This window comes from Paenibacillus sp. J31R34 (assembly GCF_059383715.1).
This window is the reverse complement of record NZ_JBXENU010000008.1, coordinates 288358-346028: the sequence shown is the minus strand read 5'-3', so window position 1 is coordinate 346028 and position 57671 is coordinate 288358. Positions and strand designations below refer to the sequence as shown.

Genomic DNA, 57671 nt, shown 5'->3' with positions numbered 1-57671 from the left:
AAGGCCGCGCTATCGTTCCATCCGGCGCATCCACTGGCGCATACGAAGCTGTTGAGCTTCGTGATGGCGACAAAGGCCGTTACCTTGGTAAAGGCGTAGAAAAAGCAGTAGATAACGTTAACACGATTATCGCTCCTGAAATCATTGGTCTGGACGCTCTTGATCAAGTAGCTATCGACCGCAAAATGATCGAGCTTGACGGTACGCCGAACAAAGCTAAGCTGGGCGCTAATGCGATTCTTGCTGTATCGATGGCTGTAGCTCGCGCTGCTGCTGATGCACTGAACGTATCCCTGTACACTTACCTGGGCGGATTCAACGCTAAAGTTTTGCCAGTTCCAATGATGAACATCATCAATGGCGGCGAGCACGCGGACAACAACATCGACGTACAAGAGTTCATGGTTCTGCCAGTTGGCGCTCCAACATTTAAAGAAGCTCTTCGTATCGGCGCTGAAATTTTCCACAGCCTGAAATCGGTTCTGAAAAACAAAGGCCTGAACACAGCTGTAGGCGACGAAGGCGGCTTTGCTCCTAACCTTGGTTCGAACGAAGAAGCAATCACTACAATCATCTCCGCTATCGAGAGCGCAGGCTACAAGCCAGGCGTTGATGTATTCCTTGGTATGGACGTAGCTTCGACTGAATTCTTCAAAGATGGCAAATACCACCTGGAAGGCGAAGGAAAATCCTTCACGCCTGCTGAATTCGTTGATCTGCTTGCTTCATGGGTTGATAAATACCCAATCATCACAATCGAAGACGGCTGCTCCGAAGACGATTGGGATGGCTGGAAATTGCTTACTGAAAAATTGGGCGGCAAAGTTCAACTTGTTGGTGACGATCTGTTCGTTACAAACACTGAGCGTCTGTCTGATGGTATTGAAAAAGGCGTGGGCAACTCGATCCTGGTTAAAGTTAACCAAATCGGTTCCCTTACTGAAACTTTCGATGCAATTGAAATGGCGAAACGCGCTGGTTACACAGCGGTTATCTCCCACCGTTCCGGCGAAAGCGAAGACAGCACAATCGCTGACATCGCAGTTGCAACAAACGCTGGTCAAATCAAAACAGGTGCTCCATCCCGTACGGACCGCGTAGCGAAGTACAACCAATTGCTTCGTATCGAAGACCAACTTGGTGCTACAGCTCAATACGCTGGTAAATCCGCATTCTACAACCTTAAAAACTTCAAATAAGCCTAAACCAATGACTACTTGCTCATGGTGATCAGCCAGTACTCTGATTCTGACCTTTTCAAGGTGAGCAAGTATCAATGCAAATAAGCTTTATTGTACTTAAAAACCCCTGCCCACAAATATTGTGGAGCAGGGGTTTTTGGTATGTAAAAGGGTGAAAGGCTGCTGAAAAGGCAAGCGGAGTAAAAGGGTTGGGGTGGAGAAGCGCAGCGTTCGCATTTGTCTTTGGAAATCTACCGCTAAAGCAGTTATTGTTCAGCGATTTCCAAGGGCAACAGCGATCGAACCCCAACCCTTTTACGCAGCGCAGATCCTTTTCAGCAGCCTTCCACCTATCGCTGCGCCGTTTTGCGTCCAACAGCCAACTCCACACGATGCACAACAATGTAGACAACCAGCAAGCCAATAGCAAGCAATAACGAACCTTCCGAATACTGCTGAAACAGCCGAACCGACCAGCCATTATCCCCTATAATCCAATAAGCAATAAAATTAGAAACCGCAATACCGTCCTCAAATGTGGGAACCAGACTGTACAAATAATTTTGTGAAAGACCTATTGCAGCTATGAGCGTAAGGATGACGGAAATGAAGACACCTTTGGAGTAAATGTATAAGGCACCCGCTTTTTTGAGAACAATCATGGTTAGGATAATCCCGGCTAAACAAATGATAATAAACATAGCAGTATCCCCCTCTGCATAAGTAATGTGCGAATCCAAACACGTTTTTTGAAATATAGGAAAGGATATGATTTCGCCATCCTTTCTCTATATTTCCCGGACTGAAACGCGCTGTGCCGCCAGAGGACGGCGACAGCCGTTTCACCTTGGTTACCTCTAATGACGAGCCTGTTTTATAAATGGTTGCTGGATTTGAGCAGAAAAGGAGGTGTTATTTTATGGAAAAACAAGTGCTAAGCCTGCAAATGTACTCATTGCGGGATATTACAGAAAGCGATCTATTGGGATCGCTGGACAAGGTAGCTGAGATCGGCTATAAGGCGGTCGAATTCGGGGGTTATTTTCACGCACCGGCAAGAAGGCTGAAAGAACGTTTGGATTCACTGGGGCTTGTGGCTCCGTCCGCCCATGTTCCGCTTAATTTTGAAAATTCGAAAAAAATCCCTTCAGATTTCGAGAAGCAGGTTGAATATGCGAATGAGCTGGGGCTCAAATATATGGTCGTGCCATGGGTTCCTGTGCCAGAAGTGCCGAAAATGGACGATATAAAATATTTGGCAGAGATTTTGGAGCGATGTGCTTGGCAAACGAAGCAGCAGGGCATTAAGCTATGCCTGCATAACCACGATGCGGATTGGAAAAAGGTTGAAGGCAAGCCGCTATATGTCCACCTGCTGGAGCTTGTGCCCGAAGACCTAATGGAAGCAGAGCTGGATTTAGGCTGGATTTACATGGCGGGTTATGATCCTGCTGAATACGTGAGGTATTATTCGGATCGGCTGCCGCTTGTCCATTTTAAAGATTTTCAGGTGGGGCGCAAGGATACGGAGCTTGGGAGAGGGGATGTGGGCTACTCCGAGCTGTATGAGGTGGTTAAGCAATCGGGAGTAAAATATATCATTATCGAGCAGCAGCAGTTTACGGAAACGTCGCTGAAAAGCGCAGAGATGAGCTTTCATTTTATGCAAAGGCTTATTCAAGGTCCGCAGCCAGCAAAAGGGTAGCCGTTAACAGGAAATGTAAGGGTTAAACAGCAAAGTATTGTTTTCAGCAAATCGCTGTGATACAATCATTTTATATGTTTTAATGGAGCTCCTATGCTGGAGGTGGATTGAATGGATATAGCTTTGAAAATACTACTGGTTATTTTTTCGGTTGGCCTAATTGCTGTCGTATTGCTGCAAAAAGGTAAAAGCGCGGGATTGTCCGGAGCCATCAGTGGTGGCGCTGAGCATTTGTTCGGCAAACAGAAAGCGCGTGGTTTGGACTTGTTCCTGCAGCGTTTGACGATTGCACTGGCTGTTGGATTTTTCGTCCTGTCGCTCGTTGTTGCTTACGTCGTACAACAGTAATATTCTGTCTTGCATGCGAAAAGTGGGGGAGTTTCCTCCACTTTTTTTGTTGTTTCGCGGATGCGATTGGGTAATTTCGTGTATACTAAATGATATATAATAATCTATCAACCGGTTGCAAGTGCTGATAGAATGGCCTCCGGTATATGAGGTGACGAGGAAACTAATGATACAAGAGCAGGAATTGCTTGATTTTATGCGGGAGACCGCTTATAAACCGATGACTTATCAGGAGCTGGAGCAGCATTTCGGCGTGATGGAGGCTGTTGATTTTAAAGCTTTTTTGCAGCTGCTTACCCAACTGGAGGATAGCGGTAAAATCCTTCGTACGAGCAATGACCGTTACGGCGTTCCGGAACGGATGAATTTGCTGCGCGGAAAATTGCAGGTCCATGCGAAAGGCTTTGCGTTCTTGCTTCCTGATGACAAAGAGCATCCTGACATTTACATTCATGCCAATGATCAGCTCAGCGCGATGAATGGCGACATTGTTCTTGCGCGTGTGACGTCCAAGAGCCAAGCGGGTGGCCGTTTGGAGGGCGAGGTTGTCCGTATTGTGCAGAGAGCGGTTACACAGGTAGTCGGCACTTTTGAAAGCCATGAAGTGTATGCCTTTGTTGTACCGGATGACAAGCGAATTAACCGTGATATTTTCATCGCCAAAAATGAATTTAAAGGTGCCGTATCCGGACAAAAGGTTGTCGTGCGCATCGTAACCTATCCGGAAGGCCGTTCAGCGGCGCAAGGGGAAATTATTGAAATTCTCGGTCATAAGGATGATCCGGGCATTGATATTTTGTCGATTATTCGCAAGCATCAGCTGCCGGAAGGCTTTCCGGAAGAGGTAGATGCAGAAGCGGAAGCAGCGCCAGATTCCATAACGGAGGAAGAAATTATTCAGCAGGGACGTCGTGACCTGAGGGATGAGGTCATCGTGACGATTGATGGCGAGGATGCCAAGGATCTCGATGATGCCGTACATGTGAAGGTGCTGGATAACGGCAATTATTTGTTGGGCGTCCATATTGCGGATGTGGGCTATTATGTGCGTGAAAACTCCGAGCTGGATCAGGAAGCTTTCCGCAGAGGCTGCAGCGTTTATTTGGTTGACCGCGTTATTCCAATGCTGCCGCATCGCTTGTCGAACGGCATTTGCTCGCTCAATCCACAGGTGGATCGGCTGACGTTATCCTGCGAGATGGAGTTTGATGCCAAAACGCTGAAACGCGTGCGCCATGATGTGTTTACGAGTGTTATTCGTACGAAGGAGCGCATGACGTATACGAATGTGCGCAAGCTGCTCACTGCAAACGAAGAGGAGCCGCAGACCGAGCTTAAGGAGCGCTACGCCGATTTGTTGGATATGTTCACGCTCATGGAGCAGCTGGCGATGAAGCTTCGCAAGCAGCGGATGAAGCGGGGCGCGATTGATTTTGATTTTCAGGAATCCAAAGTTATCGTCGATGAGCAGGGCAAGGCTGTCGATATTGTGAAAAGGGATCGTTCCGTCGCAGAGCAGATCATTGAGGAATTTATGCTTGTGGCGAACGAGACGGTTGCCGAGCATTTCCACTGGCTGCGTGTTCCTTTCCTATATCGAATTCATGAAGATCCGGATCAGGAGAAGCTGATGCATTTCATGCAGTTTGCCGCGAACTTCGGTTATGTTGTGAAGGGCAAAGGCAACTCGGTTCATCCGCGTGCACTGCAAATGCTGCTGGAGGAAATTAAAGGCGCGAAGGAAGAAACGGTTATTTCCACTGTGATGCTTCGCTCGATGAAGCAGGCGAAATATGATGCGCAAAGCTTGGGACATTTCGGGCTGGCTGCGGAATTTTATTCGCATTTCACTTCGCCTATTCGCAGGTATCCGGATTTGGTGATCCACCGCGTCATTCGTGAGGTGCTGGAAGGCGGCGGAGCGCTCAGCGAGAAGCGCAATGAGGCGCTGACTGCCCGCATGCCGGATATTGCGCAGCATTCGTCTGAGCGCGAGCGGGTAGCTGCTGATGCTGAGCGTGACACCGAGCAGATGAAAAAATGCGAATTCATGCTGGATAAAATCGGCGAGGAATTCGATGGCATCATCAGCAGTGTTACGAGCTTTGGGATGTTTGTCGAGCTGGATAATACAGTGGAGGGGCTTATTCGTCTGAGCGATCTGACGGATGATTATTACCACTTCCAAGAGCAGCATATGGTGCTCATCGGCGAACGTACCTCCAAGGTATACCGAATTGGCGATGAGGTGAAAATCCGCATTGGCAATGTGAATATGAATGACCATACGATTGATTTTGAAATGGTCGATATGAAGCCTCGCGGCGGTTTTAAAGGCATCGCTGATGCCGGGTTCGGCGCTTCGCGCGGCGGGCGCGGGCGCAGCGGCGGCTTTAACAAAGGCGGACGCAGCAGCGGTGGCGGTGCGGGCACCGGCACTAGTGCGAAGGGCGATAGTACCGGTGCTGGCGGCAAAGGCGCAAATGGCGGCTACGGTGGCTTTAAAGGCAAGGGCGGCAAAAGCGCCAAAGCGGGCAATGGAGCGCAAGGCTCTGGAGCAGGCAACGGAGTGAGAGGCGCTAGAGCGGGGAATGAAGGGCAAGGCAGAGCAGGAAAAAGTGGAAGAGCAGCGAACAGCGGCAGAGCGAGAGATGGCGGCCAGCAAAGCAGCGCTCAAGCCGGAAATGGGCAGAATCCGTGGCAGCGGCGCGATGTTGAAGGCGCCGGGCCGGGGTTGTCGGACGCGCTAAGTCGTCCGGCAGGAGAGAGCCAGCGCCAGGATGGCGGCGCTGGTGAGGAGCAGCTGTGGTGGAACTCAGCTGCTCAGGCCGGCGGAGCCGGCCAAGGCGCGAAGCGCCAGCGCAAGGGCGCTGGGCGCGGAGCTGCGCCAGGCGCAAGCGGCGGCGGGAACGCGCCGCGCCGCGGGCGCAAGGGCGACGCTGGCGGCAGCTTTGCGCCGGCGGAGCAGACGCAGCGGATCGTGCGGGCGGAGCCGCAGGATCGAGGCGAAGGGCGCGGCGGCGAAGGCGCGCCGCGCACGGATATGTGGGGGCTGCCGATTAGAGGAGGCAGCCGTCGCAGCGATGGCGGCGAGCGAAGCGACGGAGCTGGCCGTGGCTTTGAAGGCGGCAAGCGTCGCCAGGCGGCGCAGCCAGGCTCAGCGCCAAGCGGCGCGAATCCTAGTGGGCAGGCTTCCCCAGACGCTGCTGGAGCAGGCGGAGACGCGGCTAAGAGGAAGCGCAAGAAGAAAAACGGAGGCGGCAATTCAACGGCTGCTTTTGTTAGAAAAAAACGTAAATAAAACAAAATAGTTGTAAAGTCCCTTGCATCGGCGCTGCCCCTCATACAGAGGGACAGCAGCGCTGGTACAGCGGGCCAAGCTTTAGAAATTATTTAAGCTTGTCGCTTGCTTTTTGAATATGGGTATAGTACACTCAAAGCAATTGATGATATGGACCTGAATTCACATATTGAAAAGGGTGTCATTACAGTCATGGACCTTTTTCAATGTGTGAATTTTTTGTTTCTCAAAACGAAACAGGCGCATATTAATTTTATTTTTGGAGGTTTTACAAATGCAACAAGGTACAGTTAAATGGTTTAACGCTGAGAAAGGCTTTGGCTTCATCGAAGTTGAAGGCGGCAACGATGTATTCGTACATTTCAGCGCAATCACTGGCGAAGGCTTCAAAACGCTGGAAGAAGGACAACGCGTAGAATTTAACGTTGTTCAAGGCAACCGCGGACCACAAGCTGAAAACGTAGTAAAACTGTAGTAGTTTAATCAACTGCGAAATTTAGCCGCTTTCGACCGTAAGGTCGGAGCGGCTTTTTATGGTTTTGACGATCAAACCATATTTTACAATATGGCAGCTGCTTTCTTGCTTTCATTTTCAAAAATTGCTACAATATATATCTAGCGGCTTTTTCAAGTTTCTGGAGCTAATTATGATGTCGAGGTGATAAGAATGGGCAAGAAAAACGACGGCAAGCAGCTTGCACAAAATAAAAAAGCTTCCCATGATTATTTCATCGAAGACACGTATGAGGCGGGAATGGTGCTAATGGGGACGGAAATTAAATCGCTCCGCAACGGACGAGCCAATATAAGCGACGCATTTGCGACGATACGTAACGGCGAAATTTTCATCCACAATTTGCATATCAGTCCTTTCGAGCAGGGGAATCGTCACAATCCAACGGATCCGACACGTGCCCGCAAGCTGCTGCTTCATAAAGTTCAGATTCACAAGCTGCTCGGCCAATCCAAGCAGGAAGGCTACTCCATTGTGCCGCTCAAGATTTATGTGCGCAATGGCTATGCGAAGCTTCTTATTGGGTTAGGTAAAGGTAAGAAGCAGTTCGATAAACGCGATTCCGCGGCAAAACGCGATGCCCAGCGTGATATTCAGCGGGTGCTGCGCGAGAAGCAGAAGATTATACGTTAAGCGCGAGATTGTGCGAGTAAGCGCAAGTCAGAACGTCTGTATATTTTCAAGGAAAGCGTGTTGAATTTTACTAGCAGTTCCAATAACATTTTAGGGATTGTTCCTTGAATCGTGTTATACTAAGCAAGTAGCAAAGCAATATCTTAAGCTAAATGGTGATCAGGTTGAGCTTCTTTCGGAGCCGGCAGTGATACGTCATTTATGCCAACTCGGGGGCGTTCTTGGATTCGACGGGGATAGGACGAGCGCGGGTTGCGGGTAGTGGGGACGCGTCCACTTTATCAACGCTAAAGCCTATTAAATGGCAAACAACAAACAAACTACGCTTTCGCAGCCTAAGAAACTGTGAGCGTGCTCCTACCTAGCATCGCCCATGTGACTAGACTAGGGGCTAACAAGTAGTGGGATACGCTGTCTCATCTCCGCCTGGGGTGAGCTGAAGAAGACAATCAGGCTGACCTTGGAAGAAGCTGGTTACGAGGCGTCCTCCTGGGTGACATCAAATTCGTGACTACACCCGTAGATGCCTGTGTGGCGTGATCTTCGGACAGGGGTTCGACTCCCCTCGCCTCCACCATGTAAATCCACAACCGCATGAGGTTGTGGTTTTTGCTTTTCCTCCATCTCTAATTTCAAAATAAGCTCTACATGCTCCTTATAAACAATCACCTTCTCTACATAACTATCGACGAACTTCTTGATTTCGGGCAGATCCCGGTTGGCTACGTGATCCTTGAACTTGGATAGCAGTTGCCGCAGAACATCTTCTGTGACGGCTACGTTTTTCTTTCTCGCACCGTGTTCGACGATGTGCTGCTCCAGTTTCAGTTTTTTCGCTTCGAGTTCATCCAGCTTGCCTAGCAGGGCAGCGTTGGAGACGCCGCTGGCGATGGCGGTGACGATGTTGTCGATCTGCTTGCCTGTCTCGCGAAGGTTTTTTTCTAGCCTAGATGCCTCGGCTAGAATAGCTTCGTCCTTTTTGACTTGGTATTCGGAGAGCTGCCGCGCCAGCGTCGGGATGGCGTCATCGTTGAAGATTTTCTTTTGAAGCTCGTTGATGACGTAACTCTCCACGTACTCTCGGCGAAGCTCGGGATTGCGGCAGGCCTTGCACTGATCGCGATTACCGCAGCGGTAGGTGACGTATTTGAGCTTGCTGCGTCCGCTGTACTTTGTGTTACCGATCATAGCGTACTCATAGCCTAGATTTTTGAGGCACTCTCCGCAAACGATTAATCCGCTCAGAAGATAAAGTTCCTTAGCTCTTTGCCTTCCAGGTTTTTGCTTGTTGGCATCCATCTTGGTCTGAACTTGTTGGAACAGATCCTTCGTGATGATCGCGGGCATGCCGCCTTCGATCCGAATCACATCCTCGCTGTCCTTTTTCCGGTGGCTGTTCCGTTTGCCGAGCGCGTCCTTGCCATCCGTCATATTGAAAATGTAGACGCCCGTGTATTTCTCGTTGCGGAGAATGTCGTGCAAGACGTTCTTGGCGATTGGCCTGCCGTAGCGGGAACGGTATCCTTTCTCTTGCAGCGCGGCGACAATCTTGTTGTAACCGAAGCCGTCATGGAACATAGAAAAGATTGTTTCGACGATGCCCCGTTCGTGTTCATTAATGATGTATTTTTTCGTAACCGGATCGACTGCGTAGCCGATTGGCGGGAGGCCACCAGTATGCTTGCATTGATGTGCCGTTTCCTTCATTCCTTTCATAACTTCCCTTGCTAAGTTTTTACTATAGTATTCGGCCATACCCTCTAACAAAGATTCTAAAATGACGCTCTCCGGCGAGCCGTCCAGGTTTTCGGTGACACTCAGAAGCTTAACACCGTTCGCTTTCAGCTTGCGCTTGTACTTTGCACTATCGTATTTATCACGACTGAAGCGATCGAGCTTATGGACAATGACGGCATCGAAGAGCTTCCTTTCGCTGTCGGCGATCATCTGTTGGAACTGGGGTCTACGGTCGGAAGTCGCCGTTTTAGCACGGTCGGCGTAGACATTCGTGAGAGTGTACCCATTCTTTTTGCAATAGTCCTCGATAGCGCGGACTTGCGCGTCGATAGACTCGTCTCGTTGATTGTCACTGGAGTACCGTGAATATGCGACTACTGTTCTAATGGTCATGGTTGTTTCCCCTCTCAATTTTATGGAAGGCCCCCTGCTGAGGGCAGAGAGCCTTGTTCGGGTTACTAAATGGCGCGGGAGCGGCGCTCGATAGCGTCGAGCGCTTCGACGGCAGGTTGAAAATACTGCTCCGGCGTTTCGCGGACTTGTCCAACAATCTCCCAAGTTGAAGCGTCTGGGTCGTAGTGTGCCTTCTTGAGCTTATCCCGTGAGATACGTGTTCGGTAGTTTGCGATTTTCATTCCGGTTTCCCCCTTGATGTTGAGTTTTCAGTATTCGTCCGGCAGGAGCATCGTGCAATGTGCGCCGTCGTCGATGATCCACACTGTTAGGTTTGAGGCTGGCGTTCCGAAGCTTTTCAGAACGTGCAAACGATTCCGTTTTGGCTGCTCCTGACGGTAACGGATGCACTGGACGGACTTTCCATCGACGCGGGCAGTGAACAGTTCGAACACCTGAAGGTAATCTAGTGGCTTACAATCTTCGAGGTTGTGGTCGAGAATCTGCCAGAGTGCGTTTTGGAGCTGCTCCGTTAGGGCTTCATCTACATCGCGAGTCTTGTATCTGTCATGTTGCGGGAACATTTCACATCAGCCCCCGTTCCTTAATGCTAACGAAATTACCATCACCAAGTATGATATGATCTAAAAGGTCAATGCCGAGCAGGCTACCACTGTCTCTAAGGCGTTCCGTCAGCTCCACATCCTCCGGACTTGGATCGGGCTGCCCGGATGGGTGATTGTGGCAGGCAATGATTGCAGCTGAATTTGCCAAAATTGCCAATTTGAAAGTCTCGCGCGGGTGAACCAAGGAAGCATTCAAAGTGCCGGTAGATACTTTGTGTAGGGCCGTTGGTTCATTCTTCGTGTTCAGACAAAGGATGCAGAAGGATTCCCTGTCGCAGTCGCCAATGAACTGCCGAAACAATTCGGCGGCATCTTTAGGAGATCGAATTACCCGGCCAGGGTAGAGAATGGAAGTTGATTCACGGACCATTCGAAGGCCTATTACTTGAACGCGCTTAGCGGGCTGATTTGACTCTGATGTTTTAGTATTCATAGATGACCGCCGCCTTCCACAAACCCGTGCAACCACTTCTCTACATACTCGGTCTGCGTGCCTGCCACAGAGAAAAGGAAGGTGAAAGATTCGTTGTCTTCCATCAGGCAGATTTTGATCAACACAGAGTCGCCAAGAAAAATTCGTTCAGCGTAATCAACGCTGCAAAACCACACTTCCAATTGGCAATCAGTTAGGTGCTCCTCTGGCATTAGAACGAACAGCTTGTAACCGTGATTCGACAACCGGAATGACGCGCTCTCTTGATCGAGCGATTGGCGAAGTTGGTTGAAAATTTTATCGATAAGGCTGACGGCGGATTCGTGAAGAATGTCTATTAGCTTTCTTACATCAATTAGATCTTGTAGTCCATTAATTTGAAGCATCTTTGCTCTCGCCTCCATGATTAATTTCCATATCATGGTTATATTAAATGAACGAAAAGTGGACAAAGACGTTTTTTCATAAAAAGTAAATTATCCAAACTGGGGGCTTAGGAATTTGCCGCCCCTTCGCTGCCCCTCCAGCGTGCCGACGGAATCCCTTGCGACCCGAGGTGCTTCGCGTCGAGCCCCCGCTGCCCCCGTTTTTTTCGGGGGAGAGAGGCGTTTTTTTATTGTCAGGGGGGATTCATTTTTCTTTTTTCTTTTTCTTTATTGGGGGCAATGGGGGCGTCAGACCCGGAAGTCCTTGTCCCGCATGGGCTTTGCCACGCCCCCGAGCCTTCTGTTTCCTGGGGCATGGCCCCCGTTTTGGGGGCGAAGAAATTTACGGTTCCCCCAAAAGGTCAAGCTCGTCACAATCATCGGTCCCCGAGCGCAGTTCTTTTCGAGCTTTGTTTTTAGTCTCTTTCTCAACTTTTTCGTGCAGCGCGTCTCTTTTCACCCAGAGCAGCCTTGGGCGCTCGCTTTTGATGGTTTTTTTCGCGAGCGTGTGCCGTCTTTCTCTACCGTTCTTCTGTTTGGAGACTTCGGGGCGACTCAGACCTGTGTCAGCCAGTTCCTTCCACAGCGTCTCAGATGAGACGGGAAACTGCTCTCCTCGTTTGGACAGGAATTGGCTCAATTCGTTGTAGATCAGTTCAGGCAGGAAGTAGTAGTAATTGTCATCATGCCATCCGACATGAGTACTACCCTTCGGAACAGTCTCCGGAATAGGTTCCCGGTTGACACTATTGCAGTGAATACTTTTATTAGCCAGCAATTGGGAGACGATCGTTACGAATCGAGTGGATGGTTTAACTTCCGCTACCTTGTCTCCTTGCTCGCTAGCCGCATTTAGAAACACACGCCAAGCTTTTTCGAGTAGTTGAACTTTCTGATCTGGTGTTATTGCCCCGACGCTTTCGGCGTACTCCAGTCCGGAGAGAAGACCAATGTACAGCAAAGCTGACGCGTCTACCAGTCTTCCGTGAACGCCAAGGCTTGCCGCTTCGTTTCTTTTCTCAAAGAAGAGGTCCTTCAGTCGGCTGCTGAGAGGCGCATTCATGGCTTGTCCGACCCATTCCAAGTAGCCTGACATCGCTTCACTTAGCTTACCGGCTTCTCGCTGCGCCTTCGTCAGTTTGTCGAGGTCGACGTCGTCCTTTAGAAGCTCGGAAGAAACTAATCGGGCCGCGCTGGAGCCGCCACTCACCATGTCTTCGGCAGTGGCTAATCCCGTGCCGCGCGGAATGAAGTCTTTTCGGAGTGATGTATCCTGTCTCATTCGACCCCGCGCAATTCTGTCGCCGTAGCCCCTCAACATCTTCTGAGCGACTTGTTCCATGTCTCTCTTATCTTTTGGTGAGGCTGTGGGGTGGAAGTCGTCGATCAGAAGGAGCGAGTCTTTTGTGTCAAACACACGCTTCTCAACCGAATTGGCGGTGTCTTTGAAACTTGCGGGCGGGTGTTGCAGAAGGTCTCCAAAATGACTGAGGAACAGCATCGCCAGCGATGTTTTGCGAGTGCCGGTGTGTCCACTGAGCCAGACCAGAAATTTCGGCTCCAATTGCATCTGTCGCAGCATTTCGCATAGCGGTGTGAGGTACACCAGACTCCAAAGCACGAGGGTTACTCGAAGCGGAGCCACACCCAACAGATTGAGACTCGATTTCATTGCTTCCTTAGGATTAACGGGGAAACTCGGAAGCACGTAGCTTTTCAGTCGCTCATCCAGTTCCACCTTTATGTTGGAGAGGCCCAAAGCGCCTCCGGCATGAAGGTACCTCCAAATCCCGTCGATTTTAACCCAGCCAAGATGGGCGAAGATTCGCTCACTCGGTGCTCCCGCCGCCGTCGATTGAATGGCGTGCCGAACGGTGTCTTTAATCTGATTTCCCGGCAGGATATTCGGCTCCGGCCCCCACATGGATACCCATTTCATGCTTTCAAAATCATTGGCGAGAACTTGAATGGCAGGCAACTTTCTCTCGGGTGAAATGATTGCGCCATCGATTTCGTACAAGGTAGTTCGCTCGGCTCCGTCATCTCTCGTAATGGTTTTGGTGATTCGGGCCACAAAGTTTGCGAGCGGGAAGTGATCCGATGAGCCATCTTTATTGACCCTTACTTGACAGAGATTGCTGTTGTTTAGGCTGTATCTTTTCGAGAGCAGTTTTGTGAAAGAGGCGAGCGTCATTCGTTTTGCGGAAGCCGTTCTAGCGGCACTGCTCAGGAGAAGCGCGGCAGGGGAATTCGAAATTTCCCCTGTTCGCTGACTTTTTCGAACAGATCCGTGGCAGTGTGCTATTTGTTCGGCGTCGCAGCCGAACGTCGAGCATCTGGTCTGGCCGTAGGTAGCGCTGTCTCCCCCACTCTCCATCTGCCGAATTCGTTTCTCGCTGTGGCCGTCGTGCTTTTTGCTCATTTGAGAAAAGGTGAAAGCAGTGCTCGGGTATCCGGCACGAACTAGCATTGATGTAATTTCGTGCCAGCGTTCCTCGGAACACCCGCCTGCTACCTGTTCAGTAACAGCTTCCCGGACCACATGGCATCTGTCCGCGAGTTTTCGCAAGTCAGAATCGGGCATTTCTTTGAAATCTTCTGACGAAGTCCCGGTTACTTTGCTCGAACGCATTTTTTTCAGAATCTCAGCAGGAAGCTCTGCCAACGGAATGTCTCCTGGGCCTCTGCCTGGAAGCCAAAGGTACTGTCCGCCGTTCTGGTGTCGTGAAGGCGGAATGACTGTCATTTGGCCGTCCGCCAGCAGAGCCAGTTCTTCATGGTCAGCATGGGGGTTGGTATCCGCGAGCTTTTGCAAAGGAGGTCCCTTCGCTACGCTGAACAGCAACCGTGCCCCGCCTCCAGGAGTGGAAAATTCCCAAGTAGGAGGGATGCAGCCGTTAAAAAGTTGCTCTACTTTGTTAAGTCCGTATTCGCCGTCAATGTCGAATCCGATTACGCCGACTCTTCTCCCCAACGTCATGCCAAGGTTCAAGTTGGGACGTTGACTGAACCAATGGTTAAGCACGATTGGATCGTCAGATGCTTTGTCAGGCCACTTAGCGAGTAAAGGGACCTTGCCGGGTTTATCGCAGTCCTCAATGTGCTGCTGGGAAACGCCTTTATGATCGAAAGGGCAAAGGGGTAGATACTTGGGGCCAAGTTTGGCTTTAGCCATTGCCGCCGCCGCTTCTCCCGTTGTCATGCTGTTCAGTGTTTCCGCTAATAGATTTGTGAATGCTATGTTTTCCGCCATGAAAGTTCACTCGCTTTCTGCCTGATTAAAAAAAGCAGTGAGGGTTGGAGGAATTCCCTGAAGGAACTCCTCACGATTTGTTCCTACTGCTGGAGCGACCGAGCGGCTAGCTTATTGCCACTCCGCTGCTCTAGAACTCTGTAATCTCTTCGAGCTCTTCTTCCAGGAAGTCATCCATGGTCAACTCCTGAACGTTCACCGGCCTAATTCGCTTAATATTGGTGAATCTCTCTTCGTTCAGGATCTCGATTTCGATGTGTTTACCAACTAGATCCTGAAGCTCAAAGTCTGTAGCCCCGCGACCAAGGGCAGCATCAATTAGTGCGTCAAAGGGACCGTACTTGCTGACATGGTAGGTGAACGTTTTTCAAGAACATTTCCGTCCCGGAATCCAAATTTGACGGCAAATTTCAGATCGCTCTTTTCTCTTACTTCTAAGATGCTGACTTTGTGCGAACCGTCTGAATATTTGTGCCGATTAGCGTATTTCTGAGCACGGTATTCAAAGAAACTCATTAGAAACAGCTCCTGTTTAAGTTATTAGTTGAAGTCATTGAGACTTTTTCCAGCTATGGGAATGGATCGACCATATTTAATGGTGATCCATTCCAAGCAATTAAGAACGACTGCGTCTGCGTCTGGTGAGAACAAGTGGCTGGTATTTTTCTGAATCATCACCGTCGTCATCTTCGCTGTCTGAATCGCCATCCGGATCAAACTCCGAGTCATCATCGTCGCCGTCGGTTTCATCGTCCGGATCGAACTCCGAGTCATTATCGTCGCTGTCACCGTCGGCAATTTCGTCCAGTTCTATCTCCGAGCCGCCAGTCTCTTCATCATCGAGATTGGAAGCGCAGTTGCTTGAATCACCTGCCGACTCGGGTTCATTCGGAACCATTTTGACAAAGGCAACAATTTGTGATCCGATTTTCAGGTATTCCGCATTATGAAATGAGATGGAAGAGACATTAGAGAAATCAAGCTCGAAGGTTTCCGTCATTTCAGTCACCAGTGGACTGGAGTAAATTATCACTTTATTCTCAGATTTCTTAAGAGGGAAATAGTTATCGTCACCAGTGAGCTTAACACCGATGGCGACCCCGACGTGGTTCAGCGCGATCTGTATGCGATTCGGAGAGCCTATCTTTTCTATAACATCCTGATCAATGGCGACTCGTGTGCCATTTTTGTGTTTCACGACGGTCAGGACACTTTTTTTGGAGACAGGCTTGCTAGTATGCCTACTCGCTGAAGGGCGAAGGCTCAAATCTTTGAGGGTAAATACGTTGCTTTCGGGTTTTGCTTGGTTTTCCTTTGCTTTGTGTACCATTTTCCATTTCTCCTTTATTGTTTGTTTTCTTTCTTACACTTTTACAATACTAAATGTTGAAGTCTTCCCCCCCAGCACGGTGAAGTCTTTTCGCGAGCAGGTGCTCTCAGAAACATATTTGTTTTTTTGTAGAGATGTACTTTACTTAATTGTCATAAGGGATTGACGATTTTATTTATATAGCAATCAATTTTGTCGTAAAACAAAAAAAAGAAGCTAAGCACGATGTCGCATGCTTAGCTTCAACAGGTAGTCTATTAGTTCTTCTTGTTTTCGTTTGCCTAGAGTCTTCCCCTCGGTATTCTTGAAAGGCAGTTTTAATTTTTCAACGAGTTCATATTTTACGTCTCCTAAGTAAACATCGGATAGAAGCCTGCTTGGAAGATATTCTAGGGTAACGAGCTTCTCAGATTGATTTACGAAACGGTTTGCAACATATTGGCTAATTTTAGACTTAGGCAGAAAAAGGGAAAGTTTAGCATGTTCAGCCTGATCTATCACAGCGTTAATGAGTCCGGCCAACTGTCCTTCTTTGTTCTTATAGGGGTTAACAAACTGACAAACAATACCTGGACCATTATACTGCTTTGCACACAAAACTGTTGCACGTATCTTTTTGTTTTTATTTTTGGTTTTGTAAGCAGCTCGAAAACCAACATAAAATTGACCAAATATCCAAACATCGGAGTGAAGCTCAAAAATAAGTCGATTGATACTTTCATTGAAATCAACTTTTAATTTGTGAAGAGGCAGATGTTTTAATCTAGGAGAAGCAATTTTGCCACGTTGCTTTTTAAGCAAAAGTCTACATGTTTCCTCTGTCATCTTTATACCGTATTTAGTTTCTAGATGAACAGAAAGTATCGGGGGATTCCAGTTTGGCAAGGTGAATCCGAAGTCCTGCGGAGAACGTGACAAATCAAGATTTAGCTCTACTTGTTGATTAGGGCTTAGAGATTTACCATTTCCGGGTGAACGTTTTGAGAATAAACTATTACTGTCTTCCGTGTATTCTTTTACGTAGCGTTGGATGCTCCTCAACGATATCCCCATTTTGTTTGAAATTTCGATAGTGGAAAAACCACTTAAATGGTATTTGATAGCTAGAAGTCGGTTCCTTCTGTACGCTGGTATGTCATCTCTTTTCATCTCTTCTTCAATTTCATAATGGATGTCCAATGTTTTTTCTCTCCTGAAACAGTAATCATACTTCTGCGCATGTAAGGTAATGCTCGTTGCTTCGACCAGATGTGCCCTTGCATTTTAGGGCCTGGACAACAATGTGCAAGTCGTACTCTGAGTAGCTGTTGAAAGCGAGCGTGTGTCTCCTCGAAGGATTTTTCCTTGCTGGCCGTCTGAATCCAGATTGGCTTTCCGTCCGGGACAAGGTACTGTTTACAGCAGGCGAGGGCTCGGGAGTGCACAAGGATTTGATTACTTGCCGTTCAGTGGTAGGGCGATGTGCTGGTATCGCTTTTCCTTTCCAACTCAATTTGAGTTTCGTATTCTGCTGATGCAGGTTTCTGTACGTCATTGTCCCACTGGATGCCGTTTATGTGCTCGGATTTTATGTTACTACTCTATACTCAAGTCGATCTATTCTTTCTGTCGCGTGTTAAAGCCACCTAAGTCGTCGTATGTCTGCATAATAATACATCCTTGCCGTTGTTTCAAATGTAAGTGTAGACGCAAACGTATACGTAAGTGTCTACATTAATGAAAATGGAAGAAAAAATTCTGTGTGTTCCTTATAAATTCCTACGTGCCGCACGCCGAGCGTCTCGGCGTCATCCATTCTATAATATAATATCTTATTATTTTTATAGTTATTATCGGATTTATGTAAAAAAGAACAACCGTTATTTAGTCGTTCTTTTTGAAGTCTTGTCATTATTTTTTTGACCTTTAGTAGTCGGCCAGTCCGAGGTAGTGCAGGGAGATGACGTTCGCATAGCCGAACGCGGAATACATCATTTCAAATCCGACTAAGAACCGCGAGGTATTTTTATTGGCCACGGTTAGGTTCGCGTACGCAGCTTGAGCATCGTGGAAGCTTTGCAGGCGGGTCTTGCCGCTTTCGTTCGCTTCGTAGTACTTGTAGACGAAGTAGAACGGATTATCCCATTCTAAATGCTCCTTGCTCACCACGACGTAGTCGTACCATTTGTCGCCGGTGTCGTCTCCTTCCGGTGCTGGAACTTGAAGCCACAGGTAATTATTGACCCCTCTGTCATGGGTCGGAATGGTGTGCGCGATGGGGTTGATTATCCTTCCTTTCGCCATTCCATCGTGGATGATGCTGTCTGAGTCCAGTCCTTTGGCGGAGCTCATGCCCCAGAAGAATGCCGTATAGTAGTTGGAGCTCAGGCTGGCCGCGCCTTTGCGGTCGAAGAAATATTCCTTTCCGCTCTTTTTTAAGGCGGCTCCCTCGGTACCGCCATCGCTGCCGACCACGAGATCCATCACCCCAGACTTGTTCTCCTTCGTCAGATTTGCGGCGAGATCCTTGTAGTAGATACGGAGGTCAGTATTCTTGAAGAGACTGAATTCTTTTTCCTCTTTCATTCGCTTCATGAGGAGAGCAATGTCATTCTGACCGAGTCCGTCTTGAATTTCGTACGGGGCCGAAAGAGCGATGGTCGGGACGGATTTGCTTTTGACCAGCTTACGGTACTCCTCGTAGTTACTTACGTACTTGGAGATTTCCCCTTTGGTGAGCGGAAGGCGCGAAACCGGCCATTCCGGAACGATGCTGACCGGCTGATTCTCCTGCACGATCCCGTAGACTGTCACGTCCGTCAGGTATTTGCTGTCGCTCTTAAAGTTGGAGTAGAACAGGTCTGAAACAAATCTCTCAGGATTTCCACTCTTGTCGTACTCCACACCGTTCCATTCGAAGTTACCCTCCGAAACTTTCATCTTGTGAACGTAGGAGAAGGAAGGGACGTCACTCGCCAGGCCAAAAATCTGAATTCCGGCAATCTTTCCGGGAAACTTCTGCTGTTCGGCCTTCAGAGCATCATAGAGTTGCGGTGCCGTCGAGTATTGGCTCGCATCAAAGAGAATATTATTTGTGTTCTTGAAATTGGTCGCAAATTTTCTTATCGCCTCTAGGTCGGTCGCATCCACCTTAGTGCTGTTATAGATAAAGAAGTAACTGTCTAGACTAACTATTTCAGCGCCGGTGGTAATGATTACTTGCTGCTTATCGTTGTCCCACTTAACGTCAGCGCCGAGGCTCTCTGCAACGAAACGGGCAGGGACGAAAGTTCTACCCTTAATCTTAGTAGACGGTGCGTCGAGAGTGACATTCTTTCCGTTAACAGTCGCCTTCTTCTCGTTCAGGACGAGAATTACGGACGTATCATCTTTGCTTCCAGTGACGGTCTGGGTCTTCTCGTCCCAGCCGACTTTGGCTCCGAGTCCTTCGAAGATTTGACGGAGGGGAACCATGACGCGTCCATCAATCTTTTGAGGTGGTACGTCAAAATTGACGAAACGACCGTCAATCGTTACAGTGATCTCCTTACCACTGGTGGCGTTGGTAAAGTTGCCAAAGGGGATCAGGGTTGCGATAAGCATAATTAGCATCACAGATTTAAATCGGAAACTTTTCATTCGACTATACCTCCAATATTTCCCTACAATTTCTAATCTATTATCGGTTTGCACTTATCTCCTTTTTATACTAATGAACTATTGCTTAATGAATCCATTGTTGCTGTAAACATACTCGTCGAAAAGACCCTGAGATCCGAACGGCAGCAAAATTTTGTTTCCTTCGAGCATTAGATCAGATTGTCCTTCTCCGTACCAAATGAGGTCGAGCGGAGACGTTCCGAATTCGGTGAAAACATAATTGTAGCCTAAAACCCATGCGTAGGTTTCCAGCATGCCGTCGCTAGCGGCGATCACGACTTCGGGGACAGAATCATTTTCGAAATCGTATTCCTTAATGTAAAGATTGAATCCTTCTTTAAGATCACCGAATTCGTCGAACGGGCCCAAATCACCTTCGGTGGTCTTCAATTGAAGAGGCCATCCTTCTTCAAGGGATTCGCTCAGCGCGAGAAGCTTCACTCCGTTGGGAGAGTCCAGTCCAACTAGCAGGCTTATTTTTTCCCCGTCTAATTCAATCGGAACAGTGACGTCAGAGTCGAAGGGACTCCATCTTACGAAGCTTTTTAGATTGATCAAATCGGACTTTGGTTCCGTGACCTCGCTAGGTTTTGCGACTGGGCTTTCCGAAGGTGTTGTTGTCTCTTGAGTTGCAGGCGACTCCTGTTGTTCCGTCTCACTTGTTTGGGATACTTGCATAGGTGTCGATACCTTTTGGTACCTATTAGCCATATCGGCCAGGAAAACATACCAGTCGGAAGTATGTAGAATATCTCCGTCGGAAGAAGTTTCGACGGCTTTGAAATGGTCTTCTCCAAATACTTGAAAGACAGTCCGAATGGTGACTTTTACTCCTTGATCGGAAAATGTCGCTTGGTACAAGACGAGATTGTCCAGGTCATTACCCTCTTCCTGGACTTCTTTCCATTCAACATTGCTGAAATACGCTTCATTCTCCAGGACCTGGCTCATTTTCAGGTTGGTTCCGTTTACTGCTCCTTCTTTCACCCATTCGACGTATTGGCTATCAGAACCGCCTCTTGACTGAAGGGCTACGAACAAAATGACGAATGCAACGACTGCTGCGCTGGTGAACAGGAAGATCGTTTTTGACTTGCTGCTTTTCGTTGTCGGAACAATAGGCTGTGGGGTTGTGAGCCTTGGTCCATTATTTTGTGCGGCAGTGGCCTCTATGTATTGATTTGCCACTTGCGATACTTTCTGAACGAAGTTGTTGGCTGAAACTTTGGAGCCAGTTGAAATGCGAATCTTGTTGTCATGGTGATCTGTTATGCTGATACAGGTATTGAACGTGCGATAGACGAAAAATGCCGTTAGTAGGAGGAACCATAACTTCATGCTGATGAGCGTTACAACAGCAAATAGAATGGAGAACACCAAATCGAACCAATTGATTTTGGAACTGACTGAGATGTTTTTAATGTTAGCGATCGTCACTTCGGTTGTTTTTGAATTGCCTAGAAAAGCTCCGAGAATGTAGTTTTTCGTGTTGATCAGCAGTCTTTGTTCTGAAAGAATGACGTCAGTTTTGACTTTCAGGTAGGTGAGATAGCTGAAACCGCCATTCCATTCGAATGAAAACGGTTGTTGGCTGATGTTTTCGTTTGGGGGTTGAATTGAATTATGCATAGGACACCTCTTTTGTCGGAATAGTAGAGCGAATGATGCATGATTATGTTGGAAACTCAGTCGAAAATTGTAGATTCACATTTTATTATATTTGAATGAGATAATGTCGTAAAGTAACATTTATAGTGTGTTAATGTACGTGTTTCACTCAGGTAAGCTTGTCTTGAGGTGATGCGTGCGTGTCTGATCTCGTAAAAAAGGCAGGAGAGCGAATCCGGCAACTCCGGAAGGAAAAGAATCTTACACAAGAAGAATTGGCGGAGCGTTCAAGTTTACATACTAATTATGTGGGACAGGTAGAGCGTGGTGAGAAAAACCTGACGCTTGAAACCCTTGAGAAGATCGTATCGGGCCTGGACGTATCTTTAGAGGAGTTATTTCGTTTTCTCGGGCCGATGGAACGTAGGGACGCACTTGGCGAGATTGTCCATTTGCTATCTGAGCGATCGCAAGAGGATCATGTGATGGTCTTGAAAGTGTTGGGAACATTGCTCGATTGGGAGAAGAACAAGGGTTAATGTAAATGGGGAGGCTTGTGGTCCGTGTGTCGGGCCGCAAGCCTTTTCTAGATCCTAACGAAGATGAGTTTATGTTCAGGTTCCGTCTGTACTTGATGCATAACGCCCACGATGTCGAGAACGGTTTGGAGATGCACAGAACCTTCCTTTTTGTAGAGAAATTGCAAAACAGCGTCAATGGTTTCGTTGCATGTTTCAATGCGGTCGATCAAAATGTCTTCTTTTCCAACTAAGGTCTCCTAGTTATCGCAGGGTGTCGGCATAAATTTTCATCACTTTTTATTAAAATTAGTTGTGGAGAGTTATGACTTTTTAATATATTTCGGGTTGAGCGTTACGATTAGATCGGCGTGCTTCGCGTAGAATTTCATGTCCCGCGTGGACTGATTGGCCTGTTCGGTAAAGTCACCCGGTAGCACAGTACCCTCTAATTGAAAATAGTCACGTCCTTTTTGACTTCCGAAAAGCGATATCATGGAATAGTTGTAGCTTGCAGAGTTGCAGATACCGGCTGTACCGAGAGGGATATATTCGGCGATCGCTCCTATCGTCAGCGCCTCACCGGGTTGACTATGTTGCTCCAGTGATAGGAGCAGACAGGCGAACAAAACATCTGCATTGGAGCGAAGCGTAATTTTGTTTAAGTCGAATTGCTTGGAGGAAGCCCTCTCCCAGGAAAACTCTCGTATGGATGGTTCTTTAGTTTGATAATCTAATGCAATATTTTTGTAGGCATGACGATTTCCATATATTTTTAGAAATCGATCCAGTTTTGAACGGGACTCATTTCCATGAGGTAGCTTAGGGAAGGTAGATCGGAAGAATGAAGTGTAGTCTTGAAGATCGAGGAAGGAGAGGCTAGATACACGTTCCTTTTCGGCATGGTCAATAGCTTTCAGCAAACTAAACATAGCGTCAATCCGATGACGGTCAGCAATTTCAAACTGATCCGGCCGCTGAAGATGAAGTAAGAAGATTGCTGCTCCAAATCCGTGATGCCAGTCGCCCAGCTTTTGCTCCCAGAAGTGGAATGCCTGTTCGGCGGCATGTGCTGGTTGCTCAACATATTCAGGCCAATATTTAAGGATCGTGGAGATAATTTTACGGTGGGCTAAAGCGAGGCTTTTGCGCTGCCAACTGCCGAAATGCCAACTCAATGCTTTCTTTAGTGTATCCGAGGGAACTGTTTTGGGATCACAGAAAATGCGATGCCATTCATTAAATGGCTCCAATGGGTATCTCGCATATGGGAAATGATTCAGATGAATATCCAACTTTTCTCGTACGACAGCGACAATGCTTCGTTTTTCTTTTTCATTAAGGGTAAGACTCATGGGGATCGCTCCTTCAGTGATTAAATTAAAGTGAAAATACCGCCAGTTGCGTCTATTTATCGTTTCTTTCGGTACTTTCGCTTTGAAGAGGCAGAAAGGGATCACCAAGTTGAATGTAAAATGGTTCAGCCAGTTCTGCTACCCATCGCAGTGCATCGGGAATCGGACCGCCATGATAGGCGGGAGAATCGTTGAAGGCATCATCTTCCCACAATAATGTCGCCGTCTCTAAAGTTTCATCGACTTCAAAGCAGAAAGTGTTCCCATCGACATATTCATCAAGGCCAGATACAGAGTCATTCAGGCGAAGGACGGTGCGAACAAGATAGATTGGTAATGAGTCTGTAGATGGTGATAAAACGAATTTGAATTGAGATAAGTCAGCATAGTCGGGGAAAAGATCAGGGGGAGTATCGGGTGTAACGAGCAGAGCAGAGGCTGCCATAATCCATGCATTTTCTTGAAAGCTTCCATTTCCAGAGTCAAGTTCATTGCGTTCAAATATTTCCTTTAGGCTTTGAAGAATTATCTTCTCGGGTGCTAACGGAAGCCCTGCCTGTTGATAAAGCCATTCCTCAATGGCTTCGTCGTGAGAGCCTGCTATAGTGAAGTACATCATAAGATAGTCGTTATCGCACATATGAGCTATTTTGTAAATCGTGATTCCCTCTGTACTAATGGCCTCAACATATTCTTGATGGATGTCGAATAAGCCGCCAGATTCCCCGTTAAAGCTTAACTTCCGTGAGGAGTACAGATTATCCCCTGGTTCAAGAAGGATTATGTGACCGTGGTTCTGCAAAGAGAATTCTGCTTCGTCCTCTCTATGTAGCATTCTTTGCAGTTGTTGAAAGTAATCTATGATGTAGTTTGTTAAAGCTGAACTATGATTGGAAGTACGTAAAGAAACGACATCTTGATGAGTTTTAATGATATGCATGATATTGAACCTCCTAGAATTTAAAGATCATTTTTACTTGATGCACTATGTTACTGAAAAAATTGTGAATTGGGCACAGCGTATACTGGTTAAAGTTATTTTTTGATACTATGCCGTCATAATAATGGTTTACTCCGTCTCCTTCCTTATAAATAAGAGCGACCCGCACTTAATGTGCGGATCGCTCTTTGACTACTAATTTTGTTTGAGGTGTTGAGATAGCAGAAAAGCGAATGTTGCCTTGGGGTTTAAGGCTGTGTCGAGAATTGAAAGCATTGGATATTTTTTGTTGTTTATAGTGCCCTTCCGATGCTATTCAAAGAGATAATATATAAACAAAAAGTACTTTATACCGATTAATGATAAGTTCAAGTGTTTATTTTGCTGCGCTGGAGTAAAGGATCGTAGTATATTATCCCCTTCGTTTGTGCAGCTCGTATCTTGGTATCCAGGAGCTCAGTAAAGGAAATTCTGCCTTCGAAAACCGAACTAAGATCGCCGCCGTCAATTAGAATAGTATTGATTGATTTTCCTTTTATAAGACGCTCAACTGAGTCATGTGAAAAACCGTTTACTGAAATAAAGAAGCCCCGACCGTATAGCTTGCCTTCCACCTTGAAAGCAAAGTGATATAATGCATTACTTGCAACAAGCGCATCCTGCCATTTGGCCTCAATTATATAGTTTTCCCCATCAAACTTTATTGCCCCGTCGATCTGTTCCCCTTCTATTTTAAAAGGTTCGGTCATAATGAGTTTATCGAATTGACTCAACGAGCGAAGCAGTTTTTCGAATTCGTAACCTCTCTGCTGTGGAGTCAATTCTTTATTTCGATAGAGGTTTACAAAGTCTTCATTCAATTGGGAGAGGGACGGACCGGCGTTTACCTGGGCCCTGGCCAATGATTGTTTTAGACGTTCTTCTTTTGTTTTGGCATCCCGAATCTCTTGCAATTGTCTCAGGTGAGTAATTAATCGTGCTGCCTCCGCTTCATCCAACTTTTTAATTTTTTTAAAATAATAGGGATCAAAATGGCTCCAATGAATTAGGGATTGGAGCATTGCTCTAAATTGGCCAATGCCGCCATCATCCCGTGCATGTAATGAAGCAAAGACTTTGTCCACGATTTGCGCACGAGGAAGTTGTTCGGCTTCGTAGTTTTTTACACATGCAAGATCACGAACGGTACAACTGTTGTTTTTGAAGAAGTCAATGATTTGATTTTTAGGCCAGAAAATTGCCAATATGCAGGCGCGCATAGCATCGGCTATATCTTTCGGAAATGTCATCGGCATAGTAAATGTCAACCCTTTCTGGAAATCAGAGGAGTGCATCTGTTAATATAAATTTATAGCTTTCATAATTATTTGCGCGGGGGATTCGTAGATGAAAGATGTTAAGCAGCTCGTTTATGATGCTATTTTAACAAAGATTAGAACGAGCTACGAGAATGTTAGCCTTCAAGAGTATAAGCAACTGATCGAGTTTATCTGCAGCAGGTATTCCGGTGGGGACATTATTTTAGACACATTCACGAGCAAGCAAATGAGAATAAATTTTGATTACTTGTCTCGTGCCTATTTTGAATCGGTACACTATAAAAGTATGTGGGGATCAGGGTCAAAGCACTACATTTTAAGTAGCCTTTATAAGGCAAGTCATGGATTGTCTTCCGATAGCCGAAAGCATATATTTCGGGAGAAGAATCTTCTCTTGGAAGATAGTAACATTGGCTTTGGTAATCGTACTGGGTTTGTCCAATTTAAGTTTTTTACAAGAAATGATGTACCCTACCTGTTTATCATACACGAGTATGGTCACAATAGCATTACCAATAAAATTGAAGATGTGGTCTCAACAATTGAGAGCCAATACCTTCAGGATATCGGATTTGGCATTATTGAGGATAGCGTGCAAATATTCTATAAAGATATATACGACGACTATAATCAGGTGGAGTTGGAAGTGGGAATAAAGAACCCGCAGTGGCGTTCCCTCGATGCAACGGAACAAGCCTGGTTTGATCAAACATGGGATTGGGTAGGAAATCGGAGCGATAGTGAGCCGGAACAGCAAACACAGTTCTTTGAGAAGGGAAGGCAGTTTGATGCCTATAAATCTATAAGGAGTATTGTTCAAAGCGCGACAAGAGAACTATTTGTAGTGGATAATTATATTGATAGCTCAGTTTTAATCATGTTGGATGAATTGACGAATCCAGGCGTTCACATAACCCTGCTTACGTCTGTTCACAACATGAGGGGAGAAACATCTATTTCTGTCGAGAAATTAAAGAAACAGAGAGGCAATTTTGAATTGAAGAATGTAAAGGATTTTCATGACCGTTACTTGATAAGCGATAACCAATGTTTTCTGCTCGGAGCGTCCATTAAAGACTTTGCGAACAAAGCAACAACTTTGGTGCCTATACATGATGGTCCTATAAAAGATGCTATAAAGAAATATATACAGAGTTTTTAAAGCAGTTCAACTTGGTGCAGGAGGGTCAAAAGTGGATACTACAATGCAAATGGAACACGACGAAGAATTGACAAGGGTTATAGCGGCATTGAACAAAATTAAAAACTTCGAAACAAAGATGGGGGTTATACTGCGAAGGTCGATCGATGAAGTTGTAAACGGCAGGTATACGGGCAGATATTCCATTGAACAACTGGATAAGACGGAGAAGACTTATATTGGTACACGCGTGCAACACATGCTTCAATATGAACTTGGATTGCAGTACGGAGAAAAGATGGATGCACTGATTGACGAAATAGAAGTCGATATAAAGTTTACAATACACAATAACTGGACAATTCCCCTAGAAGCAATGGGGCATTTATGTTTACTGATATCTGCCAATGATAATGAGTCCCATTTCCAGGTCGGCTGCATTCGAATAACTCCGGAAGTATTAAACGGAGGGGAGAACAGGGACAAGAAAAAGACTATTAATAAGACTGGCAGGAATTCAATATCATGGATTGTTCCGAGAGGAGCCTTGCCGGTTAACCAGTTATTGAAATTGCCGAGCGAAGTTGTAAAAAGAATTTATGCCAAGCGTTCCGGTCAGGAAAGGATTAACGAACTCTTCCGGTCATGTCCCGGCATTGTCTTTAATGGAGCGGCCATTGAGTCAATTGCTATGCAAAAGGATTCTTCGAAGCGGGTAAGGGATGCCCGGCTTGCACTTAAGCATGAGGGCTTGAGTATTTACTCCGGTTATGAAAATGAAAAATTGATTGCCAGAGGGCTGCTGCCCATAAAAAAAGAAGAATTTATTGCTCTTCACGATATTTAGGGAAACTGAAAAGGACTGCTGCCAGCAGTCCTTTTCTAATTTTAGTAAGCCATCGTTGCTACTTCGCGGATAATTATATTAGGTACAACACTATCTTTCGTGTGTGGATGTGACTCATACACGTCATCGACGATTTCTTGAAGTAAGATTTTAAACTCGTCATTACTCAAACGCTTACGATCGCTTCTGACCTCTGCGGCCGATAGTTTGTCCAATTGTTTCGCCAAGTTCTGGGCGACGGCACTGGCAAGCACAGGGGGTACGGCATTGCCGATCTGTCTGGCTATTTCGGTCTTGGAACCAATAAAAGCAAAGCGATCGTCAAATGTTTGGATTCTTGCGGCCTCCCTATGGGTGATTGGCCTATGCGCTTCCGGGTGAAGATAACACCCTTTTTCAGGCTTGAAGAACTCTGTTCTTATGGTGTAAGCGGGCTGGTCCCATTGAAGTCTTCCGAACACGTCGGTACTGCCGGTGGGCTTTTCCAACCAGCAGCGCGGAGTGATTTCGGGTGCTTCTCTCATTAAGTCAAAGCGGTTGCCGCCCGGCGGGATTAACCGATATCTTTGGAGCGATGTCTCCGTTGGATTCCTGCCAATGTGTAAATTTTGAATTGTCTCACTGCCGTTTTCCGGCACCGGGGAAAGTTCGGTTGTTTCCGGATAAAGCGGCAAGTCTCCAATTGCATCCCGTACAGTCCTTCGTTCATGGGTCGGTGTAGGTAATGTAGGTACTTCAGAACCGTAAATACCTATAATAAATGCACGTTTCCTACGTTGCGGGACTCCAAAATCAATTGCATGAAGTTCACCGGAGCTTACGGAATAGCCCATTTTTTCGGCCAGTTTTCTTATTGCAATGGCTTCTCTTGATTTCAAGATTTCCGGCACGTTTTCAATTACAAATGCCAGCGGTTTTACTTGCCCTACAACTCTCATAAATTCTTGCCACAGTTGGTTCATTCTGAGATGCTCATCCCGAGGGGTTATTTTCCCAAGCGGTGAGAAGCCTTGGCAAGGTGGGCCGCCGATAATAATGTCCGCTTTCAAATTGACGCTTCCAATTTTTCGAATATCGTCATTGAAGACCAGTCCAGGCTTATTTACGCTTACCGCTTCATTGTTTAGCAGGTCTTCTTCCATTATGTTGTGATTGAAATTCCTGCTGTATGTAAGCGCGGCAGCACGGTCAAATTCGACGGCAAAGATCGATTTAAAACGTTTGAACGATGAAAAACCTGCGGACAAGCCACCGGCACCGGAGAATAAATCAATTGTTTTGTAGACTCGTTTAGACATAAAATCGTTAACCTCCCTTCCAAGATGTCCAACATGATGTGCTTCTATAATAGCATATTTGGACTCATTAGTGCCTCTCTCAATTTTATACAAGAACAAGTGTTCGTGCAATAGTTATTTGGAAAAGAGGAGAACTAAATGGCCGATTTTGTGAATAAAGAAACTCGAAGCCAAATGATGAAAAAGGTCAAATCCGTTTCCAAATTGGAAACCTTGATTAGCAAGGAACTTTGGAGACGAGGGCTTCGATTGAGAAGAAATGTTTCCGATTTACATGGCAAACCGGATTTCAGTCTAAAGAAGCACAAAATCGTCATTTTTATTGACTCCTGTTTCTGGCATTCTTGTGAAGAACATGGGACTTTGCCGAAAAGCAATACTGAGTTTTGGTCGAAAAAGCTTAATCGTAACAAAATGAGAGATTCGGAAGTCACTAGATATTATTTTGAGAACGGCTGGAGTATATTGAGAATTTGGGAACATGAAGTTAAGGCGGATTGGGAAGGGACAATTAAACGGATTATAGAATTTATAGGACAAAAGTCTTCCTGACTGTAGATACAGATGGTAAACTAGGAATAGGTATATTTACCAATAGTCAGGGGGAGTCCGAATTGGCGAAAAAGAAGGGAACTGATGAAGAACTGTCCAGTTGGTTTGAACAGAGCCAGCCTAAATTGCGGAAGATGATTATTAAGAATTTCCGTTGTATTGGTGCGCTTCCCGTTACAATTGATCTGGATGAGATTGTGGTTCTGGTAGGTCCCAATAACGCGGGGAAAAGTTCCATTTTAAAAGCCTATGAGTTAGTAATGAATCACGGTTCAAAGAAGTGCCTGCTTAGCGAATCGGACTTTCCTAACGGAAACGTAAATACTGATACTTTACCCGAAATTGAATTGCATACAATCGTAAACGGCGATTCTACCCTAGCTTTAAGATGGGTTGAAAGAATTGAAGGGCAAGCTATTGTCAGAGAACGATGGACATGGTATTCGGCAAATGCCGAGCCCAAACGACAAGGCTATGATGTTCAAAAACAAGACTGGGATGAGCAGGTGCCTTGGGGAGCACCCGGCGTGGCACAGTCCAAACGTCCGCAACCGCATATGGTTGAAGCATTCGCTCATCCGCAGGAACTGGAGAAGCAAGTCCTTGATCTGTTAAATGCCATTATAAAAGACCGAATTAAAAGCATACAGTCAATTCAGGATACGGAAGGAGAATTATCCGATTACACACGGCTTCTAAAACAAATCACCGATTTACGTAAAAAGATTCTTGACGATTCCCTGAATGAAATACAAACGATTGAGAGCGATCTTTCTTCAGCGATTTCCGAAGTTTTTCCGGGTTATGTGGTAAAGTTTGATCCAAGGGCAGAGGATGATATTGAAAACGACATATCGTTGTTTAAAAGTTCCTCAAAGCTGTTGATGGGGCCCAGTCAAGGTTATCAAGGTGCAATTGACAAACAAGGGAGCGGAGCAAGAAGAACCTTGCTTTGGTCAGCATTGCGTTTAATTGTGCAAAGCGGAGCAGCGAAAAAGGCTGCGAACGGAAGACCGCATGTTCTTTTGTTGGACGAGCCCGAATTATGTCTTCATCCCAATGCAGTAAGAGAGGCGAGCAGAGTTCTCTACGACTTGCCAAAGCAAGGGAACTGGCAGGTTATGCTTACAACGCATTCTCCTGCCTTCATTGATTTATCCCGTAATAATACAACAATTGTACGTGTTGAGCGAAATGAACACGGTGACATTTTTGGTACAACTGTCTTCCGCCCGGATAAAGTACAACTTGACGAAGATGATCGTGAAAGACTAAAGCTTCTGAATTTGTTTGATCCCCATGTCGCTGAATTTTTCTTTGGAGGTCATACAATAATAGTCGAAGGGGATACAGAATACACGGCATTTAAATATATCATCTCTAAAAATCCTGAGAAGTATCGAAATATACATATTGTCAGGGCCAGAGGCAAGGCAACCATAGTATCGTTATGCAAAATTTTGAATCATTTTGGTAGCGGGTATTCTGTACTGCATGATACTGACCTGCCGTTTTTGGCTAACGGAAATAAAAATCCTGCTTGGGCGCATAATGCTTCTATACTCTAAGTGGTCAAAGCTGCACCTTCAGGTAATGTAAGGCACTTATCATCGCTTCCGAACTTTGAAGCAGCTTATTTTGGCCAACTTAAAGTAAGCGATGGGAAACCTTACAATGCTTTAATTCAAATTCGAAACGATTCGGAGTGCTTTCAACGAGTTGAGGATTTATTACACAGTTTAATCGACCACCGTAATCAGCTTGTATTTGGCTGTATCTCCTGGAATAGCGAAATGGAGCTCCTGAAATTATTAACTCCTATTTTACAGGTAGGAGCGACTCTGGAGGAATAGACGAAATGGCAGATGGTTGTCTGTTTATTCCCTCAACAAGCTTTCACACGAGATACGTAACTAGCCATCTCTGAAGGAGTGTACTAATAATGAACTGGGACGTTGTTAAGGAAAAAATGACAGACGAAATCAAGCCCCGCTTTGACCAAACCATGTCTTTTGCTTATTCGCAATCGTGCTCATTTGATACGGCAATGGAAGCATTCCGAACCATATTTACTAAGAAGTTGAACCTGCAAGAGCTAGATGAATGCTATGTCGTCATTCAAGCATTATCTGACAGGTACTCAGATGAGAAGCTGACTGATGTAAGAAATGCACTTTCGGAGCTTGTGGGCAAGCTGGAGGTGTATTTTAAGCGCCTATATACCATTATTGATGGCTCCTACTGTTCCGATACGCTAGGACCATGCTTTAAAAGATTTTTCAGGGAGACGCAGTATTTTAATCGCAGGCAACGAGATGCATTCTTCGAAAACAAGGAAAATGAAATCAAGAATAAGCCTTTTGCCGTGCAACTAATGAGCGTTTATCATTTGAGAAATAGCCATACGCACACCAATCCCAAGCTGAGTCCCGCTGATGTATATCAGAATTTGGAGAATGTAATAGTATCTTATATTTTTATAACTATGATGTATTACGACAAGATAAGTAAGAAAATAAATATTTCAACACAAAACGATGATGGCTTCAACTCCTGCTGGGCAGACTTGATGGAAGCCTGCCACTATTTTAATAAGAATAATGCTTATATTCTAGTAACGGGACCTAATGTAACTATAACCGAGGAAGAGAAAAAGCATTTTGCGAATATTAATTGGTCTTTTGTGTTCGACTTTGACACTAGTACCCCAACCAAAGGTATTATGGGGGCAGTTGTTCCATTGTATGAAAAAGTTAAAGTTGTTCAACCTATAATTAAAGCATACAGCGAAATAAGTCCTAATTTTGTGCCCAATACTCTATACTGGTTCAAGGCAAAAGGAACAGTTACCATACGTGATAGTTTGCCGGAACAGGATAATAGTTTCTCGTGGTATGAATTTTATTCGGAATACATGCGCCTGCTAATGAAGGAATACTATAATTCTATCTCAATCAACAAACCAATTACGGTAGTCATCTTGTTCAATGACCGTGAATATCTGAAAGAAGTTATATTTACAATAAGAAGAGTGTTTAATCGTAATGTTCGCTTTGTGTTCGCGACGGACAAAAATGATTCAATGGTTGATCTACTCGAGTCAGTACAAGGGATTAATGTGAATATAAGCTACCACAATATCGCCGAAGGTTTCCGCCGACTATATGGACAAATGATTGACTTGGAAAATGAGAAGCGTATTTATCTCCCATGTTTTCGAGGACTAAAAGGTAAAACACGAGAAATTTCGATGGATGAAGTACAAAAAATAAGCAGATTCTATACTCTTGTTCATCTAAACATAATATCAGATGAAGGGCATAATTCCCGTGTCAAAAGCTTTTATCAGGGGCGTATTATCACCTGGCGTGAATTAGATGAGGACTGGGATGTGAAGCGAGATATTACGCGAGATGTTGTAGATGCTTCTAGATCTTTCCTAGCCAACAGAAGCACAGGCATCGTCGAGTTAAATCATGAACCTGGTGCTGGAGGAACTACGATAGCTCGCAGGGTGGTAATGGAATTTTATAAAGAGTATCCAACCGTATTGATGCAATCATACCATCCGGAGGCTGTGGATGAGCTTCATAGGATTTTTGAAATTACGGAGCAACCAATACTAGTTGTGATTGACAATATAAATATTACTGAGCATGAACAAAATGAATTATATAACCTTATCGAAAAGCGTTCAATTCCTACTCTTCTATTAATTGTGAAAAAAAGGTTTGTTAAAACCGGTAAATATTATGTCCCACTACGCATTCTTCCATCCGAGGAAGAGAGATTTGTTAATCGGTTCAGCAAAGAGTTTCCTGATTTTAAGGATATTTTTAAAGATATCAAAGAAAAGTTTAATAATAAAAATTTGCTCACTCCCTTCTATTTAGGACTAATCGTACATGAGGAAAAATTCATAAGTATTGGAGAGTATGTGAGAAGGCGAATGAAAGAACTGACTCAAAAACAGAAATCTATTCTGTTGTTTATAGCTTTTTATTCCTACTACTCTAAAGAGTCAGCGAGTGGATTACCTTCGTCGATTTTGTCTACTTTCTTAGAAAAGCAGTTTGATTATATCATTCTTCAGGATGCTGTAGGCAATAAACAAATTCTTGATTTGATCATTGAATCAGATGAGGAAGGCCAGTATTGGAAGACGCTGCATCCTCTAATTTCGTGGGAAATTCTTACTCAGTCCCTTAATCAAAATGGAGATATGAAACGCCTTAATCCCTTCGAATTGGAGAAAGTTTCGCTCGAATTTATTCGAATACTTCGTGAGTCTGTGTCATCTAAAAATAAAGGAATTATGGATCTTCTGAAAAATGTATTCATTTTGCGTAATATAGATACCTATGATGAAGATGAAGATGAAAATGAGACTGTCCGTTTAGAAGAGAATGGAGTACTTGATCGAAACTTCTCCAAACTTATTTTGGAATTAGGAACTAAGGAAAGTCAGTTGACTGTTTTACAGGAGCTTGTAAAGCAATTTCCAAACGAAGACCCCCACTTTCGAGCACATCTGGCACGTTTTTATTTTTATCATGAAAATGAAGAAAATTATGAATTAGGTCATCAGGCAATTGATAAGGCAATTGAAATAGTTAGCATTGATGATACTCGTAGTGATAGTTTTATCTTCTACCATATCAAAGGAATTGGTTATCGTTCGCAAGCATATGCAATTCAAGAAAGAATTCAAGGAAGAAAGCAATCAGAACACGAGGTAAATGACGCTCACAAACAATTCCGTTACTTATTCGAACAAGCTGCGACTCAGTTTAAGTACACACGGCAGAGAGCACAAAAGAAAGAACATGGCTATATATCCCATGTTCAGTTTGCAATAAGAGCAATCGAATTTGGTTATAGTATGTCTACGTATTCAAAAAATGGGGGACTCGTACAGTTTTTTTCTCAGAATACTGAAGAATCCCTTTGGTATCAGCAAATCCTAAGCGATGCTAGAACTTTAATTGAAAGATTCAAATCAATTAATAGTAACGCGTTAAAGAGCGTAAATGTCAAGAAACAGCAAACAAAGTTGAAGAAGTTTTTTGAAAAGCCGGATCAATTAATCAGAACATGGAGAACCTTATTAGATGATCCAAGGATGGATCCAAATGATATTAGACGTAATATTGTCTTCGCACATCTAGCAAAAGTTGATGATCAGTGGAGTAATCTTAATGACATAGACCTAAGGGAAGTAAGGAATTTACTGTCTGAAAATATTAAAAAACAACCAGAGGAATATGATATTCGTAAATGGTTTGATGCAAGCCGAAGACTGGGTGTGCATGTGGAATCTCTTATTAAAGACTTGAAACAATGCGAATACCTGAAAGAGACAACGCAAGCAGCATATTATCTATTTGCTCTATCTACTGTTAAAGCTATAAGTGGGGCTCCGTATTCTACTTTATCTGATACTGAGGAGTATGTTGAGAAATGCCGTACCCGTAACCACGAATTCAGTCATGTATTCTGTCATGAGTGGGTGGGAATGAAAGAAGGAGCATATCAGCTGATAAACCATGCGGAAATTGGCACTTGGAATCCAGCAGAGAAATTTTTTGATGATGCAAGTGTAGAGCGTCTGGCTAGTTTGAAAGGAATAGTAAAGTATTATAAAGACCGTAAAGTAGGGAAAATCGAGCTATTAAATACAGCAGGTGAGGGCACGGGGATAGAGGTGTTTTATGCACCGGGCAGTGCGAATCACTATAAAAGCAATGAGAAGGATATTGTGGAATTTTTTCTCGGATTCAATTATTATGGACCGCGTGCGTTCAAGGTGAGGGATGTCAAGAATCCAATAGAAGATACCACCGGTCAGAGTAATAGTTCATTACAGGTAGATTGTGAGGTTCTTTCGATTAATAACACTACGCGTTCAATATTTGTGAAAATGAGTAATGGAGAGTTGGGCGTCATCTCTCAGGAGTTTTTAGAAAAAGTAAATTTGAATAGTATGCATAGAGGTAAAAAACTCAAAGCATTGAAACAACGACCTGAAGGAGATAGATGGGTATTATCATTACTAAGTTCTACCCATGATAGAGAGCGTCATAAATAATGTACTTACTCCTAATTAAGTGGGTACATTGAAGTACTATAATGTATATAGTTGTTTTGATATGAGCTGATATTAATAATCACATCAGAGGAGAACGACTTTTCTAATTCCGGATTCTCTATTGAGAGCTTCATCAAATAGAGCACCCAATAGAGTGCTCTCAGTCTGTCTAAACCATAAATGAAGCGAGATTTTCAATCAACCTCAGCGTGAAAAATTTCGCTTTAGAGACGATACGCTGAACCTAGTTTAATCTTCACCTTAAGCAGCTTCGCCAAACAATCGTCTTAAGAGGCGGCGGCGAATTGTGGTTTTGCATAGCCACGGTTCGATTTTATGAACCCTTGTCCATATAAAACCACAATGGTTTATGATGGACAGGGGTTAAATTTCGTTCTACAATGACTTATTCTACAGATTTCAATGTGACAGTACTGTTGATTGTGTTTTAGTGACGCTTTTGTCAGTACTGTCATTTCTTTTGGTGAAGTTGGAATACAGAAGGAATCATTCAACCACAGACTGCATGCAGTATTCAGAAATATTAAGACAATAAAGATCAATTTTTGAATAAAGAACATAATGAAGAGTGTCTTCAAGATTGACAAGAAGATAGTTGGATGTTATTTTTAAATAGTTATTCTTGAAGAGTATCTATAAGGATAACGAGATCGAGGGGGGAATTACAATGGAGTTATTTCAATGCAAAACATCTCCTCTAAATGTAGAGGATAAATTTAATGAGTTTTTGACCGGAGGATATGTTGCAATTGGTTATCCTGGTTTGGGTGACTTATGCGGACTAAACAAACAGGAGATTCGAGAACGTCTAGAGCGTATTTACAATGAAGATCCCGCACGAACCCGTTATCATCTTGGGATGGTTAATGCTTTTTGTAATACCATGTCGTCTGGGGATTTCGTTCTTATTGAGAATAGAAACAATGGCAACGTTCATGTTGGTGTGTTAGGAGCCTATAGTTTCAAGGGAGATTTGGATAACGTAGGATTGTCCCACCAGCGTTCTGTCGATTGGAAAGCAGTCATTCCTCGAAGTGAATTAATACCTGAATTGAAGTCTTTTATCCGAAATCGACCAAGTATAACACAGTTTAAGCATCCGATTGAGGTCGCAAAACTTGAAAGATACCTCAATCAACAATTAACCACTTCAGGCTTTGATACCAATGAATTACTTAGCAAAGCGCTTTCGATACTTGCCGAAGAAATGGATTCAAAGGATAGTGAGAGGAAAACACGCGCTGCAATAGTATTGTTACAATATTTCAAGAGCTAAGGGGTGTGTCTAATGATTCTTAGTTTTAAGATGGGGACGTATATCAGATTTTTAAATTGGCAGCTTTCCCAAGCTACCTCCACAAATAACTTTAGTATTACGCGGTGGCGAAAGTAACTGTTTGGAAATTCAAAACTTATTCTTTTTTAACGGGGGGATTCTCTTGAAGTGCCCAAATTGTACTAACGTAATTAATGGAGGAGATAAGTTTTGTTCAAAGTGTGGGCATCCCCTTGCTGAGAGCTTTAATCAAAATATCTCAGCAGCAACAAAAAGTGTTAATGTAGGTGTCATAGGAACAAAAAATAGTGTTACTGTAGGGAAAATCGAGAATTATAATTTGGATAAGCAAAAGGAGACTACAAAATATCGCCGTGAAAAGATATCTCCTATTCCAATTACTAAGCGGGGGTTAACGATTTTTGGAGCAATAAATGTCTCGATTGGTTTCATTGGAGGGCTGGCCTCTATTATTGGATTATTCACTGGACAAATAGATATTAATAAAATTATCAATTATAAATTTTTACCCGTGTTATTGCCCGTAATGATCGTTTTGGGTATGTTATCCCTATTATTTACGGTTATGTTAAAAAGACATGGCTTCGTTAGAATGCCAATTATATGGGGGAAGGGAATTAACATTGAGGAAATCGGCGGGAAGTTAGTTATCACACAAATCAACTCGACTTGCCCTATTTGCAGAGGAAAGGTGTATTTGGTGTCAAGCGAAAGTAATAGTATTGGTATATGTGCGAAAAATCCAAAAAAGCATAGATTTGATTTTGATTATACAACGTTTTCAGGGGGCCGAATTTAAAAATAGACGAATAATTTATGCCACCTCTCCAAACATCCTGATCATCACCTGACGGAGAATTGTGGTTTTGCACAGCCACGGCTCGCCTCCACCAACCTTATCAAAAAAGACACCGTGTTAGGTGTCTTTTTTGTTTGTGCTGCATACATGGTGGTTTAAAAATCATATAATTAAAGAGATATGACCAGTAATCATAGATCACAAATATCGCTACTCAGCACCATGTGCTGTGAAAAATACCATACAGATATGACTACAATTCTCTCTAGAACTCATAATAAGTCTATGGGAATTATTTTTGAAAATAAGAATATTAATGAAATCTTCCATGCCAAAATCGATGAGTATCACGTATAATTTTATCGGCATACAAGCAGCCTAGACACTATATACCATAGAGGATTTACTGTTAATGGTCGGAATTTCTAAACAAAGACTACGCCTTCGTACAAATTCTTTTGAGAGTTCACAAATTTGTGAAATTTTTCACATTCATATGTATCAAAGTATGATATATTAAAGGTGCAAGAAGAAAGCAATGCTTAGCAGCAAGAAGAGAGGAAGAATGCACCATGAAAAATCACAACCCAAAGCGTTCCTGGTTCAAGCGATCTAGTCTTTCAGTACATCCTAGTTTATCGAGTAAGAAGAAAGAAAGCCTATCTTTTTAAAATAGTATGTGAAAAAAATCACAATATAATTGGAGATGATTATGATGTTAGCATGGCTAAAAAATAATAAATATTTTGCAATGCTTATGGTTGTTGTTCGTGTCTACCTCGGTTACCAATGGATTGTAGGGGGCTGGCACAAATTAATGGGCGGGTTCGATGCCACAGGGTTCTTAACCAACGCTATCAATAACCCGGTAGCCGATAAAACGACAAATGAATTGGTTTATCCGAACTTTGTATACTTCATCGAACACTTCGCGATGCCGAACGTAAAGCTCTTTAACATTCTCATCCCAATCGGTGAATTTCTGGTGGGCGCCGGATTGATACTCGGGGGATTAACGGCCGCGGCAGCCTTCTTCGGACTTTTGATGAACTTCATGTTCATGTTCGCTGGAACGTTAAACACTAACCCATGGCTTGTTCTTCTCGGAGTAATTGTACTCATTGCAGGCACCAACGCAGGACGGTATGGATTGGACTACTACCTGCTTCCGCTATTGCGTAAAGGACTCAAATTTAAGAGGCTTGATGGAGGCGGAAAAATGACTCCTACAGGCACGGCAAAAGCCCACTAACTCATTCACTTCAAGTAACAAAACGAACCTCCTCGTGCGATCCATACGATGGGGGTTCTTGTTTGTCGTCTTTCAATATCAGGTTGAAGTCGTTGCAGTGACTGTTAATCATGCTTGGTGATGAGTCATATTTCGTTAAATAAGCACTCAACCTGTCATAATGCGGATGATCTTAACACTGATAATGATCATTTCTACTTGGCTTGATGGAAGCGTTTGCTGATAATCATCATAGGCTTCGATGTTTCCCACTTAATATTCTTTTTTTATGCTGTGACTTCTATGCTCCAGTTTCAAGACGCCAATCCTTTCAATTGTGAGCCGTGTTAGGGTACAATTTAACTATGTAGCTTCATAGTAAAGGGGTTTAGGAATGGAATTGGAAAAAGAAATGCTGCAGCTGAATGTTAACAATGCGATCAAAGGTACAGTTGTGACAAGCTTAAAGGTTATTCTTGAACAGATAACTAAAGATCGTTTAAATTTCATTGCAGCTAATTGCGCGCTAGCGGGTCGCTCCAAGCTGAAGAAGCAGGAGCTCGTGGATGCACTTTACGATCGAATTACAGATGTAACTCAAGTGCGTGCGGCTTTCCTTACAGCGGAGAAGCAGGAATGGGAGCTGATGAGCCGGCTGCTCAAGGAGCCGTATATTCAGGACGATACTGTATTTGCGGATGCTTATTTATTTTTGATGGATAAAGGCTTGGTGTTCAGTTTCCTGGAGCAGGATAAGCTATATTTCGTCATGCCGGAGGAAGTTAAGGCCTCATATCAGAAGCTGGATCTGAGATCGTTCAGTCAAGAACGCACCGTAAGCCAGTTAGTGCTGCGATATTCAGAAGCTGCGTCTAACTTGTATGGCATTATCTCCGTGCAGAAGCTCATAGAAATTATTAATGATCAGAATGAAGGCAGCTTGACGGAGGAGCAGTTTAATCATGTGCGTTTATCTGTCTCTGATAAGGTGCTGACTTGGAATGTTCAGCATGGGATGCTATTTAACGATGAATTAGATGAAGAAAATCTGCACGAATATGAAAAGTTCTTGGAAAGCGTGAAGGATAAGCCGTACTACATTCCTCCTATGGAAGAACTGCTACGTTATGCGGAGATTAATTATTTCGAGATGACGCCGCAGCTAGAAGCGTTGAAGAACTATATCATGCAGCAGTTGGGCAAAGTCGAGCAGATGGCTGAGGCGATCATCGATGATATTCAGCTTGCTTGTTCAATGGAAGAGCCAATTAGCGTCATCATGGAAGAGTTTGAGCGTCGCAAAATTCGTTTGAACAAGAAGCAGCTGAATGAGATTGTGCCGTTAATTATTCAGGTGAATAATACGACTAGAATGTGGTCTAATCGCGGTTATACACCTGCTGAACTAAGCCAGAAGCGGAGTAGGAGCACGAATGCCGACAATGTGCTTCAACACACGGCGGCATCTTCGAAAATTGGCAGAAACGATCTGTGCTCGTGCGGGAGCGGGAAAAAGCATAAGAAGTGCTGTCTATAGCGGCGTTGATTTGTGACTATTGTTCTGTGCCCCCAAGATCTACCCGGCGAATTGTGGTTTTGCACAGCCGCGATTCGCCTCCCCATTAAAACCCCGGCCGCAAAAGGTCGGGGTTTTCTCCTACCCAGTTGTCTAACCTTTACGATAGAGGGTCTTTTATGGTGTTCATATGGTAAAAGCTCGGTATACGCATGACTCTTGATATATTGGTTATCAAGGCAGCGGAGCTGAATTTTTGATAAACACCTTCTTCAACTGCGTTATTCTCTGCCTTGTGCGCTGAGTTAACAGATGGTATTGGCCTTTTTTACTTCTTTTTTAACTGTAATTGATTGAAGCTGTTTTTCAGGGGAGGGATCCTGTTCGCTGGTCAAGGACAACGCGCAATTGAGGCCTGGATGAAGAAGGTTGGGCTCGATTCGAAAAAAGCGAGTGCTATTAAAGCTAAGCAAAGCCCAAACACAGCTATCTTATATATATAATCGCGACAACTATCTTGATTAACACCGATCATAGGCTCGTCAACATTGAATTATACCGAAATACACAATAATAATTTAATTATCAAATAAAATACGATTTTTTAAGAAAAAATGGGTGTTATATTAGAGTGTATGCTCTTTCATAGATTTCATAAGTCTTCTACAACGAGGATGAAAGGCGAATATACGGCTGCAATCAGCATAGAGAGCGAACTCTCTGAATCCCTGCCTATCTTCTGGAATTAAATATCATTAATTTTAATTAATCCAATTTACAGTAATATATCCATAAAGTATAATTGATCCATAAGGAGGTGAACATGCGATGTGAAGTCTATATCGAGGGTAAGCCTTTTTTAAAACCTCTAAAAGTAAGCGCTTTCCTGTTTGGAATCCGGTTACATGCCCTGAAGCTTTTACACCGATGACCACCTGCATTTACCCACAAGTGGTACCCCTCACCAAGGAAACTGATTTGCATATTCAGTCACCCACTTCTGTTTCTCTGTTTGCAGCTTTAAAGGCTATCTGTCAGCTTTATTGCAAGCGCAATCATTTTAGTCGGAGGTGAACATTCACAGCTCATCCGTACGTTCTCTAGGGTGCATACACATCATGCCGACACAGAGGATCAATTACGAATGTTTAATAAATCTAACCAAAGGAAAGGTGGATCCATGATGACGAAATTGAAAACCAGATTTAATGGCGGTAAGGCTCTCCGTGAAGGTATTAAGCAAATACTTGTAATAGCGCTGCTTGTGGTGGGGATTTTCCATGGCATGGCCCCGGGGGCGATTCAGGCTGCGGAAGCGCATCAGAATAATCCGTTTGTCGGAGCTACGGCGTACCTGAACCCGGATTATTCCGCCCTTGTCGATACATCCATCGCGCTTACCAGTGATGCGTCGCTAAAAGCAAAGATGGAAACGGTCAAATCTTATCCAACTGCAGTCTGGATTGACCGTATTGCCGCCATTAATGGCGGGGCGAACAATGCCGGACGCAAAAGTATCGAGGAGCATCTGGATGCTGCTCTGGCTCAAAAGATAGCGGGTACCCCGATTACCGCTTCATTCGTCATTTACAATCTGCCGGGTCGGGACTGCCATGCGCTGGCGTCCAACGGTGAATTACCACTGACGCAAGCCGCATTGCTAACGTACAAAACGGACTATATTGATGTCATCGCAGGTATTTTTGCCAAACCCAAGTATCAGGACATTCGCATCATTGCCATCATTGAACCGGACAGTTTGCCTAACCTGGTCACCAATCTCAATACACCGGCCTGTGCTCAAGCCAGTTCGACAGGCATCTACGAAGCTGGCGTGAAATATGCACTGGACAAACTGCATGCCATTCCGAATGTGTACAACTACCTGGATATCGGTCACTCCGGCTGGCTCGGATGGGATAACAACCGGACAGGTACAATCTCGCTGTATACGAGCGTTGTCCAGGGGACAGTGGCTGGCCTGAATAGCGCAGACGGCTTCATTACCAACACGGCGAACAGCACACCGCTGAATGAACCGAATCTGCCCAACCCGGATCTGAACATCGGAGGACAACCGATCAAGTCGTCTAAGTATTATGAGTGGAATCCGTATTTTGACGAAACCGATTTTACGGCTGCATTGTATAGCGGATTTGTGCAGGCAGGCTGGCCGACCAGCGTAGGCTTCCTGATTGATACCAGCCGCAATGGCTGGGGAGGGATAAACCGTCCGACATCGGCTACAGGAAGTGATATTAACACCTACGTGAATTCTGGGCGTGTTGATCGCCGGGATCACCGGGGGAACTGGTGCAACAACAGTGGAGCAGGTATAGGTGAAGCACCTAAGGCAGCACCAGGTCCTGCCCATTTGGATGCCTATGTGTGGGTCAAGCCTCCAGGTGAATCCGACGGTTCCAGTTCGGAAATTCCGAACAATGAAGGCAAGGGCTTCGACCGGATGTGTGATCCAACGTTTACAACCCGTGATGGTGTATTGACGGGCGCACTTCCTAACGCTCCGGTATCCGGTCACTGGTTCCATAATCAATTCGTCATGCTGGTGCAAAACGCATTCCCTGTTCTTCCGGCCACCAATGGCGGCGGAACGACGGCTCCAGCAGCTCCGGCAGCACTGACTGCGACAGCAGGCAATGCACAGGTATCACTGAGCTGGACGGCATCCGCAGGAGCGACGAGCTATAACGTGAAGCGAGCGCTGAGTGCGTCCGGACCATTCACAACCGTTGCCGCCAACGTGAGCGGCACATCGTATGCCAATACAGGCTTGACCAACGGAACAACCTACTATTATGTGGTCAGCGCCGTAAATGCCGCAGGTGAAAGCGCGAATTCGGCTGTAAAAAGTGCTGTGCCGGTAGCTGGAGTCACCGCTCCTACTGCACCTACTGCATTGACGGCCGCCGCAGGCAATGCACAGATCAGCTTATCCTGGACGGCTTCCGCAGGAGCGACCGGTTATAACGTGAAACGTGCGCTGAGCGCGTCCGGACCATTCACTACCGTTGCTGCCAATGTGAGCGGCACATCTTACACGAATACAGGTCTGACCAACGGCACGACCTATCATTATGCTGTGAGTGCTGTGAACGCTGCGGGGGAAGGTGCCAATTCTGCCGCTGCTTCCGCAACTCCGCAAGGCGTGGTTGTTCCGACCAGTGATCTGGTCTTGCAATATCGTGTGGGAGATACCAATGCGACAGACAACCAAATCAAGCCGTATTTCAATATCAAAAACATTGGCAACACGGCTGTAAATCTGAGTGATCTGAAAATCCGTTATTATTTCTCGAAGGAAGGTACAGCAGCTATGGACTCGGCCATTGACTGGGCTCAGGTTGGCGGTACCAACATCCTGCGCACGTTCACCGACACGTATGTAGAGCTCAGCTTCACTTCCGGAGCCGGCGCGATCCAGGCAGGTGGACAATCCGGGGATATCCAGCTCCGCATGTACAAAACGGACTGGACCAACTTTGACGAAACGAATGATTATTCCTACGATTCAACCAAAACATCCTATCAGGACTCGAACAAAGTGACCCTCTATAAAGGCGGCAACCTAGTGTGGGGAATTGAGCCTTAAAAGACAGAAAAAGAATCTCTAGAGTTGATTGACGAATTGGTCAGAGATAAAGACGTATGCAGACCATCATCACCAAGTAGGGACGTTTCAAAGTCATGTTCATGACTTTTGGAACGTCTCTTTTACAATTTCAACGAAACTGAGGGCGTCTTATTTACTGTACTTGCCAACCATTGCATCAATAATTTGGAATCTGAAGATCGTTGGGGGCTTGAACCTTTTCAATATCGGTGGGCTTAGTATTTGTATTGCTTTTGCCAAGACACAATTCTGCAGATACTATTAATAGGATCGTAAACAAGGAGTGTGATCGTTAAGTGCTTCAATCTTGTACTGGCTGCATAACCAATTCTTCGCAATAAAGGTTTGTTCTTCTTGGCCAAACTCTATTTTTGGAATTGATGGAAAGGCTTTATCAAAAAGAATTTGCATGGTAAGATAAACGCCTCTAACCATGCTTTCACAAGATGATTGCAAAGCTTTAATCAACAGCATGTCATTTTTTTCATAATAGTTCCGAAGGAGTCATGTCCATTGGCTGTACCCTTGAGTAAATTGACAAAAATACCTCGAATCCTAATTCAAACACCAACCCATCAACAAAAAATATTGAGAATGAATGGACTGTCTGCGATAGAATCTTGCACACGTACAGAGGGCGCCACTGGCACGTTGTTTCTAGAAGACCATATGCTCTTAATCGTAATTGAAGGGATGTATACCGTACGGTTTGGAGCCGAGGTCTATACGGTAAACATGCATGAAATGGTACTGATTCATAAATCCATTGCGTTTCAATATGAAAAAAGCGGGGAACCGAACTTCGATTATGTACTTAATTATATGATGTTCTTCTTGAAAGACGAAATAATTAATGAGTTTATGAAACTAGCAGATTATACTCCGACTTCAGCAGCTAGGTTACCGGCTCCGGTATCTGTACATGCGATTGATGATAGACTTTTCAGCTATCTGGAATCATTGAAGCCGTATTTTAATGAACCGGAACGGATTAGAGATGGGTTGGTTAAGGTGAAGTTATTAGAATTATTATTTGGTATAGCCGATAGAAATGATATTTTCCTGTCTGAGCTTGCCCAGATTAAGCGCCAAGAACGAAAAAGCATCAAGGACGTCGTTGATGCGAATATCACAAATCCCGTAACCTTGCATGATCTCGCCTACTTATCTGGCCGAAGCCTATCCTCCTTCAAACGTGATTTTAAAGCGATCTATAATACTTCTCCGCTTCAGTGGATACGAAATCGCCGATTGGATAAAGCACAAGAAATGCTAATCCATTCATCCTTATCCGTAACTGAAATTTGCTTCTCAACGGGTTTTGAGAACGTCTCACACTTCTCCAAAGTGTTTAAGCTGAGATTCGGAATCCCGCCTTCCGCACTCAAACAACCGCCAAAGCTCTGATAATCTGAAGCCTGAGCCGAATGAACAACGGATTTGGACCTCCGAACAAAGTATAGCATGCATTCATCTGGTACATTTATATATGTCAACCAGACGAACGCTAGTCCTATTACATCCAAGGAGGAAAAATCATGCCTGACTCTAACCTTCGGCAGGATTCTGCTGCCACCCCTATTGCATCACTGAAAGGTCATCATATCGCCATCCGTGTGCCAGACTACGAGGCTGCAAAGAACTGGTACGTGGAGAAGCTGGGCTTCCGTGTTATTCAAGAGTGGCCGTTTGGAGACCTGAAACTTGCTTATGTCGCTCCGCCCCATGACGACTCCTTTTACTTTGAAATTATTGGAGACGGAGAGGTAAATGACGCTCCCATTTACCATGATATTAACAGCAGTATGTATAAGGCTGGTTACCATCATCTCTGCATGAGCGTGAACGACGTGGATGAAGCGATTGTATATTTGGATTCAAAAGGGGTTACCCTCATCGGGGCGCCCTTTAACTTGGAGGCCATCCATCGTCGCCTCGCATTTTTCACCGATCCGTGGGGGAATATATTCGAATTGGCTCAAGTGATAGGTTAATAAGATTAGAGTAATGAAACGAAAGCTGTGGTGAAGCTACTAAGGTGACATCGAAATCGTGACTACACCCGTACTAAGAACGAACACAATATACTTAGTTGGGGGATTTTCAGTAATAACCTGGCTGTATTGAATAAAAGGGCAGTTAAGAGAAATCTTAGCTGTCCTTTTATTTTAGTATACATTGGAGGAATTTGTTGTAATCGACACCAAGGATATTATGTATCTCGTATTCTTTACCTCGAAATATTTCAAGAAAAAAATCACAAAATACCAACATGGATATTTCAAAAGAACAGGGCAAACTATCCTCTTACTTGTTTGAAATCGTGAGAAATCTGCAGGAGATAAAAATACTTAACGCACGTAAACAAGTAATGAGATTTTATTTAAGAAATACAGCAGCCATCAATAAAATGAACGTGGTTACTCGCAAGTCGGTGTGAAAAATACAGAGGACATACAACCGTTTTTAGGTAAGCACGCTCCAGCATGAAAACCCAGTCCGCATAAGGTCTGGGTTTTGTGTTGGAATGGATATACGGAATAGAATCAGTATTTGTCTGAAATTATGCTATAATGAAGTATTACGATCGACTAGGAACGAGAGAGGAAACTCAATATGAATGGATTTGAAGACTGGAACCTAAAAGTGAAAAAGACGTTTAATGCAACGAGCAACCTAGTTGTATTAACCGTAACGGAGGCAGGAGGATTAATGGGTCTCTCCAAAGACCAAATGAAGATCTTCGTGGATAAATATAACTTAACAAAAGTCCCGATCATGAGAAGTGCCCATAGATATCTGTTGCTGAAATGTGAAATAGACGAGATTGTAGCGAATAGGGCCGTTTAGTACAGGGTACTCCCGTAAACGAAATCCACACAATCCCCGACCGCAAAAGGTCGGGGTTTTTACTATTTTAGACATACTAACAGCTTTTCTAAGCTCAATTTATATAAGTTAATTAAAAGGTTTTAATGCTAGAGACTGAATAATTTCCTCTTGGGAAAAAGGTTTTTTCCTGCCCAGTTGTCTAACCTTTACGATAAAAGGGCTTCTAGGATTTTTCATATGGTAAAAGCCAGGTATACGCATGACTCTTGATAAATTGGTTATCAGGGGATCAGAGCTGAATTTTTGGGCTAATGCTTTTTGAATCGGAACGAATTTGCTTACGGATGCGCCTTGAACAACCCAATAGATGTGATATCCGTTTTTAGTTTCGATGATCATCGTATCCTTAATTTGAAGCTTGAATTTTTTTATAAACGCCTTCTTCAATTGCGTTACTCTCTGTTTTGTTCTCAGAGCTAACAGATGGTATTGGCCTTTTTTATTTCTTTTAACTGTAATCGATTGAAGCTGTTCTTCAGGGTCGGAGTGGATCGATTCAATCATCTGCTTCACTTGTTCTTTTGTGTCTAAATGCATGGAAATCTTGTTCAGATCTACATCGATGAACTGTGCTCTGATTTTTTTGAAATCACTAGTCCTTGTTTCACGGTAATTGATCTCCATAAATACGGCATAACCTTTTTTATTTTGACTGAGAACGTGTATACGTTTATTTCTCTTGGTAAAGAGTGTGAACTGAGAAGTGCGTCTTTCAAGTAGACTTAGAGGTTTATGCAGTGTCATCGCGGGGTGAATTAATGAAGTACTGTATCTTTTATTTTTGTTTTTATCGTCATGGACTAAAGTGAAATACAGTTGTTCGTTCTGTCTACAGCCTAGTTTTTTTATAAAGTAGCTTGCGTGACTGGAAAACCTTCGCAAATTTCTGGAATATGTCGTTGAACTTAATCGCGGTGTCATTAAACCACATCTCCTTTAAAGCATGCGCTACACTTTTGGTCCTTTTCTAAACAATCATATTCTGGCAAGCGGACACAAGTGTAAGTGAGAGTACCCATTTTTCAACATTAGATAGGCTAATCAAATAGTCAGGGCGTTTGCTAGGGTGACATCAAAAGTAGGTGAGCATGATTTTTTCAATATAATAAATATAAGCTCTCAAGATAAAGAAATGGGGCAAGTGGGCAATGCTGAGGGTGTGGCTGAATTTACCCAAACAGTGAAAGGGGGAGAAACATATGGATTGGGAAGCCCACATCGAACGGTGGAGCCGAGCCGCTGTTAGACTGCTGGATATTCGACAATATGGTGTGGAGCATGGAAATGTCCCTGAGCGCTATGTGGCGCATAGCAGTTTTTTTGTAGTTACTACTCGTGGAGAGGCAAGAGTGAGCCTGTCGGGAGCGGTCTATCGAGCCCAATCCCACCACATTCTGCACGGAGGAAAGGAAGCGGAGCTGGGTATTATGCCGCTAGGAAACGATTTTGAATGCTATTTGATTCTGTACAAAGCTGATTGTGAATTGCCGGAGGATCGGGAGAGCTTCCATATGCCTTATGCATTCACGCCTTATGCGTTGCTGCCATTGCAGGAGAAGTGTAAAACGATGAATCACCTGTGGCAGCAAGCCACCCCAATGGAAAAGCTTCAGGCGCAGTCTGTCTTTCTGCCGTTTGTATATGAGGTTATGCGGCAAATCCGCACGTTAAAAACGGAAAACAGCAGGCCGAACTTGGTAACCGAAGCGATTCATTACATTCAAGAGCACTACAGGAATTCGATTACAGCCGAGGAATTAGCCGGGATCTACAGCTGCAGTGCGAGCTACTTATCTCGCTTGTTCAAAAACCAGATAGGAACCGGTCCGATTGAATACCTGATTCATGTACGCATTCACAAATCGAAGCAGCTTCTGCTCAAATCGGAGGCGCGTATTCAGGAAATAGCCAGCAGCGTTGGCTATGCGGATGTCTATTATTTTAGCCGCTTATTTAAAAAGCACACGGGCTGCTCACCTCTTCAATTTAGAGAGAACAATCGGCAGGCGGTTCAGAATAATCCATTACGTCTATTAAAATCGTCTATTGTATCCCCGAAGCTTGTTTCCCATAATGAGAATGAGATTTGTTATCAATGCAATGGGGAAGGGGACACATCGATGTTCAGATTTTCAAGACCAGCGTTCGGAGCCATGCTGCTATTATGCACAACCTTGCTGCTGAATGCATGTCAGACAGGCAGCAATACAGGGGCAGCGGCCTCTCAGCCTGCTTCAGCAGGTGTCGCTACAGAAAGCGCAGCTGCAGAAACACGTATTTACGAGCATCTGGAAGGCAAAACGGAAATTCCCGTAAATCCTCAGCGGGTGGTCAGCCTCTTTCATTTGGGTGAGCTAATGGCGATTGGGGTAAAGCCAGTAGGTGCAACCACCTACATTCTGAGTAACCCGCTGTTAAGCGATACTTCCGGTATTGAAGATGTTGGTGTTCCGCCTGATCCGGAGAAGATTCTCTCGCTTGCACCTGATCTGATTGTTACAACGGCACCATTCGCAGAGGCAGTAGAGGGCGGGTACGAAGCACTGAGCCAGATCGCCCCAACCATTGTTGTAGAGCAGCACAACGATCCGCTAAAGGATGTTGAAATGTTTGGCGATATTCTTGGCAAGCAAGAGGAAGCTAAGCAATGGAATGAGGCATTTGCGGCAAAATTAGCCGATTACAAGGAGAAGGTTAGCCCGTTTATTGGGGCTGATGAAACCTTCTCGATTTTGAATGTGCGTCCTAATGCTGTTTTTATTTACGGTGATACCAATATGGGAGGCAACATTCTTTACAGGTACCTGGGTTTTAAGCCAACTGAAAAAATAAAGACGGATGTTATTAATGGAGAAACATGGGAAATATCTACCGAGGTCATTCCTGATTTCATAGGCGATCGGTTATTTCTAGCTGTGAATGAAGGAGCAGAGGAAGAAGTGAAGAAGGTGGAGAAGCTTATTAAAAACTCTCCAGCAGGGAAAGCAGGAAAGATCTACAATATTGATTTCAATACATTTCTTCTCAGTGATCCGATCTCAGTCGAACATCAGTTGGATATCATCGTTGATTTGCTGGTTGAAGGTAACAAATAAATGAAAAAATAAATGCTTCCTGTCTCTGCTATGTAAATCCACAACCGCTTAAGGCTGTGGATTTTCGCTTTTCATCTACATTTTAACCTAGAATAAGTACCAAATATAACTGCGGATTTGTTTAGATGTTCAATATAAAAAATACTCTCGAAATTTAGGGGTTGCCTTAAAGTGAACTTTAAGGTCTATGTTGGTGAAGAACCAGTCGAGTACATCTGAAAATCGAGCCTTAAGGAGGGAAATACGAATATGGCATTTTCTATAAAAGAAGCTTCAGAGCGGCTGTAGATCCCAATATCCCTATCGAGGAGACAGTCGGAGCAATGGCTGAGTTGGTTAAGGCGGGGAAGGTTCGTTATCTCGGTCTTTCGGAAGCATCGGCTTCCACCATTCGTCGTGCACATGCGGTACATCCCATTTCGGCGTTAGAAAGTGAATATTCGCTTTGGAGCCGGGATATTGAAGATGTTAGTCCTAAACATGTCGTTCATGGTACTCGATATATGCAAGAACAGATGACCCTGCTTGATGGGTAAGATAAAAAACGAATAGTGACTCTCTTCCGTGGAGAGTCACTGTTTGTTTTTTATAATGGTGATAATATATGCCATTCTAGAGATTGACAGAAAAGAGGGAATTAAAGTAATTTTATAGAGGAATCCTTGGAATATTCATTCTGGTTGGAGAGGAAGAAGTCGTAATGGCGGCTAATTGGTGGCTGGCTCTTATTATTATGGTTGTGTTTAATGGAATTATAGCTTGGACATTATTTACAGGACTAGAGCCCGTAAGCCGAAGAGCCAAAAAGTGGTTGTTTATTGTTGCCAATGTTGTAGCGCTTGTGCTTGCTGTCTCTCAATTTTTTTGGATGGATTTTTAATAGAATAAGATAAAAAAACCATTAACCAGTAAATGAGTTAATGGTTTTTGTTTGTTTATCAATAGTGCGCAGCTACAAAGCGATATTCATATTCTTACTTCAGCTCATACTTTGCAAGACTCGTACCCATATCCAGATAAAAGGTATTTGCATTCAAGAATCGAATATTTCTCTCGGCAAACCGAGCTTGCTCCAGTATTAACGAGTTTTGCGTTTTGAGCGTGCGAGAATCGACTACGTAGAAGACTGCTTTTGATGGTTTTTCAAAATCAAACCAAGAGCCTTTGGACACGACACCACCGAAGGCGATACTTTGGTTTCCTAGCAGCTGCAGCGTGTATTGGTCAGGTAAGTCAACGAAGGTTCTCGTTGCGATAAGCTTATTATTTGTATCGTAGACGGTAAGCGTGTTTTTATCCTGAACCAGATAGTGATTGCCTAGGGACATGAACAATCTATCTTTACGATCAGACTCAGGTGTCGGCATAATGCGGCTCCATTTCTTTTTACCGTCAGGTGAATAGCCGTATAGAGTTTCGATTCCGGTCTTTGCATCTAATAGCGGAACAAGTAGAGTGCCGCCACTGAGAACATCGAAGTCAGCATGTATATAGCTAAAATAATCCTGCGGGTATTTGGCAGTCGTGATTTTTTTGTTAGCTGAAATAGAGTAGATATCTAAAATCGTTGCAGCCCCTACATAGTTAGCGGAGCCGACATAATTTCCTTGGATGTGGCGTATAACACCATCATATTCTCGATTAAGAAGCTGTTTGCCTTCCGTTGAATAAAGAACTAAATGGCTCTTATCTTGAATCGTATCAATAGTAGCAATGCGTCCATCATCAAGCACGTACCAATTAAAACTATAGTCAAGAGTCTTCGACCATCGCTGCTTATTGTTTGAATCAAGCGCGACTAGCTTTCTGACATTTTTCTTTTCAATTTTCACCTGTTCTACATAATATAAGTTCCCGTTACGGTCTATATCGAATGCATTGTACACGTGAGGCGAGTTGCGTATCCATTTTTGCTTTCCCGTCGTATCGTCAAAAGCCATCATCCTGTAAGTGGATTTGCTTTTTCCGCCGGGGCTGTAATCCTGAAACATATATCCAGTACGAGAACCGTTATGATCAGATACGATAGGAAAATATTTTTTTCCTAGAAAGTAGTAATTTCTGTCTAAAATAGTTGTTGATGCGTGATCTGGAACCGTTATGGTCCATCGTGGCTCGGGAAGCTCTGTAAAGTCAGCAGCAGATACGTTATGCGAAAAGAAGGTTGTCACAATGGCAATCAGAGTTAACAATTGAATACGTAATGCAAACTTTCTCATTAAAGTAGAATCCTCCTAATCATATGTAATTCATTATCTATGGTGATTATATCATATAATTTGGGATATTTCCCCACATAGAAAAATGTGAGATTGCTTCCACTCTCCATTACCTATGAATAAATGGCGTATTTTAAGCTTATGCGTTATATTTAAAATATTGAAGCTTCTATATATAGACACGGATTGGGGAAAATCCAAGATGAACCGTATTGAATCTCTGGAAACTATGATTGCATTGGTTCCGATCTTTAAAGCGGCAGTTCCTGCTGAACTATCGATTGCTATTTGTGATACAGAGAAATTTATTGCTTATTGGGCTGGCGAAAATATTGATTTGCACATACGTGTTGGTCAACCGCTGCACCATGAGGAACCGTTAATGCATGCAATTCGAAATAATGTAACGCTAAGGGCAGAGGTTCCTGCAACCTTTTATGGTTTTGAATTTATTGGGACGGCAACACCGCTTCATGACATCAATGGCAATGTGATCGGCGGCATAGCCATTCAGCTTCGAAAACAGAGCGAGTTAGTAGCCATTGCCGATCAAATTTCGTTTTCACTATCGCAGGCCAACAATCAACTCTCACAAGTCGCCGATAGCTCCGCTACTCTGGCAGCGTCTGCCCAGCAGCTTCTTTCACTCGCCAATCGGACGGTAGAACAGGTAGATGAGGCGGGGAAAGTGGTGTCGATTGTCAGAAAAGTAGCGGATCAGACGAACTTATTAGGTATTAATGCGGCGATTGAGGCAGCCCATGCAGGGGATCGAGGCAAAGGCTTTGGCATTGTAGCCAGTGAAATACGGAAATTGTCCAATGAGACGCTTACCTCTACAAACGCGATTCAGCATACTCTGAAAACATTTGAAGAGGCAATAAGCGGCATGCGTGCATCTATCGAAAGTATGACATCCGTTGTTGATCAGCAGGCCGTATCATCCCGACAGGTTTTGGATTTTATCGAAGAGGTTCATCGCATGTCGGAGCAGCTCAATCAATTCGCAAAGAAGTTGTAACCGATTATCCGGTAAAAGAGCAAAGAGCACCGTGTCAGGTGCTCTTTTTGCTTTCTAATGATCCGAAGAGGCATACACCTTATCGAGATAAGCAATAGAGACCTGCTCCGCTTCATCCTTTAAAACGAGTGTATCCGATTGTTGACGCAAGCTTTTATATAGATCGATTGTGCTTTTTAATGCATGGTAGCAGCTCTCGAAATGATGCGAAGGAATTGTCTTTTTTAGCTCTTCTATTTCACTAATGGCGTACTGTTCCAGTTTTCTGACGCCTCTAGGCAACTGGCCATTCTTTATTAATACCAACGGGCCTAAGACAGCGCCGCGGATAAAGGTTAGATGGTCAATGAATTCAAACCATTCTCCTCTTCCCAGCTTCGTTGCGCCGTAATGGACCCAGACCCAGAAACGGTCCTCTATCCACTGGGCATCCGGGTATGGATGGGAGGGAGAGGTTTTTTCATAAATGCTGCTGATTTCCTGAGTCCTTTCCCATAAAATAAGAGGGTTTTCGATTCGAATTTCAAGCTCTTCCAACGTAACGAATTTAAGATCGACATGCAGTGGTTCTGGTCCGTATAAGCAAATCACCACACGAGGCTCGCCGACATGTTCACCTGTGAATCCGGAAAGCAGCGTGCCCAAGCCTTCAGCAATGGTAATCCGTTGATTCATGATTTGATCCTGGTAGGCTGAGTTATAAACGATGATTAAGTCTAAATCGCTATACTCATCCATCGTATTCGTCATCATGGAGCCGCCTGCAAGGAGGCCGCGAACTCGTTGATCCTTGCTGAGTTTTTCCTTTGCTTGATGGATGAATCTTTCGTGCACAGGTAAAAACATATCAAACACCCCTTATAATATGACCCACAAAAATGGGTATTACGCCAACTTATCATCTCGAATGTCCGTTGTCAATTTATGGCCGCCAAGTGAAAACAAAAAAGTGGACAATATGTATCCGTTTACATTATAATCAAATTAATTCCATATTTTGATAGGGGGTAGATGGTGGCCTTTTAAGAGTAGGCGTTTCTATGAAAGGTGAGAAGCTTGAAGTCTCGTTGCCTTACTAATCTATCAAAAGAAATGGAGGGAGAATGAAATGAAGAAAACATTGTATTCTGCTATTATGTTAACACTGTTATCAGGCTCAATTGCAGGTGCCGCCTGGGCGGATAATTACGAGTCGAATGACACTTTAAGCACAGCATATAAAATTCCAACGCAAACGGTGTCCACTCCTTATGGTCTGGCATACTGGGGAGGAAGTGCTTGGTCCTATTTATCATCCCCAACAGATGTAGACTACTTTACATTCAGAGGGCATGGCAAATCTGTCGTGCTGGGTTCTCCTTCCGGCTATGATTACGATTTATACGCCTATGACAGTGCTGGAAATTTGGTTGCTTCTTCTACGAATACGTCAGGTACAGATACGGTTCTTGTCGACTACGATAATGTATATTTTAAAGTAATAAGCAAAGATGGACGATACAGCGACACGGCAGCTTACAGCGTAACCTTTTACAAAAGGGATGTTTGGGTACCGTGACAAGGAAGTAAACATAAAATAACGGTAGGCACCGTGGACTTTTTTTCGCTTGCCTCCACTAATAAAACTCTACAGCCTCATGGAGGTTGTAGAGTTTTATTGTTTTCAGCAAACGGGGGATAAGCTGGATGACAGCTGCTGCCATTGGGAGCTTTTTGAGCAAACGGCGATTATCGACCACCTCTAGACTCCATAATTAGAATCAGTGAAGGCGCCCTAAAGGGTGCCTTTTTCATTTGAACATTATTTTTTAACTCGGTGTGAGAGTAACTCTACACATCTTTACGAGGTTCAAATAAACGGAAAAATGATATAATAATAACTAATGGAGCTGATGCCGATGGATTTGTTGGACCCGCGTGTGGATTTTGTATTCAAATACGGATAAAGACGATCCACTTGATAAACAGTCTATTTTTGATGTTTATGCCAAGACTGCGGAAGGCAAGCTGATTGATATTGAGATGCAGCTTTTCAATAAGTACGACATAGAGAAACGAACGCTGTTTTATTGGAGCAAACGATATGCGAGCCAACTTAGTGAGGGTGACAAATATCTGGAGCTTAAGAAATGCGTGACGATCAACATTTTAAACTATTCGTTCTTGAAGAACGATCAATATCACAATGTGTTTCATCTGCGTGAGGATCGGACAGGAATATCCTTAAATGATGATATTGAGGTTCATTTCTTGGAGCTGCCTAAGCTGGATGAACGTATTGTTCCATTAGAGGGTGGGTTGATCAACTGGCTGCTGTTTTTAAAAGGGGCCAATACATCACAATGGGAGGTACTGAGAATGAATGAGCCGAGCTTAGAGAAGGCGATGGATACACTACAATATTTGAGCCAAGATTCAGACGCCAGACGATTGTACGATGCCAGGCAGAAGTATCTGCATGATGAAGCATCTATGATGGATAGCGCGATGCAAGCAGGTATGAAAGCGGGTATGAAGGCAGGCATGGAGGAAGGTATAAAGGAAGGTATAAAGGAAGGTATAAAGGAAGGTATGAAGGAAGGTATAAAGGCGGGTAAGGAGGCGGGCCTACAGGAAGGCATGAAGACAGGTATAAGAGAAGTGGCGGAAAATATGTTAAGCCTAAATCTGGACCTAGCAACGATATCTAAAGCCACCGGGCTAACGGAGCAGGAAATTGCCGATCTGAAAAATAAATAAAGACTGTTCTTGAAGGGTGTTTGCCCGCTTTGAGATTCTTAGCCTAATTCAACATGAAAAATGAAGTTCGAGTGCGCATCCTTTTGGGTGCGCACTATTTGTATTTACCCATACATATAAAAAAAGAGGAACAATAAAAAAGCCTTCCCATGAAATTCACTCCGGTACCACAAACCATTAATGACTTCTAATTGACGTTTACTGCCTAACCTATTAGACTGATGGTACATAACGATATTTATATATTACATAACAAAAATAACGAAAAAATGAATCATGCTGGCAAGCCTTATTTTAACGAAGGAGGATACGCTAAATCATGCGGATCGAAGCGATCAAGCCATATATTTTCCGGGAAGGGCAGCCGTTCCAGAGCAGCCATGCCTCTACGGTGGCGGTGTTGCCGAATGGAGAGGTGCTGGCAGCATGGTTCGCAGGAAAGCAAAGGCGGTGTTTTTTATGACCAGTAAGCAGCCCTTATTAGAGGTAATCGCAGTGAATGCGGCCGACGCGAGAGCGGCAGAAGCGGGTGGCGCGGATCGCATCGAGCTGGTTTGCGCTATGTCAGAAGGCGGGCTCACACCTAGCTTTGGTCTCATCGAGCAGGTGGTCTCCAGCGTTTCAATTCCAGTGTATGTCATGATTCGGCCTCATAGCCGCTCATTCTGCTACAACGAGGATGATAGGAAGGCAATGAAAAAAGATATTCATACGGCCCGCAGGCTGGGAGCCTCCGGAATCGTTATAGGTGCTTTGACGGATAAGCGTGAAGCGGATCTCTCTATTCTGCAGGAGTGCTTGGCTGAGACTCAAGGGTTAGGCGTTACTTTTCACCGAGCGATTGATGAGAGTGCTAGCCTAAACCGAACGTTAGACGCCGTAAGCGCGTTCTCTCAGATTGAACGGGTACTCACATCGGGTGGCAAGAGTACCGCTTTGGAGGCAAAAGACGAATTAAAGGAGCTGTACAAACGAGGCGAGGAACGAAACGTTGCAGTAATGGCCGGGGCTGGGTTAAGCATAGATAAAATCCATTCCTTCGTCCTGCATACGGGTATTACGGAGCTGCATTTTGGCTCAGGAGTACGCCACGAGGGCAGTTTTCATTCGCACGTTGACTTCAATTTAGTAGCAAGGGCAAAGCAGCACTTAATGAACGCGGCAAATGAACTTTAAAATGGTTAATCCCCTAATCCTATAACAAGAGGTGATTCGGTTATGCAGGTTATGGCACCACATTTGGTAGAGGAATATAGAGGCGGCACGCTTGAAAATATTCATCACGGTCATATTTGCGGAATCGATGATAAAGGTGAAGTCATCTATAGTGTGGGTGACCCGGAATGGGTGTCCTATATGCGCTCTGCGGCCAAGCCGTTTCAGGCGATTCCAGCTTTTGTGCATGGCGTTCCTGAAACTTACAGCCTAACGGATCAGGAACAAACCCTGATGACAGCCTCGCACCGTGCTGAGTCTTATCAAGTAGAAGCGCTGGAATCAATGCTTGCCAAAATAGGCGTAGAGGAGCGGTGTCTGGTATGCTCCGAGTCGTATCCTTTAAGCATGCAGGCGCGGGATGCACTCCTGCAGGGCAGTCAGCCGCCGCGTCGTCTGTATCATAATTGTTCAGGCAAGCACTTAGGCGTGCTGGCGTTATGCCAAGCAAAAGGATATCCATTAGAGGGATATGCGGACCCCGAGCACCCGGCGCAGAGAGAGATTTTACGGACAATTGCTGAATTTTCGGGGGCGAAAGCGGAAGAGATCCAGTTAGGCACGGACGGTTGCGGCTTTCCGGTATTTGCATTGCCGCTGCGGCAAATAGCGAATATGTTTCTAAAGCTTGCTTGCCCGGATTTGCTGGAGAATCATCGCGTGCGAGAGGCGGCCTCACAAATAGGAAGGCTGATGAACGAAAATCATAATATGGTTTCGGCTCCCTGGTTCATATGCTCGAACCTATTAAAGGATAGCAATATCGTGGCGAAGGGCGGTGCCAAAGGCATTTATGGGTTTGCGCTTCGCA

The 57671-nt window shown here is 44.4% G+C and carries 45 protein-coding genes, 1 other RNA gene and 2 pseudogenes (2 of these 48 only partly in view); 30 read left to right on the top strand and 18 right to left on the bottom strand.

Annotation, left to right across the window (positions count from 1 at the left end; all coding sequences use genetic code 11):
* Positions 1 to 1199 carry the 3' portion of a phosphopyruvate hydratase gene (eno, locus tag AC50YG_RS22715; protein ID WP_341280507.1) on the top strand. The gene continues 94 nt to the left of window position 1, outside the view, so the window shows 1199 of its 1293 coding nt (coding positions 95-1293); the start codon falls outside the window, past its left edge; its stop codon occupies positions 1197 to 1199.
* 332 nt (positions 1200 to 1531) lie between these two features.
* Here the strand turns inward: eno and AC50YG_RS22710 are convergent, their stop codons facing one another.
* Positions 1532 to 1882 (bottom strand): hypothetical protein, encoded by a 351-nt coding sequence (locus AC50YG_RS22710; RefSeq protein ID WP_494829853.1) that lies wholly within the window; start codon positions 1880 to 1882, stop codon positions 1532 to 1534.
* Between the two features lie 218 nt (positions 1883 to 2100).
* Here AC50YG_RS22710 and AC50YG_RS22705 point away from each other — a divergent pair, with 218 nt between their 5' ends.
* The 6 genes from AC50YG_RS22705 (at position 2101) to ssrA (ending at position 8259) form a co-directional block, all read left to right on the top strand.
* Positions 2101 to 2886 (top strand): sugar phosphate isomerase/epimerase family protein, encoded by a 786-nt coding sequence (locus AC50YG_RS22705; RefSeq protein WP_494829851.1) that lies wholly within the window; start codon positions 2101 to 2103, stop codon positions 2884 to 2886.
* A gap of 111 nt (positions 2887 to 2997) precedes the next feature.
* The gene (secG, locus tag AC50YG_RS22700) at positions 2998 to 3234 is read left to right on the top strand and encodes a preprotein translocase subunit SecG (protein ID WP_046234099.1); all 237 of its coding nucleotides are present in this window, start codon (positions 2998 to 3000) and stop codon (positions 3232 to 3234) included.
* 166 nt (positions 3235 to 3400) lie between these two features.
* The gene (rnr, locus tag AC50YG_RS22695) at positions 3401 to 6535 is read left to right on the top strand and encodes a ribonuclease R (protein ID WP_494829849.1); all 3135 of its coding nucleotides are present in this window, start codon (positions 3401 to 3403) and stop codon (positions 6533 to 6535) included.
* Positions 6536 to 6809: 274 nt separating this feature from the next.
* Positions 6810 to 7010, top strand: a complete 201-nt coding sequence (locus tag AC50YG_RS22690) for a cold-shock protein (protein ID WP_028609190.1) — start codon at positions 6810 to 6812, stop codon at positions 7008 to 7010.
* Positions 7011 to 7202: 192 nt separating this feature from the next.
* The gene (smpB, locus tag AC50YG_RS22685) at positions 7203 to 7682 is read left to right on the top strand and encodes an SsrA-binding protein SmpB (RefSeq protein ID WP_341280511.1); all 480 of its coding nucleotides are present in this window, start codon (positions 7203 to 7205) and stop codon (positions 7680 to 7682) included.
* Positions 7683 to 7893: 211 nt separating this feature from the next.
* Positions 7894 to 8259: a transfer-messenger RNA gene (ssrA, locus tag AC50YG_RS22680) on the top strand.
* Positions 8260 to 8786: 527 nt separating this feature from the next.
* Here ssrA and AC50YG_RS22675 read toward each other — a convergent pair.
* The 10 genes and pseudogenes from AC50YG_RS22675 to AC50YG_RS22630 all read right to left on the bottom strand — a co-directional run.
* Positions 8787 to 9812, bottom strand: a pseudogene (locus AC50YG_RS22675) (recombinase family protein); the annotation flags it as partial.
* Positions 9813 to 9877: 65 nt separating this feature from the next.
* Entirely contained in the window at positions 9878 to 10054 is a 177-nt protein-coding gene (locus AC50YG_RS22670; RefSeq protein ID WP_494829846.1) for a hypothetical protein, read from the bottom strand.
* 27 nt (positions 10055 to 10081) lie between these two features.
* The gene (locus AC50YG_RS22665; protein WP_494829844.1) at positions 10082 to 10396 is read right to left on the bottom strand and encodes a DUF960 family protein; all 315 of its coding nucleotides are present in this window, start codon (positions 10394 to 10396) and stop codon (positions 10082 to 10084) included.
* Between the two features lies 1 nt (position 10397).
* Positions 10398 to 10871: a JAB domain-containing protein gene (locus tag AC50YG_RS22660; protein ID WP_494829842.1), complete on the bottom strand. Its 474-nt coding sequence runs from the start codon at positions 10869 to 10871 to the stop codon at positions 10398 to 10400.
* Positions 10868 to 11257, bottom strand: a complete 390-nt coding sequence (locus AC50YG_RS22655; RefSeq protein WP_494829840.1) for a hypothetical protein — start codon at positions 11255 to 11257, stop codon at positions 10868 to 10870. The genes AC50YG_RS22660 and AC50YG_RS22655 overlap by 4 nt, the downstream gene beginning before the upstream one ends.
* 382 nt (positions 11258 to 11639) lie before the next feature.
* Positions 11640 to 14549: a bifunctional DNA primase/polymerase gene (locus AC50YG_RS22650; protein ID WP_494829838.1), complete on the bottom strand. Its 2910-nt coding sequence runs from the start codon at positions 14547 to 14549 to the stop codon at positions 11640 to 11642.
* 616 nt (positions 14550 to 15165) lie between these two features.
* Positions 15166 to 15879: a hypothetical protein gene (locus AC50YG_RS22645; protein WP_494829836.1), complete on the bottom strand. Its 714-nt coding sequence runs from the start codon at positions 15877 to 15879 to the stop codon at positions 15166 to 15168.
* Between the two features lie 216 nt (positions 15880 to 16095).
* Positions 16096 to 17058, bottom strand: a complete 963-nt coding sequence (locus AC50YG_RS22640) for a helix-turn-helix domain-containing protein (protein WP_494829834.1) — start codon at positions 17056 to 17058, stop codon at positions 16096 to 16098.
* A 726-nt stretch (positions 17059 to 17784) separates the two neighbouring features.
* On the bottom strand, positions 17785 to 19497 hold the full coding sequence (locus AC50YG_RS22635) for a copper amine oxidase N-terminal domain-containing protein (protein WP_494829832.1): 1713 nt from the start codon (positions 19495 to 19497) through the stop codon (positions 17785 to 17787).
* A 78-nt stretch (positions 19498 to 19575) separates the two neighbouring features.
* Positions 19576 to 21147: a hypothetical protein gene (locus AC50YG_RS22630; RefSeq protein ID WP_494829830.1), complete on the bottom strand. Its 1572-nt coding sequence runs from the start codon at positions 21145 to 21147 to the stop codon at positions 19576 to 19578.
* Positions 21148 to 21326: 179 nt separating this feature from the next.
* Here AC50YG_RS22630 and AC50YG_RS22625 point away from each other — a divergent pair, with 179 nt between their 5' ends.
* Together AC50YG_RS22625 and AC50YG_RS22620 are read left to right on the top strand one after the other, a co-directional pair.
* A complete protein-coding gene (locus tag AC50YG_RS22625; protein ID WP_494829828.1) occupies positions 21327 to 21665 on the top strand; it encodes a helix-turn-helix domain-containing protein in 339 nt (112 codons plus the stop codon).
* Positions 21666 to 21691: 26 nt separating this feature from the next.
* On the top strand, positions 21692 to 21898 hold the full coding sequence (locus AC50YG_RS22620) for a hypothetical protein (RefSeq protein WP_494829826.1): 207 nt from the start codon (positions 21692 to 21694) through the stop codon (positions 21896 to 21898).
* A gap of 69 nt (positions 21899 to 21967) precedes the next feature.
* Here the strand turns inward: AC50YG_RS22620 and AC50YG_RS22615 are convergent, their stop codons facing one another.
* From AC50YG_RS22615 to AC50YG_RS22605, 3 genes are all read right to left on the bottom strand, one after another.
* Entirely contained in the window at positions 21968 to 22999 is a 1032-nt protein-coding gene (locus AC50YG_RS22615; RefSeq protein ID WP_494829821.1) for a hypothetical protein, read from the bottom strand.
* Positions 23000 to 23051: 52 nt separating this feature from the next.
* Positions 23052 to 23939, bottom strand: a complete 888-nt coding sequence (locus AC50YG_RS22610; RefSeq protein ID WP_494829818.1) for a hypothetical protein — start codon at positions 23937 to 23939, stop codon at positions 23052 to 23054.
* A gap of 368 nt (positions 23940 to 24307) precedes the next feature.
* Positions 24308 to 25234 (bottom strand): restriction endonuclease, encoded by a 927-nt coding sequence (locus AC50YG_RS22605; protein WP_494829817.1) that lies wholly within the window; start codon positions 25232 to 25234, stop codon positions 24308 to 24310.
* Between the two features lie 91 nt (positions 25235 to 25325).
* On the opposite strand from AC50YG_RS22605, the gene AC50YG_RS22600 reads away from it, so the two are divergent.
* Positions 25326 to 26420, top strand: a complete 1095-nt coding sequence (locus tag AC50YG_RS22600) for a hypothetical protein (protein WP_494829816.1) — start codon at positions 25326 to 25328, stop codon at positions 26418 to 26420.
* 31 nt (positions 26421 to 26451) lie between these two features.
* On the top strand, positions 26452 to 27246 hold the full coding sequence (locus tag AC50YG_RS22595) for a NaeI family type II restriction endonuclease (protein ID WP_494829815.1): 795 nt from the start codon (positions 26452 to 26454) through the stop codon (positions 27244 to 27246).
* Positions 27247 to 27287: 41 nt separating this feature from the next.
* Here AC50YG_RS22595 and AC50YG_RS22590 read toward each other — a convergent pair whose 3' ends face one another.
* Entirely contained in the window at positions 27288 to 28544 is a 1257-nt protein-coding gene (locus AC50YG_RS22590) for a DNA cytosine methyltransferase (RefSeq protein ID WP_494829814.1), read from the bottom strand.
* Between the two features lie 138 nt (positions 28545 to 28682).
* On the opposite strand from AC50YG_RS22590, the gene AC50YG_RS22585 reads away from it, so the two are divergent.
* The 11 genes from AC50YG_RS22585 to AC50YG_RS22535 all read left to right on the top strand — a co-directional run bounded on the left by AC50YG_RS22585 (position 28683) and on the right by AC50YG_RS22535 (position 46529).
* Complete coding sequence (locus AC50YG_RS22585) at positions 28683 to 29096, top strand: very short patch repair endonuclease (protein ID WP_494829813.1); 414 nt, start codon at positions 28683 to 28685, stop codon at positions 29094 to 29096.
* Between the two features lie 62 nt (positions 29097 to 29158).
* Positions 29159 to 30664 (top strand): ATP-dependent nuclease, encoded by a 1506-nt coding sequence (locus AC50YG_RS22580; RefSeq protein WP_494829812.1) that lies wholly within the window; start codon positions 29159 to 29161, stop codon positions 30662 to 30664.
* Between the two features lie 374 nt (positions 30665 to 31038).
* Complete coding sequence (locus AC50YG_RS22575; protein ID WP_494829811.1) at positions 31039 to 35184, top strand: P-loop NTPase; 4146 nt, start codon at positions 31039 to 31041, stop codon at positions 35182 to 35184.
* Between the two features lie 688 nt (positions 35185 to 35872).
* Positions 35873 to 36481 (top strand): DUF8426 domain-containing protein, encoded by a 609-nt coding sequence (locus tag AC50YG_RS22570; RefSeq protein ID WP_494829810.1) that lies wholly within the window; start codon positions 35873 to 35875, stop codon positions 36479 to 36481.
* Between the two features lie 121 nt (positions 36482 to 36602).
* On the top strand, positions 36603 to 37301 hold the full coding sequence (locus AC50YG_RS22565) for a zinc-ribbon domain-containing protein (protein WP_494829809.1): 699 nt from the start codon (positions 36603 to 36605) through the stop codon (positions 37299 to 37301).
* 712 nt (positions 37302 to 38013) lie between these two features.
* Positions 38014 to 38553 carry a DoxX family protein gene (locus AC50YG_RS22560; protein ID WP_494829808.1) on the top strand — a complete coding sequence of 180 codons (540 nt, stop codon included), beginning with the start codon at positions 38014 to 38016 and terminating at the stop codon, positions 38551 to 38553.
* A gap of 373 nt (positions 38554 to 38926) precedes the next feature.
* Positions 38927 to 40069: a YecA family protein gene (locus AC50YG_RS22555; protein WP_494829807.1), complete on the top strand. Its 1143-nt coding sequence runs from the start codon at positions 38927 to 38929 to the stop codon at positions 40067 to 40069.
* Between the two features lie 1162 nt (positions 40070 to 41231).
* Positions 41232 to 43658: a glycoside hydrolase family 6 protein gene (locus tag AC50YG_RS22550; protein ID WP_494829805.1), complete on the top strand. Its 2427-nt coding sequence runs from the start codon at positions 41232 to 41234 to the stop codon at positions 43656 to 43658.
* 534 nt (positions 43659 to 44192) lie between these two features.
* The gene (locus AC50YG_RS22545) at positions 44193 to 45086 is read left to right on the top strand and encodes a helix-turn-helix domain-containing protein (protein ID WP_494829803.1); all 894 of its coding nucleotides are present in this window, start codon (positions 44193 to 44195) and stop codon (positions 45084 to 45086) included.
* Between the two features lie 131 nt (positions 45087 to 45217).
* Positions 45218 to 45673, top strand: coding sequence for a VOC family protein (locus AC50YG_RS22540; protein WP_494829801.1), 456 nt, complete (start codon positions 45218 to 45220; stop codon positions 45671 to 45673).
* Between the two features lie 622 nt (positions 45674 to 46295).
* On the top strand, positions 46296 to 46529 hold the full coding sequence (locus AC50YG_RS22535) for a DNA-binding protein (protein WP_341280516.1): 234 nt from the start codon (positions 46296 to 46298) through the stop codon (positions 46527 to 46529).
* Positions 46530 to 46637: 108 nt separating this feature from the next.
* Here the strand turns inward: AC50YG_RS22535 and AC50YG_RS22530 are convergent, their stop codons facing one another.
* Complete coding sequence (locus AC50YG_RS22530) at positions 46638 to 47492, bottom strand: DNA-primase RepB domain-containing protein (RefSeq protein WP_473757036.1); 855 nt, start codon at positions 47490 to 47492, stop codon at positions 46638 to 46640.
* 278 nt (positions 47493 to 47770) lie between these two features.
* Between AC50YG_RS22530 and AC50YG_RS22525 the strand changes: the two genes are divergently transcribed.
* From AC50YG_RS22525 to AC50YG_RS22515, 3 genes and pseudogenes are all read left to right on the top strand, one after another.
* Positions 47771 to 49666, top strand: coding sequence for a helix-turn-helix domain-containing protein (locus AC50YG_RS22525; protein WP_494829795.1), 1896 nt, complete (start codon positions 47771 to 47773; stop codon positions 49664 to 49666).
* A 272-nt stretch (positions 49667 to 49938) separates the two neighbouring features.
* Positions 49939 to 50133 (top strand): annotated as a pseudogene (locus AC50YG_RS22520) (aldo/keto reductase); the annotation flags it as partial.
* Between the two features lie 233 nt (positions 50134 to 50366).
* Complete coding sequence (locus AC50YG_RS22515; RefSeq protein WP_341280519.1) at positions 50367 to 50546, top strand: hypothetical protein; 180 nt, start codon at positions 50367 to 50369, stop codon at positions 50544 to 50546.
* Positions 50547 to 50640: 94 nt separating this feature from the next.
* Here the strand turns inward: AC50YG_RS22515 and AC50YG_RS22510 are convergent, their stop codons facing one another.
* Positions 50641 to 51885 (bottom strand): hypothetical protein, encoded by a 1245-nt coding sequence (locus AC50YG_RS22510; protein ID WP_494829791.1) that lies wholly within the window; start codon positions 51883 to 51885, stop codon positions 50641 to 50643.
* A gap of 202 nt (positions 51886 to 52087) precedes the next feature.
* Here AC50YG_RS22510 and AC50YG_RS22505 point away from each other — a divergent pair, with 202 nt between their 5' ends.
* On the top strand, positions 52088 to 52906 hold the full coding sequence (locus AC50YG_RS22505) for a methyl-accepting chemotaxis protein (protein ID WP_494829789.1): 819 nt from the start codon (positions 52088 to 52090) through the stop codon (positions 52904 to 52906).
* A gap of 54 nt (positions 52907 to 52960) precedes the next feature.
* On the opposite strand, the gene AC50YG_RS22500 is transcribed toward AC50YG_RS22505, so the two are convergent.
* Positions 52961 to 53752: a nucleotidyltransferase domain-containing protein gene (locus AC50YG_RS22500; protein ID WP_494829787.1), complete on the bottom strand. Its 792-nt coding sequence runs from the start codon at positions 53750 to 53752 to the stop codon at positions 52961 to 52963.
* Between the two features lie 262 nt (positions 53753 to 54014).
* On the opposite strand from AC50YG_RS22500, the gene AC50YG_RS22495 reads away from it, so the two are divergent.
* The 4 genes from AC50YG_RS22495 to AC50YG_RS22480 form a co-directional block, all read left to right on the top strand.
* A complete protein-coding gene (locus AC50YG_RS22495) occupies positions 54015 to 54464 on the top strand; it encodes a hypothetical protein (RefSeq protein ID WP_473757030.1) in 450 nt (149 codons plus the stop codon).
* Between the two features lie 359 nt (positions 54465 to 54823).
* Entirely contained in the window at positions 54824 to 55645 is an 822-nt protein-coding gene (locus tag AC50YG_RS22490) for an Rpn family recombination-promoting nuclease/putative transposase (RefSeq protein WP_494829785.1), read from the top strand.
* Positions 55646 to 55921: 276 nt separating this feature from the next.
* Positions 55922 to 56821, top strand: coding sequence for a copper homeostasis protein CutC (locus AC50YG_RS22485; RefSeq protein WP_494829783.1), 900 nt, complete (start codon positions 55922 to 55924; stop codon positions 56819 to 56821).
* Positions 56822 to 56863: 42 nt separating this feature from the next.
* Positions 56864 to 57671, top strand: partial view of an asparaginase gene (locus AC50YG_RS22480; protein ID WP_494829781.1) — the 5' portion only. It continues 227 nt past the right edge of the window; 808 of the gene's 1035 nt are visible here — the first part of the coding sequence; the start codon lies at positions 56864 to 56866; its stop codon lies beyond the right edge, outside the window.

Bases quoted from the DNA above. Each gene is read 5' to 3' on its own strand.
- AC50YG_RS22710 (WP_494829853.1), bottom strand. From the start codon at position 1,882: ATGTTTATTATCATTTGTTTAGCCGGGATTATCCTAACCATGATTGTT.
- AC50YG_RS22705 (WP_494829851.1), top strand. From the start codon at position 2,101: ATGGAAAAACAAGTGCTAAGCCTGCAAATGTACTCATTGCGGGATATT.
- secG (WP_046234099.1), top strand. From the start codon at position 2,998: ATGGATATAGCTTTGAAAATACTACTGGTTATTTTTTCGGTTGGCCTA.
- rnr (WP_494829849.1), top strand. From the start codon at position 3,401: ATGATACAAGAGCAGGAATTGCTTGATTTTATGCGGGAGACCGCTTAT.
- AC50YG_RS22690 (WP_028609190.1), top strand. From the start codon at position 6,810: ATGCAACAAGGTACAGTTAAATGGTTTAACGCTGAGAAAGGCTTTGGC.
- smpB (WP_341280511.1), top strand. From the start codon at position 7,203: ATGGGCAAGAAAAACGACGGCAAGCAGCTTGCACAAAATAAAAAAGCT.
- AC50YG_RS22670 (WP_494829846.1), bottom strand. From the start codon at position 10,054: ATGAAAATCGCAAACTACCGAACACGTATCTCACGGGATAAGCTCAAG.
- AC50YG_RS22665 (WP_494829844.1), bottom strand. From the start codon at position 10,396: ATGTTCCCGCAACATGACAGATACAAGACTCGCGATGTAGATGAAGCC.
- AC50YG_RS22660 (WP_494829842.1), bottom strand. From the start codon at position 10,871: ATGAATACTAAAACATCAGAGTCAAATCAGCCCGCTAAGCGCGTTCAA.
- AC50YG_RS22655 (WP_494829840.1), bottom strand. From the start codon at position 11,257: ATGCTTCAAATTAATGGACTACAAGATCTAATTGATGTAAGAAAGCTA.
- AC50YG_RS22650 (WP_494829838.1), bottom strand. From the start codon at position 14,549: ATGGCGGAAAACATAGCATTCACAAATCTATTAGCGGAAACACTGAAC.
- AC50YG_RS22645 (WP_494829836.1), bottom strand. From the start codon at position 15,879: ATGGTACACAAAGCAAAGGAAAACCAAGCAAAACCCGAAAGCAACGTA.
- AC50YG_RS22635 (WP_494829832.1), bottom strand. From the start codon at position 19,497: ATGAAAAGTTTCCGATTTAAATCTGTGATGCTAATTATGCTTATCGCA.
- AC50YG_RS22630 (WP_494829830.1), bottom strand. From the start codon at position 21,147: ATGCATAATTCAATTCAACCCCCAAACGAAAACATCAGCCAACAACCG.
- AC50YG_RS22615 (WP_494829821.1), bottom strand. From the start codon at position 22,999: ATGAGTCTTACCCTTAATGAAAAAGAAAAACGAAGCATTGTCGCTGTC.
- AC50YG_RS22610 (WP_494829818.1), bottom strand. From the start codon at position 23,939: ATGCATATCATTAAAACTCATCAAGATGTCGTTTCTTTACGTACTTCC.
- AC50YG_RS22605 (WP_494829817.1), bottom strand. From the start codon at position 25,234: ATGCCGATGACATTTCCGAAAGATATAGCCGATGCTATGCGCGCCTGC.
- AC50YG_RS22600 (WP_494829816.1), top strand. From the start codon at position 25,326: ATGAAAGATGTTAAGCAGCTCGTTTATGATGCTATTTTAACAAAGATT.
- AC50YG_RS22590 (WP_494829814.1), bottom strand. From the start codon at position 28,544: ATGTCTAAACGAGTCTACAAAACAATTGATTTATTCTCCGGTGCCGGT.
- AC50YG_RS22585 (WP_494829813.1), top strand. From the start codon at position 28,683: ATGGCCGATTTTGTGAATAAAGAAACTCGAAGCCAAATGATGAAAAAG.
- AC50YG_RS22575 (WP_494829811.1), top strand. From the start codon at position 31,039: ATGAACTGGGACGTTGTTAAGGAAAAAATGACAGACGAAATCAAGCCC.
- AC50YG_RS22570 (WP_494829810.1), top strand. From the start codon at position 35,873: ATGGAGTTATTTCAATGCAAAACATCTCCTCTAAATGTAGAGGATAAA.
- AC50YG_RS22560 (WP_494829808.1), top strand. From the start codon at position 38,014: ATGATGTTAGCATGGCTAAAAAATAATAAATATTTTGCAATGCTTATG.
- AC50YG_RS22555 (WP_494829807.1), top strand. From the start codon at position 38,927: ATGGAATTGGAAAAAGAAATGCTGCAGCTGAATGTTAACAATGCGATC.
- AC50YG_RS22550 (WP_494829805.1), top strand. From the start codon at position 41,232: ATGACGAAATTGAAAACCAGATTTAATGGCGGTAAGGCTCTCCGTGAA.
- AC50YG_RS22540 (WP_494829801.1), top strand. From the start codon at position 45,218: ATGCCTGACTCTAACCTTCGGCAGGATTCTGCTGCCACCCCTATTGCA.
- AC50YG_RS22535 (WP_341280516.1), top strand. From the start codon at position 46,296: ATGAATGGATTTGAAGACTGGAACCTAAAAGTGAAAAAGACGTTTAAT.
- AC50YG_RS22530 (WP_473757036.1), bottom strand. From the start codon at position 47,492: ATGACACCGCGATTAAGTTCAACGACATATTCCAGAAATTTGCGAAGG.
- AC50YG_RS22525 (WP_494829795.1), top strand. From the start codon at position 47,771: ATGGATTGGGAAGCCCACATCGAACGGTGGAGCCGAGCCGCTGTTAGA.
- AC50YG_RS22515 (WP_341280519.1), top strand. From the start codon at position 50,367: ATGGCGGCTAATTGGTGGCTGGCTCTTATTATTATGGTTGTGTTTAAT.
- AC50YG_RS22510 (WP_494829791.1), bottom strand. From the start codon at position 51,885: ATGAGAAAGTTTGCATTACGTATTCAATTGTTAACTCTGATTGCCATT.
- AC50YG_RS22505 (WP_494829789.1), top strand. From the start codon at position 52,088: ATGAACCGTATTGAATCTCTGGAAACTATGATTGCATTGGTTCCGATC.
- AC50YG_RS22500 (WP_494829787.1), bottom strand. From the start codon at position 53,752: ATGTTTTTACCTGTGCACGAAAGATTCATCCATCAAGCAAAGGAAAAA.
- AC50YG_RS22495 (WP_473757030.1), top strand. From the start codon at position 54,015: ATGAAGAAAACATTGTATTCTGCTATTATGTTAACACTGTTATCAGGC.
- AC50YG_RS22485 (WP_494829783.1), top strand. From the start codon at position 55,922: ATGCTGGCAAGCCTTATTTTAACGAAGGAGGATACGCTAAATCATGCG.